This is a genomic window from Nonomuraea sp. NPDC050680 (genome assembly GCF_040654555.1).
Classification (GTDB): Bacteria; Actinomycetota; Actinomycetes; order Streptosporangiales; family Streptosporangiaceae; genus Nonomuraea.
The window spans coordinates 226,171-271,256 of the sequence record NZ_JBFAIF010000014.1 but is presented as its reverse complement, the minus strand read 5'-3'; the positions used below and the strand labels follow the sequence as shown (position 1 = coordinate 271,256).

Here is a 45,086-nt window from a genome sequence, read left to right as displayed (position 1 = left end):
GGGTTCGGCGTGATCTCGGCGGTGCTGGCCTACACGCTGGTGGACAATGTGATCGAGCGGCCGGACGGTGTGAAGATCGCCTCGTTCTTCATCGCCGCCATCGTCAGCCTGTCGGTGATCTCGCGGGCGACGCGCTCCACGGAGCTGCGGGTCATCGACGTGCACCTGGACTCGCTGGCCGAGGAGTTCGTCAACGAGGCGTGCGGCGAGATCCATGTGATCGCGAACGAGCCGCACCAGCGCGACCAGGCCGAGTACAACGACAAGCTACGCGAGACGTGGATCACCCACCGGTTGCGCAGCAACGAGCCGGTCCTGTTCGTCGAGGTGACGGTGCCGGACGCCTCGGAGTTCGAGACCGAGCTGCACGTCAAGGGCGAGGAGCGGTACGGCCACAAGATCCTGAAGATCGAGAGCTCGGCGGTGCCCAACGCGCTGGCCGCGCTCCTGCTCTACCTGCGTGACCGGACCGGCGGCGTACCGCACATCTACTTCCACTGGACCGAGGGCAACCCGGTCGTGGCGATGCTGCGTTACCTGGTCTTCGGCGGCGGCGACGTGCCACCCCTCACCCGCGAGGTCCTCCGCAAGGCCGAGTCCGACCCGGTACGCAGACCGCGCGTCCACGTGGGCTGAACCGCTCTACTTCACCGGGGAGCACAGGGCGGCGTCGAAGGCGGCGAAGAGGTGGCGGTCGTCCTTCGGGGTGCCCGTGACGTACACGGTCGCCGCCCGGCCCGCCCGGTTCCGGCCGCTGAGCACCCGTACGCCCGGCAGACCGCCGTCGTGCATGAGGGCGAGGCCGCAGCTCAGCGGGTAGGTGTACAGCCCCAGGCCGTAGCGGCTCCCTGCCGGGTCGGTGGCGGGGACCGTGCCGGTGAGCATGGTCCGCAGCGTCCGCTGGGGGATGGCCTGCCAGAACCGGTTGAGGTCAGCCGGCGTGGAGACCAGCCCGCCGCCCGCCCCGAAGCCGTAGCCGGGAAGCCGGGTGATGTCCGTCTCGCCGCCCTTTGGGTCCATCGGGTTCACGCCGTAGTTGTGCGGGTGCTCGCCACGGATGTCCAGCTCGCCGTCCTTGGGCCAGTACGTACCGGGCAGGCCGCGCAGCACGGTGTCCTCGGTGATCCGGCGGAAGTCCTTGCCCGTCACCTTCTCGATGAGCATGCCCGCGACCAGGAAATTGGTGTTGGAGTAGAACCAGCGCTCGCCGGGCTGGCCCACGGGTTCGCGGGTCATGGCCAGCGCGAGGTGGTCGGCGGGGATGGCGGGCTTGGTCCAGTCGACCAGGTCGAAGTACTCGGGCAGGCCGCTGGTGTGCAGCAGGAGTTGGCGGACGGTGACCGGCCGGCCGTCGAGCGAGCCGGGCAGGTAGTGCTCGACCCGCTCGTCCAGGTCCAGCTTGCCCTCGGCGGCCAGGCGCAGCACGGTCACCGCGACCACCGGCTTGGTCACGCTGGCCACGCGGAACCTTCCGTCGGCGCCGACCATCGGCTTGCCGGTACCACGCTGGGCCGTTCCGGAGGTCCACGTGGTGGTGCGGCCGTTCGCGTCACGCACCGAGACCACCGCGCCGGTCAGGCCATCCTGCTTGGTCAGCCGGTCGACCTGCTGCTGGACGCCACCGGAGGTCGAGACGGCGGCCATGGCCGGAGAGGCGGCGCTCAGGAGCACGACGGCGGCGGCGGCTGCTGCGAGGTACTTCCGCATTTTGGACATCTCCTCTTTATTGGGGTGATGTCCTAATCCTTGGATCTTCAGCCCTCAAGATCAGTCAGGTTGCCGGGCCACTTGTGGGTAGGGCCCGCACTACTCCAGGGGGCCGGAACGCCTTGAGCGTCAGCTCCACCAAGGCGTCGGCGTATTCGGGCGTGAGTGGCCCCGAACGGAGCAGCCAGCGCTGGTAGAGGGGGGCGTAGAGCAGTTCGAGCGCCAGGTCGAGGTCGGCGTCCGCGGCGAACTGGCCCGCCCGCTGCGCACTGCGCAGCCGCTCCTTCTTGGCCTCGTCCACGGGGCCGGCCAGCTTCTCGCGGTATTGGGCGGCGAGGTTCGGATCGTGGATGATCTCCGCGTTGAGCGCCCTGATCGGCGCCTCGAAGCCCGGATCGGCGAACTCGGCGACGGTCGCCCGCATGACCGCCTTCAGGTCGGCCTCGAGGTCGCCCGTGTCGGGCAGCGCCAGGCCCTCGGCTCCCTCACTGAGCGTCAGGAAGGAGTCGAAGATCACCGCGCCCTTGCCCGGCCACCACCGGTAGATCGTCTGCTTGCCCACCCCCGCCCGCGCGGCGATGGCCTCGATCGTGACCTTCGCGTATCCGACCTCGGTCACGAGCTCGCGTGCCGCGTCGAGGATCGCCTGGCGCGATCGCTCGTTGCGGCGGCCGGGGTCCGGCTGCTTGGCGATGGACATGCCGGTGAGGATAGCAGTTCGTCGAGACGAGACGTTCCGTCTTGACGACTTGCGGCGATTGCGGCAAGCTCCTCCTTGCGAGACGAACCGTCTCGTCTCAAGTTGGAGGAGGTGGGTGCCTATGACGAGCACCCGAGTGTGGTTCATCACCGGTGCGTCCCGGGGGCTGGGCCGGGCGTTCGCTGAGGCGGCGCTGGCCACCGGAGACCGGGTCGTGGCGGCGGCGCGCAATGTCGATCCGCTCGCGGAGCTGACCGAGGAGCATCCGGGCCGCCTCGTACGCCTGGCGATGGACGTCTCCGACCGCGCGGCGGTGCAGGACGGCGTGGACCAGGCGGCGGCGGCCTTCGGCAGGCTGGACATCGTGGTCAACAACGCCGGCGGGTTCCTGTTCGGCATGCTGGAGGAGGCCACCGAGGAGCAGATCAGGGCGCACTTCGACGTCAACTTCTTCGGCGCGATCTGGGTGGCCCAGGCCGTCGTCCCCCACTTGCGGAAGCAGGGCTCCGGGCACATCCTGCAAGTCACCTCGATGGGCTCCGGTGGGGGATTCGCCTCGGTCGGCCTGTACGCGGGGGGCAAGTCGGCCCTCGACTCGGTCAGCCAGGCGCTGGCGATGGAGGTCGAGCCGTTCGGCATCAAGGTCACGATCGTTCAGCCGGGCGGGTACGACACCGGACTGTTCACGGTCGGCACCACGGTGACCGAGCACCTTCCCGAGTACGAGCCCCTGCGGACGAAGCTGGCCGAGATGTGGGGCGACGACGCCGGACCCGCTCCGAGCACCGCCGCACCCGTCATCATGGAGCTGGTCGATCTTCCGGAGCCGCCGCTGCGGCTGATCGTCGGTAGCCACTCCTTCGACCTCGTCCAGCAGATGGACCAGGCTCGTACGGAGGTGTACCGCGCCTGGGAGCACCTAAGCCGAAAAGCACCAGGTTGACCGGCCGGTGAACAGCGTCAAATATCGGAAAATCCGTATATGAGACGGTCCATCCTGGGCCAAGTCGACAGCGTACGCTGCTCTGCATGCGCAGACGGGTGATCGACGACCGGTTCGAGCTGGTGGAACGGCTCGGCGGCGGCGGCATGGGCCTGGTGTGGCGGGCCTGGGACGTGGCCCTGCACCGGGAGGTCGCCCTCAAGGAGGTACGCCCGCCCGACCCGGACATGGACGAGCGCGATCCCGAGGGTGCCCGCGAGCTGCGGGCCAGGGTCCTCCGCGAGGCCCGCGCCCTGGCCCGGCTCAACCACCCGCACGTCGTGACCATCCACCACATCGTGGACCATGGCGACAGCGGCTATCCGTGGCTCGTCATGGAGCTGGTCTCCGGTGGATCGCTCCAGGAACGCCTCGAACGCGGCCCGATGACGCCGCACGAGACCGCCCGCCTCGGCCGCGAGATCCTCTCCGCGCTGCGGGCCGCGCATGCCGTCGGCATCCAGCACCGCGACGTCAAGCCGGCCAACGTCCTGCTGCGGCCGGACGGCCGGTCGGTGCTGACCGACTTCGGCATCGCCGCGGTACGCGAGTCCACCAGCCTGACCGCGACCGGCTCGTTCATCGGCTCGCCCGAGTACATCGCGCCGGAACGCATCAACGGCTACGAGGGCGATCCGTCCTCGGACCTGTGGTCCCTGGGGATGCTGCTGTACGTCGCCGTCGAAGGCCGCCATCCGCTGCGCCGGGCCACCACGCTGGCGACGCTGGCCGCGGTGCTCAACCAGGACGTGCCGCCGCCGCAGCGGGCCGGAGCGCTCGGTCCCGTGCTCGGCTACGTGCTCACGCGCGACCTGGCCGCCCGGCCCGACGCCGAGACGCTGGACCGCATGCTCGCCTCGGTGACCGACGCCCCCGCGTCGATGCCGCCCGCGCCACCGGCCTGGGCCCCGGGCCCACCGCTCCCGCAGCCGCCCATGGGCCCGCAGCCGACGGGCGGCGCGCCGTACCCGCAGCCGACCGGCGGCGCGCCGTACCCACAACCGACCGGCGGCGCGCCGTACCCGCAGCCGCTCATGGGCTCACAGCCGACCGGCCCGGGGTACGCCCAGATGAACACCGGCCCGCCGATCCCGCGCCCGGTCACCGGCGTCAGCCGCCGATCGAAGCGCGGCGCGCACCCGGCCATGGTCGCGGTGTCCGCCGCAGTGGTCGTGGTGGTCGGCGTTCTGGTGTGGACGTTCCTGCCCCCGGTGCTGCGGGGCGACGCCGCCGACGACCCGCGGTCCACCGAGTCCGGGCAGCCGACCAGCACCGCCACCAAATCCGGGCGGAAGACCACGAGCAAGACCACGCCCAAGGCCACCGAGACCGCCACCGAGCCGGCCGACGACCCGGGCAATCTGCTGACCCCGGCCGGGATCCGGGCCGCGATCGCCGCGCTGAAGCCGGTGATGGGCGGCACCAAGGTCATCAGAATGGTGATCTACCCCGAGTACGCGAGCGTCCAGGCGCCGGTCAAGGGCGAGAAGGGCGTCTACGACAACTTCACCTACCGCGACGGCACAGCCGCCCGCCAGAGCACGGGCAGCACCACGAACGAGGATCCGGTGGACCTGAGCAAGTTCAACTGGGACGCCCTGCCCGCACTGCTCCGCAAGGCGGACCAGGCTCTGGGCGTCCGCAAGCCCACCACCCACTACATCGTCGTGGACCCCGCCTTCGCGTTCGTGGGTGCCCGCGAGTCGCTGCTCATCTATGTGGGCGACAAATACCACCGGACGGGCTACTTGGTGGCCGACACCCGAGGCAAGGTGATCAGGACCAATCCGGCGTGAGCGCGAGGTCCCGCTGCCGCCGCAGCGGTGAGAACACCAGCCAGAGCACCGCGAGCCACGAGCAGGTCACCGCGACCGCCAGGGTCGTGCGGGCGCCGAGCCACGCGCCGAGGGTCCCCGCCAGCAGGCCGCCGAAGGGCATGGCGCCGCGGATCAGCCACCGGATGCTCGCGTTCATCCGGCCGAGCAGCTCGGGCGGGCAGATCGACTGCCGGTAGGTGATCTGCAGCACGTTGTACGCGACGGTGGACAGGCGCGAGGCGAACAGCCCCGCCGCCACGGCCAGCACTCCCCAGCCGGGCCCGCCGAGGGGAATGAGCAGCGCGAACCCGCCGAGACACAGCTTGCCCGCCCATAACGCCCTGGCCGGACCCAGCCATCTCGCGAACGACGTGGCGAGCATGCCGCCCACGATCCCGCCGGCGCTGCCCAGCCCCAGCACCAGTCCGAGCGTGGCGGGATCGGCGCCGAGGTCGCCGAGCACGAACACGACGACGAGTGTGGTGATCATGGCGTCGCAGAGGTTGGAGATCGCGCTGCACGCCACGACGCGCCGCAACACTGGGTGCCCCAGGACGAAGGTGATTCCCTCGGCCGCCGCCCTGCGCATGCTCCGGGACTCGCGGACGGCCGGTCGTGGTTCGGGGGTGCGGATCAGCAGCAGGGACGCGATGCCGATCACGTACGAGAGGCAGTCCACGACCATCACCCGAGCCGCGGTGTGCAGCAGCGTCATCAGGCCGCCCGCCAGGGAGGGGCCGACGGCGAGGGCCACCGCGTTGGTCGTGGCGATCTTGCCGTTGCCCTCGATGAGCCGCCGCCGCGTCAGCAGGACCGGCAGGTAGCTCTGGCAGGTGATCTCGAAGACGACGTTGATCGAGCCCACGAGGAAGGCCATCACGTACAGATGGACGATCGTCAGGTGGCCCAGCGCCGCCGCGACGGGGATCGAGGCCACCACCGCGCCCCGCGCCACGCCGCAGCCGATCATCAGCGGGCGCTTGGCGACGCGGTCGACGATCGTCCCGGCGGGCAGCGTCATGACCAGCCAGGCTGCCGTGGCGCAGGCGGTCAGCACCCCCACCTCGAAGGTGGTGGCGCGGAGCATGGTGACGGCCACGAGGGGGACCGCCAGCGTCGTCACCGCCGCGCCCAGGTCGCTGATGCTCTGCCCGGTCCAGAAGAACATGAAGTCGCGATTCCTGAGGAGTGTGCCGTCCTGTTCGGATGCCTGCCGGTTGATGGTCACGTCATAGACCGTACGAAAACCGACCGGCTTACTCCGGGCTGACACATGGTCCGTCATCCTCTAGGCGGAAGGGAAGGGGTGCTGGTCGTGAAGGAGCCTGACGGCCTCGCCGTGGGTCGCGTGCGCCCATGGAACCGGCTGGGGCTCCGGATGCGGCTCACGCTCCTGTACGGCGGCTCGTTCTTCGTGGCCGGATCGTTGCTGCTCTGGTCGACGTACCTGATCACCGGGCAGGCCCTGGACCAGCAGTTCCCCGCGAAGGCCATGAGGATCGTCGGCGAGCGGGCCGGGCCCGTGCAGGAAGGCGCCGTCAAAAGCGACATGGTCTTCGAGAAGGTGAACGTCCAGCAGCGGGCGGACGGCGTGCTCGATGAGATGCTGCGGTCCTCGGTCGTCATCATGATCGTGATCGGGGTCATCGCGTTCGTGCTCGGCTATCTGATGGCTGATCGGGCGTTGCGGCCGTTGGATCGGGTGACGGAGACGGCGCGGCGGTTGTCGGAGAGTACGTTGCATGAGCGGATCGGGTTGCGGGGCCCGCAGGATGAGGTCAAGCGGTTGGCCGATACGTTCGACGCGATGTTGGATCGGTTGCATCGGGTGTTCGAGGCGCAGCGGCGGTTCATCGGTAATGCCTCGCATGAGTTGCGGACGCCGTTGGCGATCAATCGGACGATTCTGGAGGTGTCGCTGGAGGAGCCGGCGGCCTCGCCGGATCTGAAGGCGCTGGCTCGTGCGCTGCTGGGGACCAACGCCCGTTATGAGCGGTTGATCGAGGGGTTGCTGCTGCTGGCCCAGTCGGAGCAGGAGCTCGCCATCCGCAAGAGCATCGACGTACGCCAGGTGATCCGGGCCGTGGAGGAGCAGCTCGACCTGCAGCCCCGCAAGCGGCCGGTCACCCTCCACCAGGACCTGAGCGCCGCCCTCGCGATGGGCGACCCGCTGTTCCTGGAGCGCTGCGTGTTCAACCTGGTGGAGAACGCGATCAAGTACAACGTCCGCGATGGTGACGTATGGCTTCGTTCGCGGCAGGAGGGTGACGAGGCGGTGGTCGTGGTGGAGAACACCGGTCCGCAGGTCTCGCCGTACGAGGTGGACGACCTGTTCGAGCCGTTCCGCCGGCTGCAGGGTGATCGGGTGCGGTCGGCGCGCGGTGCGGGGCTGGGACTGTCGATCGTCCGGGCCATCGTCGACGCGCACGGCGGCACGGTCACCGCCGAGGCACGGCCGGAAGGCGGTCTCACGGTCACCATGCGGTTGCCCCGGCTGGAGCGCCGGGCCGCCCTGCGCGCCTGAGCCGAACCGGCGCGGGCGGCACGCGTACGTAGATTTTCCGATGCGCGGAATGCGCCCTGTGTCTACTGTCTGCCGCACCGAGCGCCGTTCTAGCAAGGTAGGTTCATGCGCGCGCTGACCGTCTTACTCTCCACCGTCCTGGTTTCCGCGACCCTGGCTGCTCCCGCGCCCGGCCTCGCCGCCACGCGACCCGAGGCGGCCACGGTGAACGTCGTCTATCAACGAGCCGACTTCTCCGCCGGTACGCCCGAAGGGACGGTCATCGGCGACGGCCTGTCGTTCGCCGCCGCGGTCGGCAGCACCACCTACACCGACGCGCTCGGCACCAAGAGCTGGGAGTACGCCCGCTGGACCGGCCCGGAGCGGCCGATCGGCTTCGCCGCCACCGAGCTCATCGCCTCCTGGACCGCCGACGTCCCGGCGGGCAGCTGGCTGCAGGTCGAGGCGCGCACCCGTCACACGGCCGGGCTGAGCAAGTGGTACGTGCTCGGCCGCTGGGCGTACGGAGAGGGAGACATCCGCCGCACCTCGGTGTCCGGGCAGGCCGACGCCGACGGCACCGTCTCCGTGGACACGTTCGTCGCGGCGGCGGACAAGCAGATCGCGGGGAAGCAGATCAATGCCTACCAGCTACGCCTCACCCTGTACCGGACGCCCGGCTCCGCCGTGACGCCGACCGTACGGACGCTGGGCGCGATGGCCTCGAACGTGCCCGAGCGCAAGACCGTGCCGGTCAGCCCGGGCGGCGGCGCGTGGGGCACCGAGCTGGCCGTTCCGCGCCGCTCCCAGAACGTGCACGAGGGCCACTACCCGGAATGGGACGGCGGCGGTCAGGCCTGGTGCAGCCCGACCTCGACCACGATGGTCCTGGGCTACTGGGACAAGTGGCCCAGCGCGCAGGACACCTCCTGGGTCGACCCCTCCGATCCCGATCCGGCGGTTGACTACGCCGCCCGCTTCTCCTACGACCACGCCTACCAGGGCGCGGGCAACTGGCCGTTCAACACCGCCTACGCCGGTCGCTACGGCCTGGACGGCTTCGTCACCCGCCTGCGGTCACTGACCGAGCTGGAGCGGCTGATCACCGCCGGAATCCCGGTCATCACCTCGCAGTCATTCAAGAAGGGCGAGCTGCCGGGCGCCGGGTACGGCACCAACGGGCACATCATGGTCATCGTCGGCTTCACCGCCGAGGGTGACGTGATCGCCAACGATCCCGCCTCCGCCGATGACGACGCCGTGCGGCACGTCTATCCGCGGGCCGCGTTCGAGAACGTCTGGCTCCGCAGCTCCAGCAGCGGCGGCATCGTGTACGTCATCCACCCGCCCGGCCACGCCCTGCCCGCGACCACACCGGGACTGCCCGCCAACTGGTGACTCTCAGCACGCCCTCCGGTAGCGATCGAGGGCGGCGCGGGCCTGCGTGGTGATCGTGTCGATCACCACGGCCGCCGGTTCGATCGAGTCGACCAGGCCCACGCCCTCGCCCGCGAGCAGCGCCATCTCCTCCAGGTCGCCGGTGGTCAGGCCGCGCATCGGGACCAGGAAGGAGAACTTGCGCATCTCCACCGGCTCCCCGTTGACCACCGTGTGCCCGATGACCTCCAGGTCCGAGGTGTCGCGCGGCACCTCGTCCGCCCGGTCGTGCCACTCGCGGACGACCCGGTTGCGCAGCACCCGCGTCGGATTGAAGGCCGGATGCTCCGGGCCGAACATCGGCGTGCGCGCGGTGTCGGTGCCCCGTGCCGTCACCAGCCGGCTCTTGTAGCCATCGTGGGCCGCCGACTCGGTCGTGGCCACCAGCCGCGTACCGATCCAGGCGCCGTCGGCCCCGAGCATGAGCGCGGCGGCCAGTCCCCGGCCGTCCGCGATCCCCCCAGCGGCCAGGACCAGCGCCGGGGCGACCGCGTCGACCACCAGCGGGACCAGCGCGAACGTCGGCAGGGTCGCGTAATTGTGCCCGCCCGCCTCCAGCCCCTGCGCCACCACGACGTCCACCCCGTCGTCCACCGCCCGCTTGGCGTCCTCCACCGAGCCGACCTGCTCGAAGACGCGCACGCCCGCGCCGTGCAGCCGGCCGATCCAGCTCTTCGGCGGATGCCCCCAGTGGAACGAGGCCACCGCGACGCCGGCCGCGCAGACCGCGTCGATCTGCTCGGGCTTGGCGAAGGGGGTGACGAAGTTGACGTTGACCGGCCCGGTCGTGCCGGCCCGTACCGCGTCGATGGTCTCGACCATGGCGGCGGTCGGCATCAGCCCCACCCCGAGTGACCCCAGCGCCCCGGCGTCGCTCACCGCGATCGCCAGCTCCGGCAGCATTCCGGCGAACGCCATGCCGGCCTGCGCGATCGGGGTGGTCAGACCGTACGCCTCGGTGAAGCGTGTCCGCAGTTCCATGTGCGGCCTTTCCCCTGTGTAGCGATATCTCCTGACAAAGGGGCGTTCCATGCCGTTCCAAGTGAACACATCCGACCTATTGACTCGCCTGACTACCGGTGGTCATATCTAGAAATATTAGGAAAGATTGTTAACGAGCGCATGTCACAAGGAGCTGCGCCATGTCCAGAACGGTGTCTGCCTTAGCCATACTCGCCCTCCTGGCGACGATATTGATCGGAGGTATAGCGCAGGCGGCAACGAACCGCTACGAGGCGGAGGCCGCCACGATCTCCAAGGGCGTCCTGGAGACCACCCACACGGGTTTCTCCGGCACCGGCTACGTCAACGGCGACAACGTCTCGGGCAGTTACCTCGAGTTCGCCGTCACCGCCCCTTCGGACGGCAGCGCGACCCTCGACCTGCGCTACGCGAACGGCACCACCACCAACCGCCCCGCCACCATCACGGTCAACGGCACGGCGATCGCCACCGGTCACGCGTTCACCAGTACGGGCACCTGGGACGCCTGGACCACCGCCACACTCACCGCGACGCTGCGAGCGGGCGCCAACACGGTCAGGGTCACCGCGACCACCGCCAACGGCAATCCCAACCTGGACTTCCTCGACGTCACCCCGGCCAGCACCCAGGACATCGCCTATCAGGCGGAGAGCGCGGTACTCTCCCAGGCGGCGGTGGCGAGCAACCACACCGGCTTCACCGGCACCGGCTTCGTCGACTACGTCAACACGACCGGCGGCTACGTCGAGTGGACGGTGAACGCGGCCGAGGCGGCCAGCACGACGCTGACCCTGCGCTACGCCAACGGCACGAAGGAGAACCGCCCGCTGGACATCTCGGTCAACGGGACCGTGGTCGCGGCCGGCAAGGCGTTCGACCCCACGGCGAACTGGGACACCTGGGTCGACCTCGCCATCACCGCCCAGCTCAACGCCGGGGCGAACACGGTCAGGGCGACCGCCACGGCCGCCACCGGCGGGCCCAACCTCGACAAGCTCACCGTCTCCGGGCCCATCGACTCCCACCCGCCCACAGCCCCCGGCCAGCCGAGCCAGACGGCCATCACCTCGGTGAGCGTCACGGTGACCTGGGCGGCCTCCACCGATGATGTGGGCGTCGCCTCCTATGACCTGTTCGGCGACGGGCGGGCGTGCGGCACCGTCTCGGGACAGACCACCACGGGCACCTGTACGGGCCTGAGCGCCGACGCCGACCACGTCATCCACGTCGTCGCGCGGGACGCGGCCGGCAACGCCTCTCCGCCGAGCCCCGATCTCACCGTCCACACCTCCGTCGCGCATAACCCGTACGGCGACCCGTACCTGGTCTCCATGTTCGACGGCACGACGCTGAACGGCTGGACCCCGCACGCGGCGGCCGGCTGGACCGTACGCGACAACGCCATCCACGGCACCGGTACGGCGGGCAGAGGCTGGATCTACTACAACAAGCAGCAGACCGGTACGTTCCGCTGGATCTTCAGCGTCCGGCAGGTGTCGGGCGACCACGCGCCGACCGTGCTGATCTGGGGCACCACCACGCCGATCAGGGACGCACTCAGCGCCATCCAGTTCCAGCCGCCCAACGGCGGCCACTGGGACTACCGCCCCGGTCACAACAACGGCGGCGGCAGCCTGTTCACCCAGTTCCCGCACACCAAGTGGGACATCCACAACTGGAGCCAGTGCGAGCTCGTGGCCAACCAGAGCACCGGCGAGGCCAAGATGGCCTGCTGCCCGATCACCGCGGGCACGCCCACGTGTACGGCGGTGAAGGTGCTGGCCTTCAAGGACACCACCGCCGGGCAGGCCGGCCCGCTGGCCATTCAGATCCACAACAGCGGCATCCAGGACGAATACCGTGACCTCTATCTGGAGTCCCCGGTGGTGGTGAACCCGGACGGCTTCATCACAACGGGCTGACCGGACGGTGTCCCCGGCTTCCCGACGATCTCGGGAGGCCGGAGACCAGAATCCCGAAGGGTCCTCTACCTAGGGCGGGGAGCGCTCCTCGGATCCCTATCTAGGACGGCGGCCCTTCGATCGGGTCAGGACGATGATCGCCCCGGCTGCGGCGGTGAGAAGTGCCACGCCGCCGACCGCCCACGGCAGGCCGCTGCTCCCGGCGAGCGCGGGCTCGGCGGCCACGGGCTGCTCGGATGCGGCGTCGGCGACTGTGGACTCGTCAGCTGTGGAGTCGGCAGGTGCGGGCTCGTCAGCTGTGTAGTCGGTTGGTGTGGGCTCCGCAGCCGCAGGGTCGGCAGGTGCGGGCTCGGACGGTGCGGCGGCGGCCTTGGTGGCGCGGAAGACCACGTCGGAGCAGGAGTAATAGGTGTCCGGCGTATCGGAGTTCTGCCAGATCGTGTAGATCAGGTGACGGCCGCTCTTACCGGCGGGCAGCCGCCCTTTCATGACGTACGAGCCGTCCGCCATCGCCGGGTCGGTGACCTTGAGGAAGGGCCGCTTCTCCAGGTCGGACCACTTGAGGGCGCGCGACGGATCGTAACGGTCCGTCGTGACGTACAGCCGGAAGGTCCCCTTGTGCGGGATCGTCCCGCGATACTTGAAGGTGAAGCCCGCTCCGGCCGTCAGCCTGGTGGCGGGCCAGTCGGCACGGGCGAGGTCCAGGCCGTCGAAGCCCTCGATGCCGCCGCTGCACAGCTTCCCGTCGGGGATCACCTCACGGTCCCGGCCCGCGACGTCCGCCACTCTGAGGTTGTCCCACTCGCCGGGCAGTTCCGTACCGTTCACCGCCAGGGCGGCCGTGCAGGCGGGGGACTTCTTCGACAGCGGGCTGTCGGCACCGCAGGCCGCCGCCCGGCTGAGCGGGTTCTCCAGTGCCCCGTGGGCGCCGGCCGGTCCTGCGAGCAGCAGCAGGCCGCCGGCGAGCAGACCGAGCGCGACGACGGCCACGCCCGCGATCCGGCTACGACGCACGCCCACGTGGCAGACCTCCTCGGCTCGCGACACCCGTCCTGCGTACAGGTACGGCCCGCCGGCCGCGCAGGTTCACCCGACCGGCTGTCCGGACCCGGAGAGAACCCCCCCGATGGAGCCGGAGAGAACCCCCCGATGGAGCCGGAGAGAACCCCCAATGGACCCGGCCGAGGACCGCGATCGCCTACCCGGACTCGGCCGAGAACCGGTAGAACTCCTGGAGGACCCGCGCGGCGGCGTCCTCGCCGACCTCGGGGCACACGTACCCGCCGGCCGCGATGTGCGCGCACAGCTCCGGGTCCGGCCGCAGGTGGTGGGCGCGCAGGTAGTAGGTGACCGTGTCGGTCCAGACGTACGTCCCGTCGGTGCGGAAGCTCAGCGGCACCACCTCGCCGCGCTCCGGCTCGACCCGGTCCACGTCCAGCCCGGTGGTGCCCAGGATCGGCGTGCCCGCCTCCAGGTAGCCGGCCAGCCGTTCGCGTTCGTGCGGGCTGTCCACCAGCGGATGGCCGGGCTCGAAGTACGGCACCCCGTCCCTGACGCCGTCGAACACCCGCGCGACCATGATCATGGCCTCTTCCTCTCCGTGCTGTACCTGTCGAGCATCGCCTGCGCCTGGTCGAAGGCGGCCGGGTAGCCGCTGTAGAAGCCGCCGAAGTGGTGGACGGGCTCATGGGTCAACGGCACGTCACCGGTCGCGTGGTCGGCGATCTGGTACAGGCGGTCGAGCATCTCGTCGTGCCACGCCTGGCGACCCAGCCGCTCGAACTCCGGCCGCAGCGCCTGGATCCGCTCGGTGAACACGTCGATGTCCTCGCGGGTGAGCCGGTTGTCGATCCATTCGCCGTCGTCGTCCATGTAGTGCCAGGCGAAGTCGTTCTGGGCGTACTCGATCTTGTCCAGACCGAACGAGAAGGACCTGCTGAGGTCGATCCCGCCCACGCCGTCCTTCCCGTGCGCGAGCCAGTTGCCGCCCCTGCGGTCGGTGTTGCCGATCAGGGCGTCGAGCAGGCCGAGCCGCCTTCCCCCCGCGCTTTCGTGGAAGGGCAACAGCTCGCCCCTGATCTCGGACGGGTCGACGCCGTCCATGAACTGCATGTAGACGGCGTCCCGGTTGAACGGATCCCTGATGACGTGCGGTACGGGGGCGCCGACCATCCGCCCGACGAGGGAGGCGAGCAGGTCTTTTTTCACCGTGACGTGCCCGTAGAGATGAAGTTTCCGGATCAGGACGGTGCCGTCGCGGAACCGGACTGTCTGCACCACCCCATGCTGGCCACTGTCCAGGAACTTGGGCTGCGGCTTCTCCTGCTCCAGCTTCGCCTTCAGCGTCTCCTCGTTGAGCGCCCCCGGCGGGAGTTCGGGGCTCGGCCGGGCCATGTCCGCCGGGACGGTCGGCTGCTGGTGCGGCTGCTCCGGCCGGGTGAGGTGCCACTTGCCGTCGTCACGGAAGATCGGCCGGCCGTCGTCGCGGTATTGAGGGATGCTCCCGGTGTGCGCCTGCCGGTCGGCGCCGATGTAGACCAGCTTGTCGGCCGCGATGATCTCCCGGCCGGTGAGGTCGGCGACCTGCCGCACCGCGACGCGATTCAGGTCGAGGTCGCAGCCCAGGAAGCGCAGCTTGGCGGTGGGGTCGGCCCGCACGACCGGATCGTGGGCGAGCATCGTGCCCACGTCGCGGCTCGACAGCCGCTCGTCGCCGATGTAGAACCCGTGGCGGTCGGTGCGGATGCCCACGTTGATGACGCCGGGCGTCTGCCGCAGCAGCCGCATGTCCGCGCTGGGCGTCACGGCCCGGCCCGGATCCCGGTACCAGACGCCCGCGGTGACTTCGTGCCGGCTCTGCCGGATGAGCTCCCGGTGTCTGGGCGTGAGCACCGGCACGGCCGCCCCGCCGCCGCCGGGTTCGGCCCGTCCGGTCCCCTCGGGCGCCGGCCGGCCGGGACCGTCGTGCGGGTCCTGACCGAAGTGGTACGCGGGCGCCCGCTGATCAGTCGAACGTCTCGTACCCTCCAGACGGGTGCCGTCCAGTCGCGGGGCCTCTCCCAGGCGTGGCACGCGCAGGCCGTCGGCGGCGCGCGGACCCGCGTAGCCCGCCCGGCCGTCGATGCCGCCCACGAAGCCCGCCACCGCCGCCTTGGCCAGCATCTCCGGAGTGAGCTGGCCGTTCTCGTACAGCATGGGGACCGAGCCGATCACCGAGGCCACACTGCTCTGGGTCGCCACTCCGCCCACGGTCTGGGTCAGGAACGCGGCCACCCGCTCGCGCGCCGTCAGCTCCTCCTTCAGTACGACGCCGCCCAGCAACCGCGGACCGCCGATCTTGGCGATGATCCCGCCCAGCCCGGCGAACGCCAGCCCGGTCAGCAGCCCGCCCTCCACCGCGGCGGCCGTCTTGCCGCCGTCCCATGTGTCGCGCTTGCCCTCGGCGAACTGCCAGAGCTGGGTGCCGCCGTCCAGGCCGACCATGAACGCGATGCTCAGCAGCAGCAGCTTGGCGATCGTCTTGACGTTCAGCCTGGCCATCGAGCAGGCGGGCCCGATGGACAGGAACGAGGCACCGCCCGTGGCGGGCCCGAACGCGTAGGACCGCAGCAGCAGGAAGGCGAGCAGGATCAGGCAGAGCGCGATGTACTTCTGCGTGTAGTCGGTGTCCAGGCCGTATGACTCGAGCTGTTTCGCCGCCGTCTCACAGGCCTTGGCCAGCTCCTCCACGTACGCGGGATCATCGGTGGAGAACTTCCCCCAGTAGGCGCACAGCGCGGTGGCCGCGGGGCCGGCGGCGTAGGCCAGCACGTGGTTGAGCGCTTCGTCCCCCTGGCCGCCCGCCGTGCGGCACTTCGTGGCCGCGGTACGCAGGTGACCGGCCTCGGCCAGGCTGTCCTCGCCGTCACCCTCCGGGTAGTCCATGCCGACCACCCAGCCGAGCAGCGGTTCCACGTACGGGAACGCGGGGCCGAGCAAGGTTCGCAGATCCACGCCTCAGGCCTGCGGATACAGGTGATTGGCCCGTTCGTAGTTGCGGGCCGCCGTGTCGACCTGCTCCGTCAGGTCGTCGACGCACTCCGCGCCCTGGTGGCAGTCGTCGAGGAGGCCTTGGAGCGTGGCGGTGAACCGGGCGGCGAACTGCCGGCCGTACTGGTCCTGTCCCCACGGGGCGCTGTCGAGCACGGACTGCACGAGCCCCCTCGCCTCACGCAGGGTGGCGGCGGGAGTGGACCAGTCCGTGCCCGCCCTGCGCATCTGGCCCCAGGCGACGTCGAACCCCTGCGCCCACTCGCTCATCGAGTCTCTCCGCGCTTGGCAGGGGCCTGGAGGGGCACGTCCGGCAGCAGCCGGTCAAGGTCGAACTCGCCGCCGAACAGCTGCTCGGCCGGCATCCCTTCGGGTACGAGCGGCGCCATCAGCTTCCGCGACTCCTCGGCGACCCGTGCGTTGGCCTCGGCGACCTGGTCGAGCACTGCCTGGGCCAGCTCCGACGGGGAGAGGCGGGTGTAGACGCGGGGATGGAAGATGATCTCGTCGATCCTGCCCTGCGGACCCGCCGTCACGGTCACGTTGCCGTCGGATACCGTGGCCGTGACCTCCCGGAGCTGGGCGTGCGTCTCCCGGACCTGGCTGACTTGCCTGCCGAACTCCGCGACCAGACCCTCGATGGCGGCCTGCAGGTCATCGTGCATTCAGCACCCCTTCACTACCAAGACCCCTCATATTCCCATATGTCACACGAAATCGCAGGAAACCGCCCAGCAACACCCTTGTATTATTAATAAAATACGAATAATGTCTCCCCTCAACCGGAACCCGCAGGTCAGGCGTTCCGTTCGAAGGGAGTCAGCATGGGATCGAGGATTCCCAGGGCGGCCCGACTGGTCGCCGCCGTCGTCGCGATAGGGCTCGCGGCGGCTTGCGGGGGCGGTTCGAGCGCGCCTGCGGGCACCGCGGCGAGTGGCGATCCGGCCCAGCCGGTGACCCTGACGTTCTGGTCGTGGGTGCCGGACATCCAGAAGGCCGTCGATGCCTTCAACACCGCCCACCCCGGCATCAAGGTCAAGCTGGAGACCATCACTCCGGGTCCCGACGGCGGATACGCGAAGATGCTCGCGGCGGTCAAGGCGGGCAACGCGCCCGACGTGGCGCAGGTGGGCTACGACTCGCTGCCCTCGTTCCTGGTCAACGGGGCCTTGCAGGACGTCACGGAGTACGCGAAGGACGACGCGGCCAAGTTCGTCGACTGGCAGTGGCAGACCGGTGTCTTCGGCGACAAGGTCTACGCCATTCCCCAGGCCAGCGGGCCCATGGGCTTCTACTACCGCAAGGACCTGTTCACCAAGTGGGGCCTGGAAGCGCCCAAGACGTGGGACGACTTCGCCGCGGCCGCCGCGACCATCAGGAAGAAGGACAAGAGCGCCTACATCTCGACCTTCGCCGCCAATCAGGCGCCCTGGATGATCTCGCTGGCTCAGCAGGCCGGGCAGCAGTGGTTCGGCACCGAGGGCGACGCCTGGAAGGTGACGATCGACAACCCCGACACCCGCAAGATGGCCGCGTACTGGCAGAAGATGCTGGACGGCAAGCTGGTCAAGACCGAGGCCGACATGTCCAACGCCTGGTACAAGGACCTGCAGACAGGCAGCGTCGTGGGCTGGATCGGCGGCTCGTGGGGCGATGCGATCATCCGCGGCAACGCGCCCGGCACCTCGGGCAAGTGGGCGGTCGCGCCCATGCCCCAGTGGGCGGGCGCCGCCCAGTTCACCTCCGCGAGCTGGGGCGGCGGCTCGGCCTCCGCCATCCTGAAGGGCACCAAGAACCCCGGCGCGGCCACCGAGTTCGCGGTCTGGCTCAACAGCGCCCCCGAGAGCGTCAACACCCTGCTGTCGGCCGGGTACGGCTGGCCGTCCGTCAAGGACACCAGCAAGATCCCCAACCTCCAGAAGGACGACACGGTCTTCCCCTTCTACGGCGGCCAGAACATCTGGGAGGTCTTCAAGCAGGCCGACGCCGCCGTGGCGACGGACTGGCGCTGGCCCCCGGTGAGTGACGCGCTCTACGCCTCGCTGACCGACAACGCCAAGGCCGCGGTCCAGGGCGACGGGACGCTCACCGACGCCTTCGCCAAGACCCAGCAGGCGATGGTCGAGCAGCTCAAGGCCAAGGGCCTCAACGTGGTGACGGGCGGTTGACGGTGACCGGGGTGGTGCGGGGGGCGCGCGCGAACTCGCGGCGCCCCGGTCGGCCAAGGACGCATGTGGTGGTCCTGGTCGCGCCGTTCTTCGTGGCCTTCGCGCTGTTCTTCCTCGCGCCGATCGGCTACGCGATCTATCAGAGCTTCTTCAAGCTCACCAGCAGCGGGCTCGGCCTGACCGAGCCGGTGCTGGAGTTCACCGGGCTCGGCAACTACGTCACCGCGCTGAGCCAGGAGGCGTTCGTGGCGAGCATCGGCAGGGTGCTGGTGTTCAGCCTGATCGAGGTGCCGACCATGGTGGTCTGCGCCCTGGCGCTGGCCCTGCTGCTCGACTCGGCCAGAGCGCGCTTCCAGCCGTTCTTCCGCGTCTCGTTCTTCCTTCCGTACGGTGTGCCCGGGGTGATCGCCTCGCTGCTGTGGGGCTTCCTCTACGTACCGCAGACCAGCCCGCTCATCGACGTGCTGGCCGCCATGGGCCTGCCGCACGACTTCCTCGGTCCCGACACGATCCTGCTGGCCATCGCCAACATCTCCACCTGGCAGTTCGCCGGCTACAACATGCTCGTGCTGATCGCCGGGCTGCAGGCCATCCCCCGGGAGCTGTACGAGGCGGCCAGGGTGGACGGCGCGAGCGAGCTGCGGATCGCCTGGCACGTCAAGATCCCGCTGGTACGCGCGCCGCTGATCCTGATCACCGTGTTCACGCTCATCGGCACCCTCCAGCTGTTCGTCGAGCCGCTGATACTCAAGCCGCTCACCACGGCGATCAACAGCGACTACACGCCCAACCTGGCCGCCTACAACCAGGCCTTCGGCCAGGCGAATGTCCATCTCGCCTCGGCGGAGGCCACACTTATCGCGATCATGGCATTCGTGATCTCCTTCGGCTTCCTCCGATTGGTGAACAGGAAGGGAAACAGAGCGTGGTGAACCGGTGGAGACCGGCCACCGTCGTGGTCATGGCGCTGCTCCTCGCGGCGGCGGTCTACTTCCTACTGCCGGTCGTCTGGGTGCTGGTCGCCGCGACCAAGAGCACCGCCGACCTGTTCGGCACCTTCGGTCTGTGGTCGCCGCACCCGCAGCTCGGCGCCAACCTCGGCCGCCTGTTCGGCGACGGGCTGTTCGGCCGGTGGATACTCAACAGCTTCCTGTACGCGGGCGCCGGCGCACTCGTGGCCACCGTGCTGTCGGCCGGGGCGGGCTACGCGATGGCCAAATACCCCTTCCGGGGCCGGGAGGCGCTGTTCAACCTGGTGCTGGCCGGCGTGCTCGTGCCGTCCACGGTGCTGGCGCTGCCCACCTACCTCATCTTCAGCCAGGCGGGCCTGACCGGATCGTTCTGGTCGGTGCTGCTGCCCAGCATCGTCAGCCCGTTCGGCGTCTACCTCGCGCGCATCCACGCCAACGCCGCGATCCCCGACGCCCTGCTGGAGTCGGCGCGGCTGGACGGCGCGGGGGAGTATCGCATCTTCTTCAGCATCGGCCTGAAGATCATGAGCCCGGCGCTGGTCACGATCTTCCTGTTCCAGTTCATCGGCATCTGGAACAACTACTTCCTGCCCCTGGTCATGCTGTCGGATCAGAACCTCTACCCTGTCACGTTGGGCCTGGCCCTGTGGAACTCACAGACCTTCAGGAACCCGGCCTTCTTCGAGCTCACGGTCACCGGCGCAGCGGTGTCCGCGCTCCTTCTCGTCATCACCATGGCCTCGCTGCAGCGATTCTGGCGGGCGGGCCTCACCGCAGGGAGTGTCAAGGGATGAAGCCCGACCGAGTACATTTCGGCGCCGACTACAACCCGGAGCAGTGGTCGCCGGAGGTCTGGCGCGAGGACATCCGCCTCATGCGCGAGGCCGGGGTCACCATCGTCACGCTCGGCGTCTTCTCCTGGGCGCTGGTCGAGCCCGAGCCGGGAGCCTACGACTTCGCCTGGCTGGATGAGGTCATGGACCTGCTCGGCGACGCGGGCATCGAGGTCAGCCTGGCCACGGGCACCGCGTCACCGCCCGCCTGGCTCCCGCGCCTGCACCCGGAGACGCTGCCGGTCACCCGCGACGGCGTGCGCCTGTCGCCGGGCTCCCGCCAGCACTACTGCCCCAGCTCGCCCGTCTATCGCGAGGCGGCCGTGGGCCTGGCCGTCCAGCTGGCCAAGAGGTACGGCGGGCATCCCGCGCTGTCCATCTGGCACGTCGGCAACGAGTACGGCTGCCACATCCAGGAGTGCTACTGCGACGTCTCGGCCGAGGACTTCCGGACCTGGCTGCGCGAGCGCTACGGCGACCTCGACGCGCTCAACGCCGCCTGGTCCACCACGTTCTGGAGCCAGCGGGTCACCGACTGGGCCGACGTGCTGCCGCCGCGCGAGACCCCGACCCTGCGCAATCCCGCGCAGGACCTCGACTACCGCCGCTTCAGCTCCGACGCGCTGCTGGCCTGCTACCGGGCCGAGCGGGCGGTGCTCCAGCAGCTGACCCCCGACGTGCCGATCACCACGAACATCATGGGCATGTGGGAGCCGGTCGCCGACTACGCCTCCTGGGCGGCCGACTTCGACGTGGTGGCGCTCGACATCTACCCCGAGCCGAAGGACCCCGGCGCGCACATCGACGCGGCCTTCTTCCACGACCAGATGCGCTCGCTGGGCGGCGGCCGGCCGTACCTGATGATGGAGACCGCGACCAGCGCGATCAGCTACCGCCCGCCGAACCGGCCGAAGCGGGACGGACTGAACCGGCTGTGGAGCCACCAGGCGGTGGCGCGCGGCGCCGACGCGGTCATGTACTTCCAGTGGCGGGCCTCGGCGGGCGGCGCGGAGAAGTTCCACTCCGCGATCGTCTCGCACGGCGGCGCGGACAACCGGATCTTCCGCGAGGTGGCCGGGCTGGGCGCCGAACTGGCGGCGCTGTCCGGCGTCGCGGGCTCGCGGGTGCGCGCCGACGTGGCGATCGTGCACGACTACGCCAACTGGTGGGCGCTGGAGCTGGACGCCAGGCCGGGCGAGCTGAAGATCCCCGAGCGGGTACGCGCCCACTACGCGCCGCTCTGGCGGGAGAACGTCACGGTCGACGTGGTGCCGCCCGAGGCGGACCTGTCCTCCTACAAGCTGGTCGTCGTGCCGAACCTCTACCTGTGCACCGACGCGGCGGCCGCCAACCTGCGCGGCTACGTCGAGGGCGGTGGGCACCTGCTGATGTCGTTCTTCAGCGGGATCGTCGACGAGTGCGACCGCGTCCGGCTGGGCGGCTACCCCGGCGCCTTCCGGGAGCTGCTCGGACTGCGGGTGGAAGAGTTCTGGCCGCTCAGCGAGGGCGAGAGTGTGAGCCTGACCTCGGGCGGGAGCGCGGACCTGTGGGCCGACCACGTCGTGCCGGAAGGCGCCGAGGTCCTGGCCGCCTACACCGGCGGCCCGCTGGCCGGGTCGCCGGCGATCACCCGGCACGCCTTCGGTCTGGGCACCGCCACCTACCTCGGCACGCGCCCCGACGAGCGGGCCATGCGCGAGCTCGTCCGCGACAGCCTGCGGCTGGCTGAGGTCGCGCCCGTCCTCCAGGGGCTGCCCGACGAGGTGGAGGCCGTACGGCGTGGGCGGCACCTGTTCCTGCTCAACCACGGTGACCGGCCCGTGAGCGTGGCCGGGGTGGAGCTGGCTCCCCATGATGTCGTCGTATCGGCGGAATCGTGAGCGGGCGCTTCGCGGGCAGGACGGCCGTCGTGACCGGCGGCGCGTCGGGGATCGGCGCCGCGACGGCGGCGCGGCTGACCGCTGAGGGCGCCTCCGTCCTGGTCGTCGACGTCGTCGCGGAACGGCCGCCGACGGGCGCCGGCTACCTGCGCGGCGACGTGGCCGAGGAGGAGACCTGGGAGCGGGTCGCCGAGTGGGGCCCGATCGACGTGATCGTGAGCAACGCGGCCGCCGCCGAGGTGGCGCCCGCGCACCTGACCACGCTGGAGTCGTGGAACCGGCAGCTCGGCGTCAGCCTGACCGGCACCTTCCTGGCCGCCCGCACGCTGCTGCCCGACCTGGCCACCAGGGGCGGCGTCATGGTGGTCACCTCCTCCGTGCACGCGCTCGTCGGCCTGCCCGGACATCCCGCCTACGCCGCCGCCAAGGGCGGGCTGACCGCGCTCACCCGCCAGTTGGCGGTCGAGTACGGCCCCGCCGTCCGCGTCAACTGCGTACTCCCCGGGCCGATCATGACGCCCGTCTGGGACCGGGTGGACGAGGAAGAGCGGGCGGCCACGGTCAAGGCCACCGTGCTCGACCGGTTCGGCACGCCCGAGGAGACGGCCGCGGTGATCGCCTTCCTGGCCTCGCCCGAAGCCTCGTTCGTCACGGGAGCCTGCGTGGTCGTGGACGGCGGCTGGAGCATCGTGAAGGACTCGGCGTGATGGCGGCCTACAGCGGGCGCGGGCTCCACGGGCAGACGGTCGAGGCCATCGCCTCGATGATCTTCGGCGGGGAGTTCAAGTCGGGCGACAGCCTCGACGTCACCGTCTTGCAGGAACGGCTCGGCGTCAGCTCGACGGCGCTGCGCGAGGCGATGAAGGTCCTCACCGCCAAGGGGCTCATCGGGGCCAAGCCCAAGCTCGGCACCTACGTACGCCCACGCGCCGACTGGAACCTCCTCGACGGCGACGTGATCCGGTGGAAGTTCGCCGGGCGCCCCGACCCGGGATTCCTGCGCGATCTGCACGAGCTGCGCTCGATCGTCGAGCCCCAGGTCGCCCGGCTGGCCGCGCTGCGCCGTACCCCCGAGCAGCTCGACGCCCTGCGAAAGGCGCTGGACGCGATGGCGTCGGCCGCCGACCCCGTCGCGGCCGACCTGGACTTCCACCGGGCGCTGCTCGCGGCGGGCGACAACGAACTGCTCATCCGCATGGAGGTCGTCATGGGCGCGGGCCTGGCCGGGCGCGACCGGCTCGTCCACGGCTCCAGCGGCAGCGACGACCCCGTACCCAGTCATTTGGCGGTGCTGACGGCCATCGAGAGGCAGGACGGCGAGGCCGCGGAGGCGGCGATGCGGGACCTGCTCGACAAGGCGTGGCGCGACCTGGAGGACCTGCTGTGAAGATCACCAGGATCGAGACGTTCCCGGTGCCGCCGCGATGGCTGTTCTGCCGCGTGGAGACCGACGAGGGCATCGTCGGGTGGGGCGAACCCGTCGTCGAGGGACGGGCCGAGGTCGTGCGGGCGGCGGTGGACGTACTCAGCGAATATCTCCTCGGCCAGGACCCGCTGCGGATCGAGGACCACTGGCAGGTGCTCACCAAGGGCGGCTTCTACCGGGGCGGCCCCGTGCTGTCCAGCGCCGTCGCGGGGCTCGACCAGGCGCTGTGGGACATCGCCGGCCAGCACTACGGCGCGCCCGTGCACGCCCTGCTCGGCGGCCCGGTCCGCGACAAGGTCAGGGTCTACGCCTGGGTCGGCGGCGACGACCCGGGTGAGCTGCGGGAGGAGATCGACAGACAGGTCGAGGCCGGGTTCACCGCAGTCAAGATGAACGGCTCGGGCCTGATGCCGCGCTCGCTCACCGCCGCCGACCTCGCGTCCGTGGTGCGCAGGGCGGAGGTCGCCAGGTCGGCCCTCGGCCCCGGCCGCGACTTCGCGATCGACCTGCACGGCCGCGCCACGACCGCCAACGCCAGACGCGTCCTCACCGCCGTCGCCGACCTGAACCCGTTGTTCGTGGAGGAGCCACTGGCCCCGGACCACCTGCACCGGCTCCGCGACCTGACCGCCGCGACGGACGTGCCGATCGCGCTCGGCGAGCGCCTCTACTCCCGCACCGACTTCCTGCCGCCGCTGACCTCCGGCCTGGCCGTGGCCCAGCCCGACCTGTCCCACGCGGGCGGCATCTCGGAGGTCAGGCGGATCGCCGCGCTCGCCGAGACGTTCGACGTGCAACTCGCCCCGCACTGCCCGCTCGGCCCGATCGCACTGGCCGCCAGCCTGCAGATCGGCTTCGCCACGCCCAACTTCCTCATCCAGGAACAGAGCGTGGGCATCTACCACAACGGCGGCGCCGAACTCCTCGACTACGTCCTCGACCCCGCCCCGTTCACCTTCACCGACGGCCACGCCCACCGCACCACGCTGCCCGGCCTGGGGGTGACAGTCGACGAGCAGGCGGTACGGCGGGCCGCCCGCCACCCGCACGCCTGGCGCAACCCGGTCTGGCGGCACGACGACGGCTCGATGGCGGAATGGTGAGACCGCGTATGTCGCGTCCCGGCCCGGCGCCGAGACCTTCCGCCATCGGCTGTCGCTGACGATCAGGCTCGGGCGGTCACCACGCTCGCCGAGGTCTGCGCGTGCAGGCCATCCCCGTCCGTGCGGTAGGCCAGGTTCGCGCGGACGGCGGCGTGCAGGTCCCGGCGATGGACGGAGATGTGCGGGCCGGCCGCCGAGAAGTCGAAGAGGCAGCACAGGGCGTCCGGACCACCGGGGATGGTGACCGGCACCGTCCACTCGCGCAGTTCGACCTGGCCGAAGCCCGCCTCCTCCACCAGGGCGGCGACCTCCTCCCCGCCCAGCGACCACGGCTCCTCGAACAACGCGGCCGGTCCGGGGCCGAGCACGGCGCCGACCGCGTCGTGCAGGGCCCCGAAGAGCGGATTGCGCCGGAGCGGTGACCAGGTGGCGATCGCGATCCGGGCGCCGGGACGGGCGGCCCTGCGCATCTCGGCCAGCGCGGCGCGCCGGTCCGGGACGAACTGGAGCACCTGCTGCACGGTGATCAGGTCGAACGCCTCGTCGGACACGTGCAGGGGGGCCGCGCCGCACTCGACGTACTGGATCGGGGCCCCGCTGACGGGCGGCTGCTCCCGTGCGAGGGCGAGCATGGCCGGGCTCGGGTCGGTGCCGACCACGGCCCCGCCGTCGCCCACGGCCGCCGCCATGACGCGGGCCACCGTGCCCGGCCCGGTGCCGATGTCGAGCGCCCTGGCTCCCTGGGCGGGGGCCAGCTCCTCGACGAGCCGGTACGCCCAGGGCCGGAAGATGCCCGGCACGAGGATCTCCTGGTAGGGGCGGACCTGGCGGGTGTCGGCGGCCTCGTACACGGTGTCCGGGGCGCGCTCGCCCCGCCGGGAACCGCGCGCCTGTTCCAGGGTCGTGGCCAGGACGTCGACCTCGTCGGGCGAGTTGTACAGGTAGAGGGAGGCGCGGATGGCCGCCGGGATGCCGAAGCGGCTGCACGCGAGCTGGGCGCAGTGGTGACCCGAACGGACCGCGATCCCCGCCTCGTCCAGGGCCGTGCGCACCTGCTGGAGCGGCATGCCGTCCACCACGAAGGAGAGCAGCGGCAGCCGGTCGCGGGTGTCCGCCGGCCCGATGAACCGGATGCCGGGCACCTCGCCGAGCCGGTCCAGCGCGTACTCGATCAGCGCCTGGTCGTGGGCGGCGACCGCGTCCATCCCGATCTCTGAGAGGAAGTCGCACGCGGCCCCCAGGCCGACCGCCTGCGCCACCGGCGGCGTCCCGGCCTCGAACTTGAGCGGCGGCGCGGCGTAGTGCATGGCGTCCACGCTGACCGTCTCGATCATCTCGCCGCCGCCGAGGAAGGGCGGCAGCGCCGCCAGCAGCTCGTGCCTGCCCCACAGCACGCCGATCCCGGTGGGCCCGCACATCTTGTGCCCGGAGAAGGTCACGAAGTCGGCCCCGAGAGCGGCGACGTCCACCCCGAGATGCGGCACCGACTGCGCCGCGTCGACGACCAGCAGGGCGCCGACCTCGGCCGCGCGGGCCGCGATCGGCGCGATGGGGTTCACGGTGCCCAGGATGTTCGAGGCGTGCACGACCGCCACGACCTTGGTCCGCTCCGTGACCAGCTCGGCCAGGCGGGACAGGTCCAGCCGGCCGTCGTCGGTGATGCCCAGGTAACTGACCTTCGCCCCCACGCGCTCGGCGAGCAGCCGCCAGGGGATGAGGTTGGAGTGGTGCTCCATCTCGGTCAGGACGATCTCGTCGCCGGGACCGACCCGGAGCCGCCCGTCGCCCCACATCAGCGTGTTGGCCAGGAGATTGGTGGCCTCGGTGGCGTTCTTGGTGAAGACGATCTCCTCGGCGCGCGGCGCGTTGACGAAGGCCGCGACCGTGCGCCGGGCCCCTTCGTACAGCTCGGTCGCCTCCACGGCCAGGCGGTAGACGCCACGGTGCACGTTGGCGTTGGCGCGCGTGTAGTAGTGGCTGAGGGCGTCGAGCACCACGGCCGGTTTCTGCGTGGTGGCGGCGCTGTCGAGGTAGACGGGTGGACGGGAGCCGTCAGCGGCTGTCTCGAAGAACGGGAATGCCTTCCGCATCGACTCGACGTCGATCGTCATCGTGGTCTCCTCCTGCCGAACGGTGTCGCGGCAGTCTCACCCCGGCCGGCCCGCGCGGATCCAACTGGAGTTGCGCGACGGCATCCCACGATTCTCCGACATAACATAGCGGCTTTTTCGCCGACGCCCAGTGGCATAAAAAGGCGGTCATTTATGGCCGTCGATGGCCGTCGAATTCATCGCCTAATCTGGCGGCATGGCCAGCGATTTCTTGGTCGACGGCGGCCGGATCATGGCCATGCGCCGCGCACGCGGCCTGTCCCGGCGTATTCTGGCGAATCTCGTGGGCTGCAGCGAAGAATGGCTCCGGCTGGTCGAAAAAGGCGCCAGGCCGCTGGACCGATTATCCACCATCATGCGAATCGCCGACGTGCTCCGCGTCACCGACCTTTCCGAACTCATCGGCGGCCCCATAACACTGCCGGCCACCGGCGAACACGGCGAATGCGATGACGTCGGCCGGGCGCTGCTGTTCCCCCGGCTGTGCGCCGACGGGGTGGCCGAGAGCGTGCACCGCGTCCACCGCCACGTGTCGTCGGCGTGGGAGATCTGGCGGCGCTCGCCCAGGCGCTACACCGAGCTGCGCCGTCGCCTGCCCGCCCTCCTGCTGATGGCCGACACGTCGGCGGAGCACGCGAAGGCAGAGGACCGGCAGGCGGCCGCCGCCGACCTCACCGACGTCTACCGGCTGTTCGCGACGCTGCTGCGTGGCTGCGGCCACCACCCGCTCGCCCTGCTGGCCGCCGACCGCGCCGTGGCCGCCGCGCCCGCCGACCGCCTCCTGCCCGCGCTCACCCGGGCCGAGCTGGCCGACGTCCTCATCCACCTGGGCCGGTACGCCGACGCCCGCCGGTTGTGCCTGGCCGCGACCGAGCTCACCGACGACCCGTCGACCATCGGGACCTGCTACCTGACGGCGGCGCTGGCCACCGCCGAGGAGAACGACCTCCTCCGGACCGAGGAACTGCTGAACCGCGCCCGCAAGCTCGCCGACCGGCTGGGCACGGCTCGCGCGGACTTCATGACCGAGGTGGACCTGCACACCGTGGTGGTGGCGGTACGCATGGGCCGCTTCCGGCAGGCCATCCGGCTGGCGGCGGACGTCGACGCCGACCGTTTGTACGCGAAGGACCGGCAGGCCCGCTATCTCCTGTCCCTGGCCACGGCCCACGCCATGGACCGCGACCCGGAAGCCGCCACCGCCATGCTCAGAAAGGTGGCGGAGACCTGCCCCGAGGAGCTCAAGTACAGCCCTCAGGCCGGCCGGGTGGTGGACCAGCTCCGGCGGCTGGACTGCGAGACGACCCGCGGCGAGCTACGGCAGATCGCCCGGCTCACCGCGTGAGTGTCCGGCAGCCCATAACTGTTCCTTCTCGTAAGGAGACGGACTATCTCTTGGACTTCTGGTTGGTTCTGCCGGAGGCTGGGGACGTACGCCACCTACCTGAGGAATCCCAGATGACGACCTTCGTACTCGTTCCCGGCGCCTGCCACGGCGCGTGGTGCTTCGAACCGCTGGCGCGCCGGCTCCGGCAGCACGGCCACGAGGCGTACCCGATCTCGCTGACCGGGCTGGGGGCCAGGAAGCACCTGCTCAACGCCTCGGTCAACCTCGACACGCATGTCGAGGACGTGGTGAATCTCCTGGAAGACGAGCAGATCACCGACGTCGTGCTGGTAGGGCACAGCTATGGCGGAATGGTGATCACCGGCGCCGCCGACCGGGTCTCCGAGCGCGTCGACGGTCTGGTCTATGTCGATGCCTTCGTGCCCGCGGACGGGGACTCCTGCTGGACCTTGGCCACGGACGACCAGCGAAACTGGTACATCGGTGACGCCCACGCGAACGGCTACACGACCGCGCCGCTGCCCTTCTTCGATCCGCGGGCCACGCCGCACCCGCTGGCCTGCCTGCTCCAGTCGATCCGCCTGCGCGGCGGGCTCGACCGCTTCCGGAGCAAGGACTATGTGTACGCGGCCGAGGGCGAGGGGGAGTCGTCCTTCAAGCCCGCCTACGAGCGGGCGCTCGCCGATCCCTCGTGGCGCGCGCATGCCCTCGCGTCCAGGCACAACGTGATGCGGGACGCGCCCAACGAGCTGCTGAAGATCCTCCTGGCCACGAGCGTCTAGTCCCGCCCTATGCCGTCGTGCCAGGCGTCACCCGGTCGGCAGCGTTGGCCCGCCGCCGGTCTGGGCGGGTTTGCCGTGGTTTGGCGGTGGTTCCGCATCCGGCCCGCGCGGCGGTGGTTCCGCTTCCGGCACAGGTGGGAGCGGGAGCGGTTCGTCCCGGAAGAGTTCGGGCACCGATCGGTACAGGATCGCGGCGATCGGCACGGCCACGATCGCGCCCGCGATCCCGGCCAGGATGCCGCCGACGGAGAGCACGATGATGATCGCCAACGGGTGGAAGTGGAGCGCCCGGCCGACGATCAGCGGCTGGAGGACATGGTTCTCCAACTGCTGCTCGACGAGCAGGACGCCGACGAAGATGAGCGCGTAGATCGGACCCTTCGCGCCGAGCGTGACCAGTGTCGCGACGGCTCCGGCGAAGAAGATGCCGACGATCGGGATGAAGCTGGCCAGGAAGATCAGCACAGCGAGCGCCGCCCAGAGCGGGACGCCCATGACCGCGAGCACGATGCCCATGAGGATGCCGTGCACCGCCGCCACGGCCACGGTGCCCTGTACGTAGTGCGAGAGCGTGACCCAGGCCGTACGCCCGGCTCGATCGACCCGTGGCGCGACCGTACCGAACCCCTTGAGGAACCACGCCCAGATCCGATCCCCGTCCTTGAGCAGGAAGAACGTCACGAAGAGCAGCAGGACGGTCGCGGCCAGCGCTTCGAGCAGCACGACGGTGCCCGCGAGCACGGTCGTGGTGATCTGCCGCTGCTGTTCGGTGACCAGGTTGGCGATGTCGTCGACCCAGTTGCTGAGCTGGTTCGGCTTGAGGTGCAGCGGGCCCGTGTAGAGCCAGCCCTCCATCGTCTTGGCGGTCTGCTGCACCTGTTTGACCAGGCCGGGAAACTCCTCGTTGGCCCGTACGCCGATGACCCAGCCGGTCCCGCCCACCACGGCGAAGGCGACGAGCATGGTGACCCACGTGGCGTAGATCGGCCGCAGACCCATCGTGCGCAGCCGTCTGGTGAGGGGGAACAGCAGCGCGGTCAGCAGCAGGGCGACCGCGACCGGCAGGGCGATGAGGTGCATCAGCACCACGATGTTGACTATGTAGTTGGCCACGAAGCCGATGAGGATCAAGCAGGCGCTCCAGGCGGCCAGCTTGGCCAGCGTGGGTGGCACCAGCCCCCAGAGGGGTCCCCGATCCGGCTTCACCTCTTCAGACTCTCACCTTCGATCCCGATAGGCACGGATCCTGGCCGCCCAGTAAGGTGCGGCCGGGATGATTCGGCGGACGCCAGGGTAGAGGCCCGGACTGAAGATCGAGCGGTTTGGACGGTACGGTGAGCAGGCTCAGACGGTTGCCGGCGGCTTGGGCTCGGGCGAGAAGTCGTCATGGCTGGCTGGATCATCTGGTCCGGGCCGTGATCCGCTACGACAAGGTGGACGCCGGCCGGCTGTCGGCCGCGCTCACCTACTACTCCTTCTTCGCCACCTTCGCGCTGGCGCTGCTGGGGTTCGCCATTCTCGGCCGGTACCTGGACTATCCGCCGGTGCTGATCGCGGTGCAGCACTATCTGAGCGAGAACTTCCCCCGGCTGAATGTTCAGGCGTTGATCGACGCGCGGGCGACGGCCGGGGCGGTGGCGTTCGTCGCGCTGCCGTTGACGGGCCTGTTCTGGATGGACGCCCTACGCTCGGCCAGCAGGGCGATCTGGCGGATCGAGGAATATCCGGGGAGGTTCATCCTGCGCCAGCTCATCGACCTGTGCGTGGTGGCCGGGCTCGGTGTGCTGCTCTTCCTGTCGATCGCCCTCGCCTTCGCCGCCGAGTGGCTGCTGAGCTGGCTGGCCGTCCACACCGTGGGCACGGACGCCGACTGGGCCCAGTGGATGCTGTCCGCGGCCGCGTTCGTCATCGGTCTCGGCATCAACACCCTGCTGGCCATGGCGTTGCTGACCGCCCCACCCCGGCTGCACCTGCCGCTGCGCAGGGTGATCGGCCCGGCGCTGGTCATCACGATCGGCCTGGAGGTCCTCAAGACCCTCGGGCAGGTCTACCTCAACCTCACCGCGGCCAATCCCGCCTACCAGGTGGTCGCGGGAGCCGTGGGGATGCTGGTGTTTCTCAAGATTCTCAATCAGCTCATCCTGTTCGCCGTCGCGCTGGCGGCCACCAGCACCACCGGCCAGGTCAAGGACCTGACCACCGGAGCTCCCCCTCTCAGAAAGTCGCCGAAGGTCCCTCTCCAGTGACGGAGGGTGGGAAAACTGTCCGTTTCCTCGGCCTCGCCAGGGGGAGAGACTGGTGACCAAGCCGGATGATGGAGGTAGAACCGATGCGCTTAGCGTCAATAGTGGTGATCCTTTGGCTGATCGTCGGCGCCTTCGCGGCGGGCCAGCGTGACTACTACTCGGGACCGGTCGACAACTGCAACAAGTTGGCCACCATCGCCGTGACGATCGTGGCCGGCCCGCTCAACTATCTCGGCATGAACCCGAAGATCGCCTGCCAGACGCCCCAGCCCAGCAAGTGACACCGGGTCAGACTCGGCGGTTGGCGTCTTCGAGGAAGTGCAGGACGGCGGTGACGCGCCGGTCCGCCCGATCGGTGGGCGCCAGGTCGAGCTTGGCGAAGATGCTGCGGATGTGCTTGTGCACGGCGCCGTCGGTGACGAAGAGCCGCTCGGCGATGGCGGCGTTGCCCAGACCTTCGGCCATCAGGGCCAGCACGTCGCGTTCGCGCGGGCTGAGGCGCTCCAGCCGGGTGTCGGGCCGGGTGCGTACGAGCAGCTGCGCGACGACATCCGGATCGATGGCCGTACCCCCGTCCGCCACCCGGTGCAGCGCGATCAGGAACTCGTCCACCCGCCCGACCCGCTCCTTCAGCAGGTACCCGAGGCGGGAGCTGCCATGGGAGAGCAACTCGGTGGCGAACGCCTGCTCGACGTAGGCGGACAGCACGAGCACGGCCAGCTCCGGCTGGCGTCGCCGGGCCTCGACGGCGGCGACGATCCCCTCGTCGGTGTGGGTCGGCGGCATCCGTACGTCGACGATCGCGACGTCCGGCTGGTGGAGCCCGACGGCCTCCAGGAAACCGCCGGGGTCACCGGCGGTGGCCACGACGTCGATCCCCTCGGCGCGTAACAGCAGCGCGAGCCCTTCACGCAGGAGCGCATCGTCCTCCGCGATCACGATCCGCATGGCAGGCTCACGGTCACGGTGGTGGGCCCACCGGGCGGGCTGGTCAGCATGAATGTCCCATCGTGTGCTTCGGTACGGCGGCGGATGCCGACGAACCCGGACCCGTCGCGTTCGTCCGCCCCGCCCTGGCCGTCGTCGGTGATCCGCAGGTGGAGCCGGTCGTCCTGGAGGCGGACCAGGACGTCGGCGCGCCCGGCACGGCTGTGCTTGGCGATGTTCGTGAGCGTCTCGGCCACCACGAAGTAGGCCGTCGCCTCGACCGAGGAGGCGCACCGGACGGGCAGGTCGGCGTCGATCCGGCAGGGCACCGGGCAGGCCGTGGCCAGACCGGTGAGCGCGTCGGAGAGGCTCCGGTCGGTCAGCACCGGCGGCAGGATGCTGCGGACGACCCCGCGAAGCTCGGCGAGTGCCTGCTCGGCGGCGTCCTGCGCGCGCTCGAGAATGGCCTCGGCGCTGGCCGGATCGCGCGTCAGAGCCCGGCGCGCCGCGCCGAGCAGGACGTTGACGGCGACGATCCGGTTCTGCGTCCCGTCGTGCAGCGACCGCTCGATGCGCCGTAACTCGGCGGAGTGCGCGTCGAGCGCGGCGGCGCGGGTCGCGGTGAGCTGGACGACCCGCAGCGCGAGGTCGGTGCCGGAGACGGGTGCCAGGAGCCGCCGGCCGGGCCAGGCCTGCAGCCGCGCCATCCCCGGGATGACCGTGGCGGTGATGACGATCCAGCCGATGCCCAGCAGGGAGACGGCGAGGGCGCTGGGCCAGCCTTGCACGGTCCAGAGCCCACTGGCCGACGTGGCCGCCACGTCCGGTGGCAGCAGCCGCCAGTACAACGGGAAGGGGATGTCACGCACCGCGTAGAGGGGCAGCGAGAGACCGATCGCACCGACAAGCAGCCCAAAGACGGCATGCGTCACCACCCAGCCCACTTCCCGGCGTACGGCCGAGTCCGCGAGGGCGGCGCGCAGCCCGTGCGGTATCGGCTCCGGGCCGACGACCTCCGGACCCCAGCGGGAGAGCCGCCCGCGTTCCCGATCGGCGACGACACGCACCACGCGCAGCGTGACGGGCGCCAGCAGCAGGCCCACGCCGACGAGGCTGGTGACCGCGGTGGCGATCAGCAACGCGAGGGCGACCAACGCCAGGAACGAGGTGCCGAATCCGCCGACGAGGTGTTCGAGCGCGTCCAGGATGACGCGGGCGCGGGCGAGGCCGAACGCGTCCCAGCGGGCCGCCCGCCGGCCGGTCGTGGGGTCATGGGTCGACATGCGGCACCTCCTTGGCCCAGGAGATCGCCCTGCGGCGCCTCTCAGCCCAGGACAATAGGGCATCACTTGGGCGGTCGGCAGATCATCGGCCGAGGAGTACAGCCTGCTGTACCCGGCTTGTCCCGTTGGTGGGATCGTCGTCAGCGGTGATCGTCCGTAGCTTCGATGTGTGACAGCCCATCGAGTGAGGAGCACCCCATGTCCGACATCCTGAACGTCTCCGAGGCAGCTCGTCCGGCACCGCCCGCCGACGCTCGGCGCGGGATGCTCCGTCCCGTGCTGTGGTTCCTGCTCGCGATCAGCGCCGTCCTCAACATGGTGACCTCGAACATCGGCCCCAACATCTTCGTCGGCATCGGATTCGGGCTCGCCACCCTCGCGTGCGCCGTCGCCCTGGCCGTCCATCACTACCGCCACCGCCGCCCCTGAGCGCCGCCCGTACAGGTCAGGGCAGTGAGGCGGACAGCCCGAAGGGCGTGAAGTGCTCGGGGCCGATGAACGAGGTGACCTCGCGGATACGCTCGCCACGCAGGGTCAGCACGTTGATCGACCAGGCGAGGTGGGCGCCGGCCCCGTCGTTCCAGAGGTAGCAGGCCACGGCGGGCTGGCCGTTCGCGGTGACCGGGAGGTGCCGCCAGCTGCCGCAGGTCAGCGGGATCCGCCTGGCGAAGTCGGCGACGGCCGCCAGGCCGTGGTACCAGTGCGGCAGCGGCGGCATCGACCAGGTGACGTCCTCGGTCAGGAGCGCGACCAGGGCGTCGGCGTCGCCGCGTTCGAGTGCGGTGGAGTATCCGGCGACGATCTCCCGCACCCGGGCGTCGTCGATCTGGCGCAACGTCCGCTGCTGGGTGGGAGCGGGCACCTTCTCCGCGACGATCTTGCGGGCGCGGGCCAGGGCGGAGTTCACCGACGTGGTGGAGGTGTTCATCGTGGTGGCGATCTCGGCGGCGGAGAACCCGAGGACCTCGAAGAGCAGCAGCGCCGCGCGCTGGTTGCCCGGCAGGTGTTGCAGGGCGGCTACGAAGGCGAGTTCGACGGCCTCACGCTGCTCGTAGCGTGCGGCCGGTCCGCCCGCGCCGAGACCCGCGTCGGGATAGGGGCCCAGCCAGGCGACGTCGGCCAGCGGGGCGTCGCCGAGCACGGCGCGGTCACTGGACGGCCCGAGGTCCATCGGCAGGGCTCGCCTGCCTCTGGATTCGATGGTATCCAGGCAGGTGTGGGTGGCCACGGTGTACAGCCACGAGCGCAGCGAGCCGCGACCCTCGAAACGGGCGAGCCCCCGCCACGCCCGCAGCAGGGCGTCCTGGAGGGCGTCGTCGGCGTCGTGGGTGGAGCCGAGCATGCGGTAGCAGTGGGCGTGCAGCTCCCGGCGCAACGGCTCCACGAGCCGGTTGAACGCGGCGTCGTCCCCGGCCCGCGCCCGGCCCAGGTCCTCGGTGTCCTCCGCAGACCTGCCCGCGGGCCTGTCCGCAGACGTGCCCGCAGACGTGCTCGCGGGCCTGTCCGCTGTCGTGTCCTCGGACGTTGCGGAAAAGACTTCGCTCACAAGCGACGATTCTGCCCCATCGCCGGAGTCACCTCTTCGACCGACCACCGACCTCCAGACCAGGAGAACTCCGATGCACAACACCCTTGAGGTCCCTGACGCCCGCCTCTACTACGAGGTACGGGGCGAAGGCCCCGTGGTGGTGCTCGTCGGCGCCCCGATGGACACCGAATCCTTCGCCCCGGCGGCCGAGCTGCTGGCCGCCGACCACACCGTGCTCACCACCGACCCGCGAGGCATCAATCGCAGCCCCCTCCACGACCCCGGCCAGGACTCCACCCCGCAGTCGCGCGCCGACGACCTGTCCCGGCTCCTGACCCACCTCGACGCCGGCCCGGCCGCGGTCTTCGGCTCCAGCGGCGGCGCCGTCACCGCGCTGGCGTTCGCCGAGGCCCACCCCGAGCAGGCCCACACCGTCATCGCCCACGAGGCCCCGCTGGTCGACCCGCTGGATGACCGCGAGCAGCTCTACGCCGGGACCGACGACCTGATCGCCACCTACCTCGCCGGCGATGTCACGGGGGCCTGGCGCAAGTTCATGGCCCAGGCCGCCATCCCCATCCCGGACGACGCGATCGGGATGATGTTCGGCGGGGAACGCGACCCCCAGCAGGTCGCCGACGAACGCCGCTGGTTCGCCCACGAGATGCGCGCCACCATCAGCTGGCGGCCCGATTTCGCCGCCCTGCGCGCGGCGAGTACCCGCGTTGTGATCGGCATCGGCGAGGACTCGGCCGGCCAGCTCTGCGACCGCACCTCGATCGCGCTGGCCGCGGGACTCGGCATCGAGCCGACGATGTTCCCCGGCGGCCACATCGGCTTCGTCGACGACCCGAAGTCCTTCGTCACCCGGCTGCACGCGGTCCTGTACGAGAGCTGATCGACGCGTCAGCTCGTACCGGTGATCAGAGCGAGGGCCACGGCCAGCAGCGCGATCACCGGAGCCGCCGCGGGGAGCAGATGCAGGCTCACCGTGGCGGCGGCCGCGCCGAGCGCCAGGGCGAGGAGCACGGCCATCAGCTCGGGAAGGTGCGGCTTCCCGTCCTCGGGAGTGAGGAGGCGGGAGAACGAGCTGGTCAGCGCGCCGGTGATGAACGTCGTCGAGCCGACGAAGGTCCGCAGGCGATGGGTCACCGCGCTCTGGACGCCCATGGCGAGGGCGGCGGTCGCGATCAGCGGGAGGTACGGGCCGGACAGGGCCCAGGCGATGGCCAGCGCGATCAGCAGGCCCAGCTCGGCGGCCAGGGCCAGTCTGACCCGGGCGGCCCAGCCGGTGGCCGAGCTGATGAACCGGAACGCGGCGACCAGGCCACAGGTGAAGGCGATCAGCGCCACCAGCGAGCCCAGGGCCTCGGAGAGGCGGCCGCGACCGGCTGACACGCCGAGCAGGACGAGGTTGCCGGTCATGTTCGAGGTGAAGACCTGGCCCAGGGCGAGGAAGGTGAAGGCGTCCATGGAGCCCGAGGCCAGCGCCAGGCTCAGGATGGGCAGGCGGTTGGTGGCCGACATCCCCTCATGGTCGGCCGCCCGTGCGGCCCACGGGGGGAGGCGCGCTGAGCACGGTTACGGGACGACGTGCTGGGCGGACGTGGCGGGCGGTTACGGGACGACCTGCTGGGCGGGTGTTGTGGGCGGTTACGGGACGGCGGGGTGGGTGGGCGTGTTGGGTGGGTTCAGCCAGTCGGGGGTGCGCCATTGCTGGACATTCGCGCGGGTGCACGGGCGCAGCGACAGTGAGGCCCCGTCGGGCTCGAGCTGCAGGCACAGGCCGCTGGCGATGTGCTGGACCTCCCAGTAATGCCACCGGTTGTGCGCCGAGCGGTAGTTGAAGCGCCAGTGCTGGTCGGCGGAGTTCGAGCAGGGTTCGCGGGACGGGCGCCGGTCCGGTGGGCCGGTGGCGGTCAGGCAGGTGCCCATGCTCGTGATCGCGTACTCGCCCTGGGTATTCGGCCGGTAGCTGAACGCCTGGTTGACGCCGCCGTGGCAGGTCCACGTGATCAGGTCCGTGGCGCCCGTGGCGTCCAGGCACACGCCGTTCTCCGAGCTGGCCAGCGAGCTGCCGAGATCCGGCAGGCGGGTGGTGACCTGCCAACGCTGGCCGGGCCGGTCGGCCGCGCAGGCCAGCAGGATCAGCGGGGTGCCGGAATCGGCGGAGCCCTGGTTGGGCTCGGCGCACAGGTTTCTCTCGGGGGAGGCGATGGCGATCGCCTGGCGGCCGGTCAGGTCGCCGGTCAGCCGCCAGAGCTGGTCGTCGGAGCCGTCGCAGTCCGCCTCGGTGAGAAAGATCCCTTCGGTGACGCGCCGGGCCTCCGGGGTCAGGCAGCGCTCGCTCACGCGGTTGCGGATCCGGTGGAAGAACGCGCCGTCGCGCTTGGCCGGTTCGAGGTCCCAGCGCTGGGCCTCGGCGGGGACCGTGTTGATGGCCGAGCCACCCAGCCTGGCGTGCGGGGGAGCGGTCGTGGAGGTGTTGACGACCAGGGGCCTGCCGGGCGCGTACAGGGAGAGGATCAGTACGTTCGAGCGCTTGAGCGACTCGGGGATGTAGGTGTCGACGTACACCACATAGGCCAGGAAGGCCGCAGTCGCGACCACCACCGACACCGCCGTGCCGATGACCAGTCTCCTGCGGCGGGCGGGCCGGGGCGGCCCGGGATCGGCCAGCCTGCGGTAGGACTCCAGCCACCTCTCCGCCGCGGCGTTCTTCACGTCGTGCACCAGGAGGAAGGCCCGGATGACCGGCACGGCGCTCTCGACGTCGTTGAGCCAGCCGGTGCGCTGCTTGGTGACCTTCTCCAGGTCTGTCCGGTCGAAGGCGAGCCCCCGCCGGGCGGCGCGCGCCTGGAGCTCGGCGAACCTGGGCGTGCGCGCCTCCCTGCGCAGGTCCTTGAGCAGCCGCTTGAACGTGGGCAGGTCGTGCGCGGTGAACGGATCGGTCGCGGTCGCCGTGCGGTTGGTCCAGCGTGACTGCAGGAAGCCACCCAGCGGCGGGAGCACGGCGGCCAGGCAGGCGAAGACGATCGCGGGCAGGATGTGCGCCGGGTTGAGCTGGGGCTGGCCGTCGGTGGCGAAGTTGACGTAGATGCCGGCCAGCACGGTGAAGACCGCGCTGAGCACGGCCACCGCGCCGATCACGAGGGCGAGCTCGCGTGGGGGATTGCGCATCTGCTCCGTCCGGCACTGTGTGTCGGCCTATGCTAACGGAACGTACGTGGGTTTATCGGGCGACGGCCGTGCCTCTCAGAATCCGGATCAGTAGCCCGGATCAGAATCCGGTCAGTAACTCGGGTCAGAAACCGGGGAAGATCCGACGCAGGTCGTCCAAGGTGAGGCTGTCGCTCGTGAGGGTCACGACGCTCGGCGTGTGCTCGGGGGAGTGGCGGCCGGTGGTGAGGCGCAGCCACCACTCGGCCGGCGCGCTGAGGACGGCGTCGGGCTGAGCCGGCTCGTCGGTGAGGCTGACCGCCTCACCCACGGCGAGCCCGAAGGAGCGCTCGGGCGAGGTGGTCCGGATGGCCACGCCGACCTGGCGCCCGGCGAGGGCGTCGGCCTTGCCGACGAAGCCGATGAGCATGCCCACCTGGTCGAGCAGCAGCTCAGCCGCGGCGGGGGCCAGAGTCGCCGCCGGGTCGAAGGCGACCTCGACGTCCCACGAGTGATGGGCGAACTCGCTCAGCCGCAGCCCCGCCGCGGTCGCCACGTCCACGGGGACCGGCAGGAAGCCGAGGTCGATCCGCAGCTCCTCGCGCGTCTGCGCGTCCAGGCCCTCATAGCGGCTGACCAGCGCCTCGTTGGCGCTCAGGAAGCCCTTCGCCCGCTCGGCCGGGGACATCGCGTCCCAGCGTGCCCAGACCGACTTGTTGAAGTCTCCATCTGGGCCGGCGGTGCCGCTCAGCGTGGCCTCCAAACCGGCCAGGTTGATCTCGGCGCCGCTGCCCAGGTGGCTGAGCACCTGCGACAGGTCCCACTCCGACGCGCCGGACGGCCGGGTGAGGTCGTCGGCCGTGAGGCCGCGGACAAGGGTGGCCAGGTGATCGTGGCCGCTGCGCAGCGCGTCGATGATCTGGTCGGCACGATCGGTCATGTTCGTCTCCAGAGTGGGGACGCGGAGATGTCTACGGTCCGCCGCGTTGCGAATTTTGTTGACGGGTCAAGCATACGTCCGGCGAGGATGAGTGCTTCCCCGCGGCGGCGAGTACCTGTCGGCGCCCCGGCCACCAGCGATCCGAAGGCGCCGACGAGGCTCAGGCGGAGGTGTCCCGGGGCTGTAAGGAGTCGAACACGGTCATTCCCGAGGCCGGGTCGAGATCGGTCTCCGTCACCTCGGTCAGCCGTGCCATGGTCATGTAGAAGCCGATCACCAGGATCGCCTCGACGATCTCCCGCTCCGAGAAGTGTCGTCGAACCTCCGTGAACACGCTCTCCTCGACCCGGACGGCCTCGATCACCTGCTTCCCGAACGCGAGCAGCGCCCGCTCCGCGTCGTCGAAGACCTCGTTGTCGAAAACCTCGTGGTCGTAGACCTCGCCCGCGAGATTCGCCTGTTCGATCGCGTCGATCTGCGATTGCGGAACGCCGACTCCCAGGGCGATCGGCACGTGCTGCCGCCATTCGTAGGCCCCGCCCTCGATCCGCGCGACGAGCAGGATCAGCAGCTCGCGCCGTCGGTGCCCGAGATCAAGGCTACTGAGGATGGCCGTGCCCAGCCGCACCTGCGGGAGCACACACGACTCCGCGTGCGCCAGCATGCGGAAGATGTTGAGCTTGACCGGTAGGGCCGCGAGTACTTCGGCCGCGTCCCCGGTCGCGTCGTCAGGATGGATGAGGGTCAATCTCGCCATCGATACCTCCGGCTGTGTCGCCGTTAGCTGAGTGGACAGGAGCGCTCGTCGTGTGACCGAGCGCCTGAGAGTCTCACCCCCGCGACGGCCTCATCAACCGGGTTCCGCGACCTCCTGGAGCGGCAGGTGACACGCGGCCGAATGCAGCGGCTCGTCGCCGGACGGCTCCAGCGGCGGTACCACTTGGGCGCAGACGTCTTCAGCCTTCCAGCAGCGCGTACGGAACCGGCATCCCGACGGCGGGTCGAGCGGAGAGGGCACCTCCCCCTGCAGCAGGATCCGCTCACGCCGAGCCCCCGCGGTGACGTCCAGGACCGGCGCCGCGGACATGAGCGCGGCGGTGTACGGATGACGCGGCTGGTCGAACACCTGCTTCGTGGGCCCCGTCTCGACGATCTTGCCGAGGTACATGACCGAGACGCGGTCGGCGACGTGCCGGACGACGGACAGGTCATGGGAGATGAACACGTACGACACGCCCAGCCGGGCCTGCAGGTCGGTGAGCAGGTTGAGCACCTGCGCCTGGACCGACAGGTCGAGCGCCGACACCGGTTCGTCGCACACGATGACGTCCGGTTCGAGGGCGAGCGCGCGGGCGATCCCCAGGCGCTGACGCTGACCGCCGGAGAACTCCTGCGGGTAACGGCGGGCGTCGCTCGCCCGCAGCCCCACCATCTCCAGGAGCTCGGCCACCCGCTTCCCGCGCTCCTTCGCCGGCACCAGGTCACGGTGCGTCCGCCATGGCTCGCCGACGATGTCCTCGGCGCACAGCCGGGCGTTCAGCGACGCGAACGGGTCCTGGAACACCATCTGCACCCGGCGCCGCCACTTGAGCAGCTCCTTGCCCCGCAGCGCGAACGGGTCCGTGCCCTCGAACCTGACGTGGCCCTGGTCCGGGCGCTCCAGCATGAGCAGCACCCGGGCGAGCGTCGACTTGCCGCAGCCGGACTCCCCGACCAGGCCCAGCGTCTCGCCGCGGGCCAGCCGCAGGTCGACCCCGTCCAGCGCGCGCAGCCGGTTGCTGCCGGAGGGGCCACGGGGCACGTGGAAGGTCTTGCTCACCCCTGCCACGTCCAGCAGGGGAGCCTCCATGGTGGATGTGGCGGGCTCAGTCATCGGTCAGCTCCCTCCAGTGATGACACGCGGACAGACGACCGGGTCCGGCCTCGACGAGGACGGGCCGCTCCTCCGCGCACACGTCGCGGGCCATCGGGCAGCGCGCGCGGAAGGCGCAGCCCGAGGGCACCGAGTGCAGGTCGGGCGGGCTGCCCGGGATGGAGTTCAGGGTGGCGCCGCGCTCCACCTCGGCCGGCACCGAGTCGAGCAGCCCGCGTGTGTACGGGTGGCGCGGCCGGGCGAAGACGTCCGCCACCCGGCCGGTCTCGACGATGTTCCCCGCGTACATGACGGCCACGTGGTCGGCCTGCTCGGCCACCACCGCGAGGTCGTGGGTGATCAGGATCAGCGCCGTCTGCTGCTCGGTGCGCAGCTCCCGCAGCAGCTCCATGATCTGGGCCTGCACGGTGACGTCGAGGGCGGTGGTGGGTTCGTCGGCGAGCAGCACCTTGGGGTGCAGGGCCATCGCCAGCGCGATGAGCAGCCGCTGACGCATGCCGCCGGAGAACTGGTGCGGGTAGGCGCTCACCCGGGCGCCGGCCTCGGGGATGCCGACCCGCTCCATCAGCTCGACGGCCCGCTTGCGCGCCTCGCGGCGTGAAAGACGCTCGTGGATCCTGAACGGCTCGGCCAGCTGGGCGCCGACCGTCTGGACGGGATTCAGCGCGGTGAGCGCGTCCTGGAACACGATGGCCAGTCCGGGCCCGGCCAGCCGTCTGCGCTGCGCCGGCGACAGGGTGAGGATGTCGGTGCCGTCCAGGCGTACGGCGCCGCCCGCCACGTGCGCCACCGGGTCGAGCAGGCCGACGATGGCCTGCGCCGTCATGCTCTTGCCGCAGCCCGACTCGCCCAGGAGCGCCAAGGTCTCACCGGAGCGGACGGAGAAGCTGACCTCGCGTACGGCGCGTACCGTCCCGGAAGGGGTGCGGATGTCGACCGCCAGCCGATCCACCTCCAGCACAGGGCGCCCGGACTGCGTGCTGTTCGGCTCGCTCACGCGCGCACCTCCTTGTTCTTGGAGCGGGACTTCTCGCGGCGGGAGCGGGGCAGCGTGAGCCGCCACCGCTGGCCGGGGTCCATGGCCAGGCGGGCCCAGGAGGCGAGGACGGTCGCCGAGACGGTCGTCACCACGATGGCGACTCCGGGGAAGACGGCGATCCACCAGGCGCTCTGCAGTACCTGCCGCCCTTGGGCGACCATCAGGCCCCAGCTCATGTCCGGCGGCTGGATGCCGATGCCCAGGAAGCTCAGCGACGATTCGGTCAGCATCACGAAACAGAAGTCCAGGGTCGCGACGGTGAACAGGGTGGGCAGCACGGTCGGTGCCACGTGCCGGCCGATGATCGCCCAGCTCTTGGTGCCGAACGTCCGCGCCGCGTCCACGAACAGCCGGCTCTGCAGCTCGGCCGACTCCGCCCGCGCGGCCCGCAGGTAGACCGGGATGCGGGCGATGGCCAGGACCAGGACGATGTTCCCGGCGCTGGGGGAGAAGACGTACAGCACGACCACGGCCAGCAGCAGCGAGGGGAAGCTGAGGATGACGTCGGCGACGCGCATGGAGACGTTCTCCCGCCAGCCTCGGTGGTAGCCCGCCCACATGCCCCAGACCGACCCGACGACCAGGGAGATCACCACGGCCGGGATGGCGACGGAGAGCGTCGTACGGCTGGCCACGATGAGCCGGGCGAGCAGGCTGCGGCCGAGCGAGTCGCTGCCGAGCACGAACGCGAAGCCGTCGTCGAGGCTGAACGGCGGCCGGTTGACCGCCCGCAGGTTCTGCTTCACGGCCAGGTCGCCGAGCAGGATCGGCCCCACGATGGCGCCGACGGCCACGATCACCAGGATCACCACCGCCAGGCAGGCGAACCGGTCCCGCAGCAGCAGCCGCCACCAGGTGATCCGCCGAGCAGCGGGAGGAGCCTCCACGAGGCTGGTCATGCCGTCACCCCCTGACGGACTCGGGAGTCCAGGAGCGCGTAACAGGCGTCGATGACGATGTTCAGCGCGAAGATGGTGATCGCGGTCACCAGGACCGCGGCCTGCAGCACCGCGAAGTCGCGTTGCAGGATCGAGGTGATCATCAGCTTGCCGATGCCCGGCCAGCCGAAGATGGTCTCGACGACCACGGCCCCGTTGACCAGCCCGACGGCCAGGTCACCGGCGACGGTGAGCGCCGGGGGCGCGGCGTTGCGCAGCGCGTGGCCGAAGACCACCCGCAGCTCGCTCGCGCCCTTGCTCCGGGCCACCTTGATGTACGGCGCCGACAGCGCCGTGACCATCGCCCCGCGCACCACCTGCACCAGCACGCCGAACGGCCGGATCAGCAGGGTGAGCACCGGCAGCACCCAGGCCGCCATGCTCTCGGTGCCCGAGGTGGGCAGCCAGCCGAGCGCCACGGAGAAGACCAGGACGCCCATGATGGCGAACCAGAAGTCCGGCATGCTGGCCGCGGTCGTCGAGGTGAAGCTGGCGACCCGGTCGGCCAGGGAGTTCGGGCGGTAGGCCGCCCAGCTCCCGACGACGACCGCGCCGAGGATCGCCAGGATCATCGTGGCGCCCGCCAGCTGCAGCGTCGCGGGGAAGGCCCGCAGCACCGCGTTGGCGGCGGGCTCGGCGGTCCGCAGCGACTCGCCGAAGTCCAGCCGGACGACCTGGGCCAGGTAGTCACCGAACTGGACGAGCAGCGGCTGGTCGAACCCGTGCCAGGCGGCGAACTCCGCCCGCATCTCAGCGGTGGCGCTGAGCGGCAGGTAGAGGTTCGCCGGGTCGCCGGTCAGGCGGGCCAGGTAGAACACGCCGAGGACCACCACGACCAGCGGGATCGCACTGGAGATGACGCGACGCCGCAGGAAGGTCAGCACACCTGCTCCTTTCAGCCGGCCGGGTGCAGCTCGGCGAGACGCATCTCGTCGTTCGTGGCGGCGTTGGGCTTGTAGGTGACCTTCTTCGACAGAGCGATGATGCCGGTCATGTGCGCCAGGACGGCGTCGCGCACGACGTCCTTGTTCTGGTAGTCCAGCGCCTTGGCGAACGCCGTCTGGCGCTCCTCGCCCGAGGCCTGCTCGCCGGCGGTGATGAGGTCGTCCAGTTCGGGGGTGCCGAAGCTGCTCTGCGCGCCCTTGCTGCCGTAGATCTGGCCCATGGTGAAGGCCGCGTCACCGGCCTGGTTGCCGTGCTGGGCCTGCAGCAGGGTGGGGCCGGCGTCCTTGGGGAACGGGCGCAGCAGGTACTCCAGCCAGGCGTTCACGTCGAGCATCTGGATCTTCACCGAGAGCCCGGCCTCGGTGAGCGAGTTCTGCACGACCTCCATCGCCTCGGCGGCCTTGGGGTAGATCCCGTTCCGTCCGATGATCGTGATGGGGGTGTCCGTGGCGACGCCGGCCGCCTTGGCGTCCGCGATCAGCTTCTTGGCCTGCGCCATGTCGTACGGCCAGGGCTGGATGGCCGGGCTGTGCCCGGTCACGCCTTCGGGGACGAGCTGGCCCGCCGGCTTGCCGAGCCCGGCGAAGACCGAGGCGACGAGCCCGTCCTTGTCGATGGCGTAGTTGATCGCCTGGCGCACGCGAATGTCGTTGAGCGGTGGCTTGGCGGCGTCGATGCGCAGGTAGGAGGTCTCGTTGTTGGGGAACTGCACGGCCGAGTCGCCGGCGCCGTCCTCAGGGGCGAGGCCGACGGCGATGTCCGCCTCGTCGCTCTTGATCATGGCCGCGCGGATGCTGCCCTCGCCACGCCAGACGTACTCGGCCGCGGCGAACTCCGGCGCCTTGCCCCAGTATCCGGGGAAGCGCTCCAGGCGCAGGCTGCGGCCGGCGTCCCACTTGGCGATCTTGTACGGCCCGGTGCCGACGGGCTCGCGGACCTTGCCGGTGGCGTTCGTGGTGGTCGGCACGATCTCGACGAAGGACAACCGCAGCGGGAGGATCGGGTCCGGCTTGGCCGTCTTCACCTTGAGGGTCACGTCGTCCGCGGCCGTCGCCGTGAGCTTGATGCCGCCGAAGACGTACCCGTTCACGTTGCAGTCGACCTTGGAGCCGAGGGTGCGCTCGATGGAGAAGGCGGCCGCCTTGGCGTCGAACGCGGTGCCGTCGTGGAACTTCACGCCCTTGCGCAGGGTGAAGGTCCACTCGGTGGGCGAGTCCTGCTTCCACTCCGTGGACAGCGCCGGCTGGAGCTGCCCGGAGGTCGGGTCACGCTCCGTGAGCGCCTCGGTGATGTTGGCCCGGGTGACGCGCCCGGTCGCGGTGAGGGAGGCGTCGCACGGCTCCAGCGTGGGCGGCTCCTCAGGCAGCACGATGCGGACGGTGCTCGCCGCCGCGCCGCCACCGGACGACGGCTCCGGGCCGCTGTTCGCGACCGAGCAGGCGCCGGCTGACAACAGGGTGCCGAGCGCCAAGAAGGCAGAGGCCGCTTGACGGCGGCGGGGGGTG

At 70.4% G+C, this 45,086-nt stretch carries 41 protein-coding genes and 1 pseudogene (1 of these 42 running past the window's edge); 19 read left to right on the top strand and 23 right to left on the bottom strand.

What is annotated here, in order from left to right:
• Positions 1 to 636: pseudogene (locus AB0H88_RS36225) on the top strand (amino acid transporter); the annotation flags it as partial.
• 6 nt (positions 637 to 642) lie between these two features.
• Here AB0H88_RS36225 and AB0H88_RS36220 read toward each other — a convergent pair.
• Complete coding sequence (locus AB0H88_RS36220) at positions 643 to 1,707, bottom strand: serine hydrolase domain-containing protein (RefSeq protein ID WP_357652554.1); 1,065 nt, start codon at positions 1,705 to 1,707, stop codon at positions 643 to 645.
• Between the two features lie 64 nt (positions 1,708 to 1,771).
• Positions 1,772 to 2,407, bottom strand: coding sequence for a TetR/AcrR family transcriptional regulator (locus AB0H88_RS36215; RefSeq protein WP_357652552.1), 636 nt, complete (start codon positions 2,405 to 2,407; stop codon positions 1,772 to 1,774).
• A gap of 121 nt (positions 2,408 to 2,528) precedes the next feature.
• Here AB0H88_RS36215 and AB0H88_RS36210 point away from each other — a divergent pair, with 121 nt between their 5' ends.
• Complete coding sequence (locus AB0H88_RS36210; RefSeq protein WP_357652551.1) at positions 2,529 to 3,350, top strand: SDR family NAD(P)-dependent oxidoreductase; 822 nt, start codon at positions 2,529 to 2,531, stop codon at positions 3,348 to 3,350.
• Between the two features lie 86 nt (positions 3,351 to 3,436).
• The gene (locus AB0H88_RS36205) at positions 3,437 to 5,185 is read left to right on the top strand and encodes a protein kinase (protein WP_357652549.1); all 1,749 of its coding nucleotides are present in this window, start codon (positions 3,437 to 3,439) and stop codon (positions 5,183 to 5,185) included.
• Here the strand turns inward: AB0H88_RS36205 and AB0H88_RS36200 are convergent.
• Positions 5,166 to 6,434, bottom strand: a complete 1,269-nt coding sequence (locus tag AB0H88_RS36200) for an MFS transporter (protein ID WP_357652547.1) — start codon at positions 6,432 to 6,434, stop codon at positions 5,166 to 5,168. The two genes, AB0H88_RS36205 and AB0H88_RS36200, sit on opposite strands and share 20 nt — an antisense overlap.
• 87 nt (positions 6,435 to 6,521) lie before the next feature.
• Between AB0H88_RS36200 and AB0H88_RS36195 the strand changes: the two genes are divergently transcribed.
• Both AB0H88_RS36195 and AB0H88_RS36190 read left to right on the top strand, forming a co-directional pair.
• Positions 6,522 to 7,730 (top strand): HAMP domain-containing sensor histidine kinase, encoded by a 1,209-nt coding sequence (locus AB0H88_RS36195; RefSeq protein WP_357652545.1) that lies wholly within the window; start codon positions 6,522 to 6,524, stop codon positions 7,728 to 7,730.
• 105 nt (positions 7,731 to 7,835) lie between these two features.
• A complete protein-coding gene (locus AB0H88_RS36190) occupies positions 7,836 to 9,107 on the top strand; it encodes a C39 family peptidase (RefSeq protein ID WP_357652543.1) in 1,272 nt (423 codons plus the stop codon).
• A gap of 3 nt (positions 9,108 to 9,110) precedes the next feature.
• Here AB0H88_RS36190 and AB0H88_RS36185 read toward each other — a convergent pair whose 3' ends face one another.
• The gene (locus AB0H88_RS36185) at positions 9,111 to 10,127 is read right to left on the bottom strand and encodes a nitronate monooxygenase family protein (RefSeq protein ID WP_357652541.1); all 1,017 of its coding nucleotides are present in this window, start codon (positions 10,125 to 10,127) and stop codon (positions 9,111 to 9,113) included.
• Positions 10,128 to 10,288: 161 nt separating this feature from the next.
• On the opposite strand from AB0H88_RS36185, the gene AB0H88_RS36180 reads away from it, so the two are divergent.
• A complete protein-coding gene (locus AB0H88_RS36180; protein WP_357652539.1) occupies positions 10,289 to 12,052 on the top strand; it encodes a CBM35 domain-containing protein in 1,764 nt (587 codons plus the stop codon).
• 96 nt (positions 12,053 to 12,148) lie between these two features.
• Here AB0H88_RS36180 and AB0H88_RS36175 read toward each other — a convergent pair whose 3' ends face one another.
• The 5 genes from AB0H88_RS36175 to AB0H88_RS36155 all read right to left on the bottom strand — a co-directional run bounded on the left by AB0H88_RS36175 (position 12,149) and on the right by AB0H88_RS36155 (position 16,746).
• Positions 12,149 to 13,099: a lytic polysaccharide monooxygenase gene (locus AB0H88_RS36175; RefSeq protein ID WP_357652538.1), complete on the bottom strand. Its 951-nt coding sequence runs from the start codon at positions 13,097 to 13,099 to the stop codon at positions 12,149 to 12,151.
• A 151-nt stretch (positions 13,100 to 13,250) separates the two neighbouring features.
• Positions 13,251 to 13,637, bottom strand: coding sequence for a hypothetical protein (locus AB0H88_RS36170; protein ID WP_357652536.1), 387 nt, complete (start codon positions 13,635 to 13,637; stop codon positions 13,251 to 13,253).
• On the bottom strand, positions 13,634 to 16,045 hold the full coding sequence (locus AB0H88_RS36165) for a hypothetical protein (protein WP_357652534.1): 2,412 nt from the start codon (positions 16,043 to 16,045) through the stop codon (positions 13,634 to 13,636). Before AB0H88_RS36165 ends, AB0H88_RS36170 begins: the two co-directional genes overlap by 4 nt.
• A gap of 3 nt (positions 16,046 to 16,048) precedes the next feature.
• Positions 16,049 to 16,351 (bottom strand): hypothetical protein, encoded by a 303-nt coding sequence (locus AB0H88_RS36160; protein ID WP_357652532.1) that lies wholly within the window; start codon positions 16,349 to 16,351, stop codon positions 16,049 to 16,051.
• The gene (locus tag AB0H88_RS36155; RefSeq protein WP_357652530.1) at positions 16,348 to 16,746 is read right to left on the bottom strand and encodes a YbaB/EbfC family nucleoid-associated protein; all 399 of its coding nucleotides are present in this window, start codon (positions 16,744 to 16,746) and stop codon (positions 16,348 to 16,350) included. The genes AB0H88_RS36160 and AB0H88_RS36155 overlap by 4 nt, the downstream gene beginning before the upstream one ends.
• 159 nt (positions 16,747 to 16,905) lie before the next feature.
• On the opposite strand from AB0H88_RS36155, the gene AB0H88_RS36150 reads away from it, so the two are divergent.
• The 7 genes from AB0H88_RS36150 to dgoD all read left to right on the top strand — a co-directional run bounded on the left by AB0H88_RS36150 (position 16,906) and on the right by dgoD (position 24,462).
• On the top strand, positions 16,906 to 18,249 hold the full coding sequence (locus tag AB0H88_RS36150) for a sugar ABC transporter substrate-binding protein (RefSeq protein ID WP_357652528.1): 1,344 nt from the start codon (positions 16,906 to 16,908) through the stop codon (positions 18,247 to 18,249).
• Between the two features lie 65 nt (positions 18,250 to 18,314).
• Positions 18,315 to 19,181, top strand: a complete 867-nt coding sequence (locus AB0H88_RS36145; RefSeq protein ID WP_357652527.1) for a sugar ABC transporter permease — start codon at positions 18,315 to 18,317, stop codon at positions 19,179 to 19,181.
• Positions 19,175 to 20,014 carry a carbohydrate ABC transporter permease gene (locus AB0H88_RS36140; RefSeq protein WP_357652525.1) on the top strand — a complete coding sequence of 280 codons (840 nt, stop codon included), beginning with the start codon at positions 19,175 to 19,177 and terminating at the stop codon, positions 20,012 to 20,014. The genes AB0H88_RS36145 and AB0H88_RS36140 overlap by 7 nt, the downstream gene beginning before the upstream one ends.
• A complete protein-coding gene (locus tag AB0H88_RS36135) occupies positions 20,011 to 21,933 on the top strand; it encodes a beta-galactosidase (protein WP_357652523.1) in 1,923 nt (640 codons plus the stop codon). The genes AB0H88_RS36140 and AB0H88_RS36135 overlap by 4 nt, the downstream gene beginning before the upstream one ends.
• Positions 21,930 to 22,640, top strand: a complete 711-nt coding sequence (locus AB0H88_RS36130; protein WP_357652521.1) for an SDR family oxidoreductase — start codon at positions 21,930 to 21,932, stop codon at positions 22,638 to 22,640. The genes AB0H88_RS36135 and AB0H88_RS36130 overlap by 4 nt, the downstream gene beginning before the upstream one ends.
• Entirely contained in the window at positions 22,640 to 23,320 is a 681-nt protein-coding gene (locus AB0H88_RS36125; RefSeq protein WP_357652578.1) for a FadR/GntR family transcriptional regulator, read from the top strand. The genes AB0H88_RS36130 and AB0H88_RS36125 overlap by 1 nt, the downstream gene beginning before the upstream one ends.
• Complete coding sequence (gene dgoD / locus AB0H88_RS36120; RefSeq protein WP_357652519.1) at positions 23,317 to 24,462, top strand: galactonate dehydratase; 1,146 nt, start codon at positions 23,317 to 23,319, stop codon at positions 24,460 to 24,462. The genes AB0H88_RS36125 and dgoD overlap by 4 nt, the downstream gene beginning before the upstream one ends.
• 62 nt (positions 24,463 to 24,524) lie before the next feature.
• Here dgoD and AB0H88_RS36115 read toward each other — a convergent pair whose 3' ends face one another.
• The gene (locus AB0H88_RS36115) at positions 24,525 to 26,573 is read right to left on the bottom strand and encodes a SufS family cysteine desulfurase (RefSeq protein WP_357652517.1); all 2,049 of its coding nucleotides are present in this window, start codon (positions 26,571 to 26,573) and stop codon (positions 24,525 to 24,527) included.
• 196 nt (positions 26,574 to 26,769) lie between these two features.
• Here AB0H88_RS36115 and AB0H88_RS36110 point away from each other — a divergent pair, with 196 nt between their 5' ends.
• Entirely contained in the window at positions 26,770 to 27,918 is a 1,149-nt protein-coding gene (locus AB0H88_RS36110) for a helix-turn-helix transcriptional regulator (RefSeq protein WP_357652515.1), read from the top strand.
• A gap of 113 nt (positions 27,919 to 28,031) precedes the next feature.
• Positions 28,032 to 28,703, top strand: coding sequence for an alpha/beta fold hydrolase (locus AB0H88_RS36105; RefSeq protein ID WP_357652513.1), 672 nt, complete (start codon positions 28,032 to 28,034; stop codon positions 28,701 to 28,703).
• Positions 28,704 to 28,730: 27 nt separating this feature from the next.
• Here the strand turns inward: AB0H88_RS36105 and AB0H88_RS36100 are convergent, their stop codons facing one another.
• Positions 28,731 to 29,909: an AI-2E family transporter gene (locus AB0H88_RS36100; protein ID WP_357652511.1), complete on the bottom strand. Its 1,179-nt coding sequence runs from the start codon at positions 29,907 to 29,909 to the stop codon at positions 28,731 to 28,733.
• Positions 29,910 to 30,118: 209 nt separating this feature from the next.
• Between AB0H88_RS36100 and AB0H88_RS36095 the strand changes: the two genes are divergently transcribed.
• Both AB0H88_RS36095 and AB0H88_RS36090 read left to right on the top strand, forming a co-directional pair.
• Positions 30,119 to 30,949, top strand: a complete 831-nt coding sequence (locus tag AB0H88_RS36095) for a YihY/virulence factor BrkB family protein (RefSeq protein WP_357652509.1) — start codon at positions 30,119 to 30,121, stop codon at positions 30,947 to 30,949.
• Positions 30,950 to 31,053: 104 nt separating this feature from the next.
• Positions 31,054 to 31,230, top strand: coding sequence for a hypothetical protein (locus AB0H88_RS36090; RefSeq protein ID WP_357652507.1), 177 nt, complete (start codon positions 31,054 to 31,056; stop codon positions 31,228 to 31,230).
• Between the two features lie 7 nt (positions 31,231 to 31,237).
• On the opposite strand, the gene AB0H88_RS36085 is transcribed toward AB0H88_RS36090, so the two are convergent.
• Together AB0H88_RS36085 and AB0H88_RS36080 are read right to left on the bottom strand one after the other, a co-directional pair.
• Entirely contained in the window at positions 31,238 to 31,897 is a 660-nt protein-coding gene (locus tag AB0H88_RS36085) for a response regulator transcription factor (protein ID WP_357652505.1), read from the bottom strand.
• Complete coding sequence (locus tag AB0H88_RS36080) at positions 31,885 to 33,159, bottom strand: sensor domain-containing protein (protein ID WP_357652503.1); 1,275 nt, start codon at positions 33,157 to 33,159, stop codon at positions 31,885 to 31,887. Before AB0H88_RS36080 ends, AB0H88_RS36085 begins: the two co-directional genes overlap by 13 nt.
• Before the next feature lie 198 nt (positions 33,160 to 33,357).
• On the opposite strand from AB0H88_RS36080, the gene AB0H88_RS36075 reads away from it, so the two are divergent.
• Positions 33,358 to 33,588 (top strand): hypothetical protein, encoded by a 231-nt coding sequence (locus AB0H88_RS36075; protein WP_357652501.1) that lies wholly within the window; start codon positions 33,358 to 33,360, stop codon positions 33,586 to 33,588.
• Between the two features lie 16 nt (positions 33,589 to 33,604).
• Here AB0H88_RS36075 and AB0H88_RS36070 read toward each other — a convergent pair whose 3' ends face one another.
• Positions 33,605 to 34,705 carry a sigma-70 family RNA polymerase sigma factor gene (locus AB0H88_RS36070; RefSeq protein ID WP_357652499.1) on the bottom strand — a complete coding sequence of 367 codons (1,101 nt, stop codon included), beginning with the start codon at positions 34,703 to 34,705 and terminating at the stop codon, positions 33,605 to 33,607.
• A gap of 73 nt (positions 34,706 to 34,778) precedes the next feature.
• Here AB0H88_RS36070 and AB0H88_RS36065 point away from each other — a divergent pair, with 73 nt between their 5' ends.
• On the top strand, positions 34,779 to 35,585 hold the full coding sequence (locus tag AB0H88_RS36065) for an alpha/beta hydrolase (RefSeq protein ID WP_357652497.1): 807 nt from the start codon (positions 34,779 to 34,781) through the stop codon (positions 35,583 to 35,585).
• An 8-nt stretch (positions 35,586 to 35,593) separates the two neighbouring features.
• On the opposite strand, the gene AB0H88_RS36060 is transcribed toward AB0H88_RS36065, so the two are convergent.
• The 9 genes from AB0H88_RS36060 to AB0H88_RS36020 all read right to left on the bottom strand — a co-directional run.
• Entirely contained in the window at positions 35,594 to 36,214 is a 621-nt protein-coding gene (locus tag AB0H88_RS36060; protein WP_357652495.1) for a YoaK family protein, read from the bottom strand.
• A 126-nt stretch (positions 36,215 to 36,340) separates the two neighbouring features.
• Positions 36,341 to 37,867 (bottom strand): ricin-type beta-trefoil lectin domain protein, encoded by a 1,527-nt coding sequence (locus AB0H88_RS36055; protein WP_357652493.1) that lies wholly within the window; start codon positions 37,865 to 37,867, stop codon positions 36,341 to 36,343.
• 124 nt (positions 37,868 to 37,991) lie between these two features.
• Entirely contained in the window at positions 37,992 to 38,786 is a 795-nt protein-coding gene (locus AB0H88_RS36050; RefSeq protein WP_357652491.1) for a maleylpyruvate isomerase family mycothiol-dependent enzyme, read from the bottom strand.
• Between the two features lie 160 nt (positions 38,787 to 38,946).
• A complete protein-coding gene (locus AB0H88_RS36045; RefSeq protein ID WP_357652489.1) occupies positions 38,947 to 39,543 on the bottom strand; it encodes a carboxymuconolactone decarboxylase family protein in 597 nt (198 codons plus the stop codon).
• Between the two features lie 93 nt (positions 39,544 to 39,636).
• The gene (locus tag AB0H88_RS36040; RefSeq protein WP_357652487.1) at positions 39,637 to 40,659 is read right to left on the bottom strand and encodes an oligopeptide/dipeptide ABC transporter ATP-binding protein; all 1,023 of its coding nucleotides are present in this window, start codon (positions 40,657 to 40,659) and stop codon (positions 39,637 to 39,639) included.
• Positions 40,652 to 41,656: an ABC transporter ATP-binding protein gene (locus tag AB0H88_RS36035; protein WP_357652485.1), complete on the bottom strand. Its 1,005-nt coding sequence runs from the start codon at positions 41,654 to 41,656 to the stop codon at positions 40,652 to 40,654. Before AB0H88_RS36035 ends, AB0H88_RS36040 begins: the two co-directional genes overlap by 8 nt.
• Entirely contained in the window at positions 41,653 to 42,597 is a 945-nt protein-coding gene (locus tag AB0H88_RS36030) for an ABC transporter permease (RefSeq protein ID WP_357652483.1), read from the bottom strand. Before AB0H88_RS36030 ends, AB0H88_RS36035 begins: the two co-directional genes overlap by 4 nt.
• Positions 42,594 to 43,520: an ABC transporter permease gene (locus AB0H88_RS36025; protein ID WP_357652482.1), complete on the bottom strand. Its 927-nt coding sequence runs from the start codon at positions 43,518 to 43,520 to the stop codon at positions 42,594 to 42,596. Before AB0H88_RS36025 ends, AB0H88_RS36030 begins: the two co-directional genes overlap by 4 nt.
• An 11-nt stretch (positions 43,521 to 43,531) precedes the next feature.
• Positions 43,532 to 45,086 carry the 3' portion of an ABC transporter substrate-binding protein gene (locus AB0H88_RS36020; protein ID WP_357652480.1) on the bottom strand. Its footprint extends 8 nt past the window's final position, so the window shows 1,555 of its 1,563 coding nt (coding positions 9-1,563); its start codon lies off the right edge, out of view; its stop codon occupies positions 43,532 to 43,534.

Excerpts from the sequence above, each read along its gene's own strand:
- AB0H88_RS36220 (WP_357652554.1), bottom strand. The coding sequence starts at position 1,707 with ATGCGGAAGTACCTCGCAGCAGCCGCCGCCGCCGTCGTGCTCCTGAGC.
- AB0H88_RS36215 (WP_357652552.1), bottom strand. The coding sequence starts at position 2,407 with ATGTCCATCGCCAAGCAGCCGGACCCCGGCCGCCGCAACGAGCGATCG.
- AB0H88_RS36210 (WP_357652551.1), top strand. The coding sequence starts at position 2,529 with ATGACGAGCACCCGAGTGTGGTTCATCACCGGTGCGTCCCGGGGGCTG.
- AB0H88_RS36205 (WP_357652549.1), top strand. The coding sequence starts at position 3,437 with ATGCGCAGACGGGTGATCGACGACCGGTTCGAGCTGGTGGAACGGCTC.
- AB0H88_RS36190 (WP_357652543.1), top strand. The coding sequence starts at position 7,836 with ATGCGCGCGCTGACCGTCTTACTCTCCACCGTCCTGGTTTCCGCGACC.
- AB0H88_RS36185 (WP_357652541.1), bottom strand. The coding sequence starts at position 10,127 with ATGGAACTGCGGACACGCTTCACCGAGGCGTACGGTCTGACCACCCCG.
- AB0H88_RS36180 (WP_357652539.1), top strand. The coding sequence starts at position 10,289 with ATGTCCAGAACGGTGTCTGCCTTAGCCATACTCGCCCTCCTGGCGACG.
- AB0H88_RS36170 (WP_357652536.1), bottom strand. The coding sequence starts at position 13,637 with ATGATCATGGTCGCGCGGGTGTTCGACGGCGTCAGGGACGGGGTGCCG.
- AB0H88_RS36160 (WP_357652532.1), bottom strand. The coding sequence starts at position 16,351 with ATGAGCGAGTGGGCGCAGGGGTTCGACGTCGCCTGGGGCCAGATGCGC.
- AB0H88_RS36155 (WP_357652530.1), bottom strand. The coding sequence starts at position 16,746 with ATGCACGATGACCTGCAGGCCGCCATCGAGGGTCTGGTCGCGGAGTTC.
- AB0H88_RS36150 (WP_357652528.1), top strand. The coding sequence starts at position 16,906 with ATGGGATCGAGGATTCCCAGGGCGGCCCGACTGGTCGCCGCCGTCGTC.
- AB0H88_RS36135 (WP_357652523.1), top strand. The coding sequence starts at position 20,011 with ATGAAGCCCGACCGAGTACATTTCGGCGCCGACTACAACCCGGAGCAG.
- AB0H88_RS36125 (WP_357652578.1), top strand. The coding sequence starts at position 22,640 with ATGGCGGCCTACAGCGGGCGCGGGCTCCACGGGCAGACGGTCGAGGCC.
- AB0H88_RS36115 (WP_357652517.1), bottom strand. The coding sequence starts at position 26,573 with ATGACGATCGACGTCGAGTCGATGCGGAAGGCATTCCCGTTCTTCGAG.
- AB0H88_RS36110 (WP_357652515.1), top strand. The coding sequence starts at position 26,770 with ATGGCCAGCGATTTCTTGGTCGACGGCGGCCGGATCATGGCCATGCGC.
- AB0H88_RS36105 (WP_357652513.1), top strand. The coding sequence starts at position 28,032 with ATGACGACCTTCGTACTCGTTCCCGGCGCCTGCCACGGCGCGTGGTGC.
- AB0H88_RS36085 (WP_357652505.1), bottom strand. The coding sequence starts at position 31,897 with ATGCGGATCGTGATCGCGGAGGACGATGCGCTCCTGCGTGAAGGGCTC.
- AB0H88_RS36080 (WP_357652503.1), bottom strand. The coding sequence starts at position 33,159 with ATGTCGACCCATGACCCCACGACCGGCCGGCGGGCGGCCCGCTGGGAC.
- AB0H88_RS36075 (WP_357652501.1), top strand. The coding sequence starts at position 33,358 with ATGTCCGACATCCTGAACGTCTCCGAGGCAGCTCGTCCGGCACCGCCC.
- AB0H88_RS36065 (WP_357652497.1), top strand. The coding sequence starts at position 34,779 with ATGCACAACACCCTTGAGGTCCCTGACGCCCGCCTCTACTACGAGGTA.
- AB0H88_RS36060 (WP_357652495.1), bottom strand. The coding sequence starts at position 36,214 with ATGTCGGCCACCAACCGCCTGCCCATCCTGAGCCTGGCGCTGGCCTCG.
- AB0H88_RS36055 (WP_357652493.1), bottom strand. The coding sequence starts at position 37,867 with ATGCGCAATCCCCCACGCGAGCTCGCCCTCGTGATCGGCGCGGTGGCC.
- AB0H88_RS36050 (WP_357652491.1), bottom strand. The coding sequence starts at position 38,786 with ATGACCGATCGTGCCGACCAGATCATCGACGCGCTGCGCAGCGGCCAC.
- AB0H88_RS36045 (WP_357652489.1), bottom strand. The coding sequence starts at position 39,543 with ATGGCGAGATTGACCCTCATCCATCCTGACGACGCGACCGGGGACGCG.
- AB0H88_RS36040 (WP_357652487.1), bottom strand. The coding sequence starts at position 40,659 with ATGACTGAGCCCGCCACATCCACCATGGAGGCTCCCCTGCTGGACGTG.
- AB0H88_RS36030 (WP_357652483.1), bottom strand. The coding sequence starts at position 42,597 with ATGACCAGCCTCGTGGAGGCTCCTCCCGCTGCTCGGCGGATCACCTGG.